The sequence below is a fragment of the Gemmatimonadales bacterium genome (assembly GCA_036265815.1).
Taxonomy (GTDB): Bacteria; Gemmatimonadota; Gemmatimonadetes; order Gemmatimonadales; family GWC2-71-9; genus CAVVWJ01.
The window spans coordinates 1-44513 of sequence record DATAOI010000045.1 but is presented as its reverse complement, the minus strand read 5'-3'; the positions used below and the strand labels follow the sequence as shown (position 1 = coordinate 44513).

Below are 44513 nucleotides of genomic sequence, written 5' to 3'. Positions count from 1 at the left end.
TTCCACTCTCTCTCGGCGCGGCTGCTCAGGCGCGAGGCCGAGCTGCTGGGCTTTACCCGGCAGTTCACCATCTACGATGAGGACGACCGGCTGAGTCTCATCCGCCGGCTGATGGAGCAGCGCGGCCACTCCACCAAGCTGTTCCCGCCCCGGGCGGTCCAGTCGCTGATCTCGGCGGCGAAGAACCGGATGGTTTCGCCGGCGGAGCTGGCGGCCGGCTCCCAGTTCGACCGGCTGGCCCAGGTGGCCGCCGAGGTCTACACCGCCCTGGGCCCCGCGCTCAAGGCTGCCAACGCGATGGATTTCGACGACCTGCTGCTGCATCCGCTGACCCTGTTTCGCCAGCACCCAGAGCGGCTCAACGCCTATCAGCAGCGCTTCCAGTTCATCCTGGTCGACGAGTTTCAGGACACCAACCGCGCCCAGTACGAGCTCATCCGGCTGCTCGGCGCACACGGCAACGTCTGCGCGGTGGGCGATGACGATCAGTCGATCTACGGCTGGCGCGGCGCCGACGTGCGCAACATGCAGGAGTTTCTCAAGGACTTTCCCGGCGCGCGGCTGGTGCGGCTGGAGGAGAACTATCGCTCCACTCAGATCGTGCTCGACGCGGCCAATGGGGTGATCGCCGAGAACAGCGGCCGCATCGGGAAGGTGCTCACCACTCGGCGGAAGGGCGGGGAGACCGTGACCCTGCTCGCCGCCGCGGACGAGCGGGACGAGGCCGAATGGGTGGCCCGCGAGCTGGAGCGGCGGAGCGCGGCAGGCGACTGGTCCTACGGCGAGATGGCCGTGCTCTACCGGACCAACGCCCAGAGTCGCGCCATGGAAGAGGCGTTCCGCCGGGCCGGCGTCCCCTACCGGTTGATCGGAGCGATCAGCTTCTACGAGCGGCGGGAGGTGAAGGACCTCCTGGCGTATCTGCGCCTGGTGGCCAATCCGTCAGACGACGAGGCGTTTCTTCGTGCCGTCGGCGTGCCCCGACGAGGGCTGGGCGATACCAGCCTCGCCGCGCTGACCCGCGTCGCCGGACAATGGGCCAAGCCGCTGCTGGACACGGCGCGCGCCGCGGGCGGCATCTCCGAGCTGCGCCCCAACGTGCGCGAGGCGCTACGCAAATTCGCCGAGTTCATCGACGGCCTGGCCCGCCGCGCGGGCTCGCTGCCGCCTGCCGAGATCCTGGAGCAGATCCTTCGGGCGATCGATTACGAGGCCTATCTTCGCGCCGAGGGACCGGACGGGGCGGATCGCTGGGAGAACGTCCGCGAGCTGGTGGCGAGCGCGGCCAACTGGTCGGAGGAGGTGACCGAGGAAGCGGAGGGGACGCCGCTCGAGCGGTTCCTCGCCGAGGCGGCGCTGCTCTCCGCGGCCGATAACGTCGTGGGCAACGAGGAGGGCGTGACCCTCATGACCCTCCATACGGCCAAGGGACTGGAGTGGCCCGTCGTCGTGCTCACCGGACTGGAGCACGGCCTCTTTCCGCTGGCGCGCGCCGAAGAACAGGCGGACGGTCTGGAGGAGGAGCGCCGGCTCTGCTACGTGGGCCTCACCCGGGCCAAGGACAAGCTGTATCTCACCTGGGCCCGCGCCCGCCGCCGGGGAGGCGAGCTCCGGCCCGGCATCGCATCCCGGTTCCTGCGCGCCATTCCGCCGGGTATCCTGGAGGAACGGCGCACCACGTCGCTCTGGGCGCCGGCATGGGGCAGTCAGCGCGGCGGGGGCGGCGGCTCATGGCAGAGAGGCGGGGCCGAGCGCCCGGCCCGGCGCGCCACCCCGTCACCCGTACCTGCCGCGGAGGAATCGCAGGACACGCCCCGGTACGTGAAGGGCGAGCGCGTGCGCCACCGCCGGTTCGGCAGCGGAACGATTCAGGGCCTCACCGGCACCGGCCGGGACCTCAAGGTGTCCGTGGCGTTTGACGATATCGAGATCGGGGTCAAGCAGCTGCTCGTGGCGTACGCCGGCCTCGAGCGGGAATGGGAGAGCGCATGACGATCGGTCGCGACCAGGTGCTGCACGTGGCCAAGCTCGCCGAGCTGGCGGTCCGGGAAGGTGAGCTGGATCGGCTGGTAGAGCAGCTCAACCGGATCGTGGACTACGTCGCCCAGCTCGACGAGGTCCCTGGGGACGCGGCCGCTGACCCGTTTCTGCCGGGTCCACCCGCCGTGGCGCTGCGCCAGGACCTGCCCGACTCGGTGCCGCTCGCGCGCCCGCCCGCGGCGCTGGCCCCCGAGTTCGCGGAGGGCTTTTTCCTGGTGCCGCGTCACGGCGCCATGGAGGACCTGTGAGCGCCGGCGCCACCGCCGCACGCGAGACCGGCGCCCGGCTCGCCGCCGCCGATGCGCGCGGGCTCAACGCGACCCTGCACTGGTCGCAGGAGCTGCTCGACGCCGAGGGCGCCCGGATCGACGCGATGGAGCGGCCTGGACCATTGGCAGCGCTGCCGATCGCCCTCAAAGACAACATCGTCACCATCGAGCAGCCGACCACCTGCGGCTCGCGGATCCTGGAAGGCTATCTCTCGCCGTACGACGCGACGGCCGTGCGGCGGCTTCGAGCCGCCGGTGCGCTGGTGGCCTGCAAGGCCAACATGGACGAGTTCGCCATGGGCTCGTCCACCGAGCACTCCGCCTTCGGACGGGTGAAGCATCCAATCGATCCGGCGCGGGTGCCCGGCGGCTCCTCTGGCGGCTCCGCCGCCCTGGTAGCCGCCGGTGTGGTGCCCGCCGCGCTCGGCTCGGAGACCGGTGGGTCGGTGCGCCAGCCGGCCAGCTTCTGCGGAGTGGTCGGCGTGAAGCCGAGCTACGGGCGAGTGAGCCGCTATGGTCTGGTGGCATTCGGCTCCTCGCTCGACTGTATCTCCGCGTTCGGGCGCACGGTGGACGATGCGGCCCGGGTGTTGAGCGCCATGAGCGGTCACGATCCGCTCGACGCCACCACCATCGACCACCCGCCGATGGCAGTCCCGGCGGCGCGGCCCGATCTCAAGGGCCTCCGGATAGGGCTGCCGCGGGAGTACTTCCCGGCGGACCTCGACCCGGGGGTGGCCGCAGGCCTCGAGCGCACCAAGGAGGCGGCGGCCGATCTTGGGGCCGAGCTCTGCGAGGTGTCGCTGCCCCATTCGCAGTACGCGGTACCGACCTATTACATCATCGCGCCGGCCGAGGCAGCCGCCAATCTGGCCCGGTACGACGGCGTCCGCTACGGGCCTCGGAAGCTGGGTCCCGGCGGCGACATCCGTGCCCTGTATCAGGCCACCCGGGGCGAGGGCTTCGGGGCCGAGGTGCGCCGACGCATCCTGGTCGGCACCTACGTGCTCAGCGTTGGCTATTACGACGCATACTATAGAAAGGCGCAGCGGGTCCGGGCGCTCATCGCCGATGACTTTCGGCGCGCCTTCGCCTCCGGCATCGACCTGCTGCTCACGCCCACCACGCCGACCCCCGCCTTCCGCGCGGGGGAGAAAACGGAAGATCCGGTCGCCATGTATCTGGCCGACATCTTCGTCTGCGCCATCAGCCTGGCGGGGCTGCCGGCGTTGAGTCTTCCTGTGGGCCTGACCGGAGGACTGCCGGTCGGCGCCCAGCTCATCGCGCCGTTCTTCCAGGACGACCGGCTCCTGGCCGCCGCCGCCACGCTGGAGCGGGTCATCCCGGCGGGCCGGGAGGTACGCTGATGAGCTGGGAAACGGTCGTCGGGCTCGAAGTTCACGTGCAGCTCCGCACCCGCACCAAGATGTTCTGCGGCTGCCGGACCACCTTCGGTGATCCGCCGAACACCAACGTCTGTCCCACCTGCCTGGGCCTGCCCGGCGCGCTGCCGGTGCCCAACGCGCAGGCTGTCCGCCTGGGCGCGCGCGCCGCGTTGGCGCTGGGGTGCAGCGTGCGCGGACGCAGCGTCTTCGCGCGGAAGAACTACTTCTATCCCGACCTCCCCAAGGGGTACCAGATCTCCCAGTTCGACCAGCCGCTCGCCGCCGGCGGACGGGTCGCGCTCGAGTCTCCCGAGCGAGGACGGATCGAGGTGGGCATCACCCGGCTGCACCTGGAGGAAGACGCGGGCAAGCTGGTGCACGACCGGTTCCCGGCCAAGACCGCGGTCGATCTCAATCGCGCGGGCATCCCGCTGGCCGAGATCGTGAGCGAGCCCGACATGCGCTCCCCCGCCGAGGCGCGCGCCTACCTCGTGGCGCTTCGGCAGATCCTGGTCTACGCCGGTGTGAGCGATTGCAGCATGGAGCAGGGGAGCCTCCGGGTGGACGCCAACATCTCCGTGCGGCGCCCGGGCGAGTCCCGGCTCGGCACCAAGACCGAGGTGAAGAACCTCAACTCCTTCGCCAACGTCGAGCGCGCGCTGGAGGCCGAGCGAGTGCGCCAGATCGCGCTGCTCGAGAGCGGTGAGCGGGTATCGCAAGTGACCCTGCTCTTCAACGCGGGCAGCGGTCAGGTGAAGCCGCTCCGATCCAAGGAAGAGAGCCACGACTACCGCTACTTCCCCGATCCCGATCTCCCTCCGCTGTCGCTGTCAGCCGAGTGGATTGCCGACCAGCGCGCCGAGTTGCCCGAGCTGCCTGACGCGCGGCGCGCCCGGCTGGAGATCGCCTTCGGCATCCCGGCGTACGACGCGCGAGTGCTGACCAGCGAGGTGGCCCTGGCGGACTACTTCGAGTCCGTGGCCGCGGTGGGGGTGGATCCCAAGACCGCTGCCAACTGGGTCATGGGCGACGTGATGTCGAGCTACAACGAGCGCGGCACCTTCCCGGTCTCGGCCGAGCGACTGGCAGGACTGATTGCGCTGGTGCGCGACGGCGTGCTCAGCCATCAAGCGGCCAAGCGGGTGTATGCCGAGCTCGCCACATCGCCGGGCGAGGAGCCCAAGGCGGTGGCCGAACGGCTCGGCCTGGTCCAGGTGAGCGACCAAGGCGCGCTCGCGGGCTGGGTGGACGAGGTGCTGGCCGCCCATCGGTCCGAGGTGGAGCGGTACCGCGGCGGCGAGGCCAAGCTCATGGGCTTCTTCGTCGGCCAGGTCATGAAGCGAAGCAAGGGGAAGGCCGACCCCAAGGCGGTCCAGCCTGTGTTGCAGGAGAAACTGCTGAGCCGCTGACCCGCCCGCGAGTTATTTCGGGATGGGCGGCAGCGTGAGGAGCGTCGTCGGGTCGATGGTGATGCCGCCGTATCTCGCGATCCAGTGAAGATGCGGCCCCGTGGCTCTTCCAGTCCGGCCGACGGCACCGATCACCTGTCCCGCCGCCACGGTATCGCCCCGGGCCACGTCGATCCGGCTCAGGTGGAAGTACCCGGTTACCAGGCCCGCGCCATGATCCAGATAGACCGCCTGTCCCGCCAGGTAGAAGTGTGCCACCAATCCCACGACACCCCGATTGGACGCTCGGACCGGCGCGCCAACCCGGCCCGCGAAGTCGGTGCCGAGATGGCGGGTCGTCACTGCGCCGTTGAACTCGCGCGCGGTGCCGAACCGGCTGGTGACCTTGCCCGGGCGCGGAGCCCGGAACGGCGCGCGCCAGAGACGCGGCGTCGAATGTGCCTCCCGCGCCAGCCCGCGCGCCTCAGCGACCTCCGAATCGATCCGAGCCTGCGTCGCGCCGTCAGGCTGGACGAATCTCGGCGCCACCGTGAGCCGTTCGCTGGGGTACACCGGCTGGCCGACCGCCAGGTGAGTGACGCTGGTGTCGGTCTCGCCGGGCCGGGTGATGATCAGCGTGACCGCCAGCGAGTCCCCGCCGTCGAGCGAGATGCCGGCGAGCGACCGAAACGCGCCACGATGCCACTCGAAGTGGAGCGGCTCGCCCGAGGCTTCCCCGTCGAGCGCCAGGATGCTGTCGCGTCGCGCCGGGCGGACGACGATCCACACCAGCGAGGCGCGGGCCGGGTGCGCGGGTCGAACGGCGACGCGGGGCGGGTGGGGTGGTGCTGATTGCGCGACGCTCGAGACCGGCAGCAGCAGGCCGAGCCCGAGCAGGTGTGCGGCTCGCCTCACCGGGCGAGCCGCCGGATGAGCGCCGCCTCCGCCGGGAACTCGGCGATCAGTGCGTCCGCGGCACCGATCTCGAAGTCGTCGAACTCGAAGCCTGGTGCCACTGTGCAGCCGCAGAGGGCGGCATCCGCCTCCGGCTCGGCAGCCTGCCAGATTCCCGCGGGCACCACTGCCTGCGGCGTGCTTCGGTCGAGCCGCACGTGCCCCACGCCGAGACGATACAGATGCAGCGGCCCGCCGTCGTAGTGGTGCCAGACCTCATCGGCGGCGACCCGGTGCCAGGTGCTCCAGCCCCCGGCCGGCAGCAGGTAATGGATCGCGGTGGAGGCACGGCGCTCCCGGCCGTCGCCCAGGCGAACGGTGGTGGGACTGCGGAAGGTCTCGCCGTAGAAGCCGCCTTCGGGATGGGGCACCAGCCCCAGGCGGCGCACAATCTCGTCGGGCTCCATCGGCAAGTCGGTAGGCGCGGGGTCAGCCCTCGCCGCTGACCAGCAGGCGGGGAGAAGGGGCCGCGCCTTCCGGCGCTCGCCAGGGAAGCTTCTGCGGGATCCGGCTCCAGAAGGTGAGCGGCCGCTCGGGCAGCCCGAAATGCTCCCGGGCCGACTCCTCCAGGCCGGCCAGATTCCGCCGACCGCTGTAGCGCAGCACCCGCCGCCTCAGCTCCTTGGCCATCTTGAGCGGCCGCTCACCGGAGGGGTCGAGCTGCAGGGCCGGCGACGCCGGTCCGCCCAGCAGCTCGATCATGAAGTCGTACGAGAGGCCCAGATGGTGCTCCACGTCCTGGTCGTCCAGCGGCCAGCGGCTGTACTCCCGCGCCACCTGGGTGGCGCGCTGCCAGCCGGTCGTCTCGGTGATGTGCACCATCCCCCGGAAGAGACGGCGGTTGGTGCGCACACTGAAGATGGTCGGTGCGATGATCCGGTCGAGGTGCGCGTCGGCCTCGCCGTGGTCCAGCAGGATGACGTCCTTGGCCGCCCTGGCGTAGGCGTCGCCCAGGTGGCTCTCGACCCGGGCCTCCCAGTAGGAGTGGCCCACGGACGCCGTGCTGCTGGTCAGCATGAGCTGGCGGGGGACGAAATAGTTGTGGGCGATGGTATCGGCCGAGAGATGGCAGAGGTAGCCCAGGCCGAATGCGCGGAGCGCATCGGAGCCGGCCAGGTCGTGGATCTCCTGGCCCACGTGCCAGTAGTGACAGTGGCGGCCGAGCGGCGCGTAGCGTTTGGCGATGGAGGAGTCTGCCGCGATGTTGCCGTAGAGAAAGTCGAACGGGTAGGCCCGGAGGAGGTCGGCCGCGGCCGCGGGCAGCGAGGCGAGATTGGCCAGGACCGACTCGGCCAGATAGATGTGGGTACCCGGGGTCCAGGCGTGCGCCTGGTGCGGTACTACCAGCTGAACGAGCCCCACGCAGAGCAGTGCGAGCGCGAGGCGCGGCAGCCTCATCGGCGGCCGGCCACAAGCATCCGGCGGACCCGGCCCAGCATTCCGTTGCCTTTCCGGACCGAGCGGAGTGCCGCGGCCACATCGAGGGCGGTGTCCTCCACCTCGTCGTGCACCAGGTCGTACAGGGTCTCCAGATCGGTGAGCTTGTCCTCGAAGCGATCGGCCCCGCGGACGATCTTCCGGCGGATCCGGCGGCTGGTCTGCGCCAGAGCACCGGCCTCATGCCGGACCAGCACCATGAGGTCCTGCCCCTGCTCGGTCAGCCGCCGCACCGCCTTCAGCGCCTCGGCCACATCGTCCTGCAGGCCGTTCACCAAGGTGCCGACCCTTCGGACCTGCCCCGCGACCCGCAGCGCGGCGAGGGCCACCGCGCCTGCCATCACCAGGATCGACAGCGCGATCACCGCCAACGATATCGCCATAGTCGGGCCGACCCATCCCGGGGTCGCGCCGATCTGCATCGATGCGAGCGTGTTCATACCCAGACGTCCTCCGGCAACGGGCCCGTGGGGCCGACCCGAGGCCCCAGCGTAAAACAAAGCAGTCGGAGCCGCCTCGCAACCCCCTCGGTCCGCTTGACGTGCCTTCACGACCTGGGCAGCTTTGGCCATGCCTCCACGTTTTCTGGTCCGCGGCGGTCGTCCGCTTCGCGGCACCATCCGTCCGGCGGGCAACAAGAACGCCGCGCTTCCGATCCTCGCCGCCACCGTGCTCGCGGATGGTCCGATGGAGCTCGACAACATCCCCCGTATCCGGGACGTCGAGACCATGCTCGCGCTCCTGGTGGACCTCGGCGCCACGGCGGAGTGGACCGCGACGAACACGGTGCGGGTGGACGCGCGCCAGGTGCGGCCCAAGCCGCTCGATCCCGGTCTCTGCGCCAGGATTCGCGCCTCGATCCTTCTGGCCGGTCCGATGCTCGCGCGCTTCGGCACGGTGATGCTGCCGCCACCCGGTGGCGACGTGATCGGCCGGCGCCGGGTGGACACCCACTTTCTTGCGCTGGAGCAGCTGGGCGCCTCGGTCATGGTGGGAGACCGCTACGAGCTCGAGACCAAGGGCCTGGTGGGCGCCGACATCTTCCTGGATGAGCCCAGCGTCACCGGCACCGAGAACGCGCTCATGGCGGCGGTGCTGGCCAGGGGCCGTACCACGCTGCGGAACGCCGCCTGCGAGCCCCACGTCCAGGACCTGGCGCGGAACCTGGTGACCATGGGCGCGCAGATCGAGGGGATCGGGTCCAACATCTACACCGTGGAGGGCGGGCGTCCGTTATCGGGGGCGCAGTACGCCATCGGTCCGGACCACATCGAGATCGGGAGTTTCATCGGGCTGGCGGCGGTGACCAACGGGGAGATCACCATCGACCCGGTGCGCCCGGAGGACCTCCGCAGCGTCCTGCTCGGCTTCGAGCGGCTGGGCATCCGACCCCGGGTGGACGGCAACCGGCTCACCGTGAGCGCGGACCAGGAGCGCCGTATCCGCCCGGACCTGGGCGGCCACGTGCCCAAGCTGGAGGATGGACCGTGGCCGGCGTTCCCGGCCGACGTCATGTCGACCACCATCGTAACCGCGACCCAGTGTTCCGGCATGATCCTGGTGTTCGAGAAGATGTTCGAGTCCCGCCTCTTCTTCGTGGACAAGCTCATCGGCATGGGCGCGCGCATCGTGCTCTGCGATCCCCACCGCGCCGTCATCTCCGGCCCCTCGGCCCTCAAAGGGGGCGTGGTGGAGTCGCCCGATATTCGCGCCGGGATGGCCATGCTGCTCGCGGCGCTTGCCGCGGAAGGCTCGAGTGTGATCCACAACGTCGGCCAGATCGAGCGCGGATACGAGCGGATCGACGAGCGGCTGCGCGCGCTGGGCGCGGACATCGAGCGAGTCGAGGCGTGAGGGTTGGGGGCGCGGGCTGATGTGATGCGAGCGCCTCAACCGTCCGCCCGCTGGCTCCCATCATGACGATCGTTCGCGAAGATCCCACCCCCGGCACCATCCCCCGTTACGAGCTCTCCGACTGGCGCGGCCGCTACGGCGTCGTCGCCGGGATCACCGGGCGCGGCGACGAGCCGGGCCGCGGCTTCGATCTCGGCCTCTGGAGCGATGCGCCGGTCGGCGAGGTGATGAGCCGGTGGCGTGCCTTCCGGCGGGCGGACGATAGGTTCTCCGCGGTCGTGCTCGGCAACCAGATCCACGGCACGGTGGTCTCCCGCATCGATGCGGCCGAAGGGTGGGTGCAGGTGGACGGCGTCGATGGCTGGGTCACGACGGAGCCGGGGATCCTGCTCGCCGTCACCGTCGCGGACTGCATCCCAGTGTACCTGTTGGCGCCCGGCCGCGGCGTCGCCCTGCTGCACGCCGGCTGGCGTGGCACGGCCGGAGGGATCCTCCGCGCCGGGCTCGCGGCGCTTGAGGACGCCACCGGCACCTCCTCCGATGAAATCGTAATACATTGTGGTGTAGGCATTTGCGGCCGATGCTATGAAGTTGGCTCTGAGGTGCTCACGGGCTGCGGCATTCCCCTGGACGGGCCGGGCCCGCATCACCTGGACCTGCGCGAGCGGCTGGCCTCGGAGGCCGGCGCGCTCGGCGTCCGGAGTACCACCATTTCGGCTTGGTGCTCCGCCCACGACCGCTCCACCTTCTTCAGCCACCGCGCCTCGCGCGGCTCCGACGGCCGCATGGTTGCCTATCTCGGACTCCCACGGCGATTGACTGACGCCTCGCCCGGGGATAGTATTTAGGCGCTGTCCCGGGGGGCGCTTGGAGAGGCCAACTGTGATGTGGGGGAGTTCCCCCACATTTTTTTTCCGCAACGCCCGATGTCTGTCGACGCGCTCATCGATCCGATTCGCGACCACATCGCCGAGCTCGGTTTCGAGCTGGTCGATCTCCGCCGCAGCGGAACCATGCAGCGCCCCATCTTGCAGGTGCGGGTGGACCGCCCGGACAGCCGGCCCGGCCAGGGAGTGACGGCCGACGACTGCGCTGGGATCAGCCGGTCCCTCGAGCGCTTCCTGGAATCCAGGGCGATGGTCGGGCCGCGGTACGTGCTGGAGGTGTCTTCTCCGGGCGTGGAGCGGCCGCTGCGCTGGCCCGAGCACTGGCGCCGCTTCGTCGGGCGGCGTGCCCGGGTTCGGGCCGAGCCGCTCGGCGGGCGCCGGGAGGTCGAGATCATCGGCGTGCCCGACGACGAGCACGTGACACTCCGGGGCGAGGACGGTACCGACGTGACCGTATCGCTCGCCGACGTGCGGGACGCCACGCTCGTGGTGGAATGGGAGAAGCCCCGGAAGCGGTGACGCTGGACGACGCTGAACAGGAGCACATCGCATGGCTGGTTCGACCGAAATGTTGGCCGCGTTCCGCGAGCTGACGACTGCGAAACAACTGGAGCGCTCCGATCTCCTGGACCTGCTCCGCGACGGCATTCAGGCGGCACTGGTCCGGAAGTTCGGCCCCAACGTCAAGTTCGAGCTGAGCGTGGACGAGCTGCAGGGCACCATCAAGGTGACCCGGCTCCGCCAGGTGGTGGAAACGATCGAAGACCCGAGCTGGCAGATCGCCCTGGAGGAGGCCCGCTACGAGGACCCCGACTTCCAGGTCGGCGACATGCTGGAGGAGGAGGTCCCCTTCGTCGAGTTCGGCCGCCTCGCGGTGCAGGCCGCCAAGCAGCGGATCATCCAGCGGGTGCGGGAAGGCGAGCGGATGCGGATCCGCGAGGAATTCGCCTCCAAGGTGGGCGAGCTGCTCTCCGGTGAGGTCCAGCAGATCGAGCGGGGCAAGCTGGTCATCATGCTGAACAAGTTCCGCGAGGCGGAAGCGATCATTCCCTACCGCGAGCAGAACCATCGGGAGCACTTCCACCAGGGCGATACCATCCGGGCGGTGCTCAAGCGCCTGGAGGAGACGCCCAAGGGTCCCCGGCTCATTCTCTCCCGCGGCGACCCCTTGTTCGTGAAGGCGCTGTTCAAGCTCGAGGTGCCCGAGATCCAGCAGCAGATAGTGGAGATTCGCGCCATCGCCCGCGAGGTGGGGAGCCGCACCAAGGTGGCGGTCATCTCCCGGGACGACGCGATCGATCCGGTAGGCGCCTGCGTGGGCCTCAAGGGTTCCCGGGTGCAGGCGGTGGTCAACGAACTCGGCGGTGAGCGGATCGACATCGTGCCCTGGTCGCCGGATCCGGAGCGGTTCGCCCGCCTGGCGCTGGCGCCCGCGCGGGTGGCCAAGGTGTTCTCCGATCCGGAGGCCAAGACGATTCAGGCGGTGGTCGACGAAGACCAGCTCTCGCTCGCCATCGGACGCAACGGGCAGAACGTCCGGCTCGCCTCCGAGCTCACCGGCTGGAAGATCGATCTCTACTCCAGCCGCGAGTGGCTGGAGCGGGGCGGGGAAGGTCCGCTGTTCGCGCCGCTGCCGCCGGAGGAGGAGACCGTCGCCCAGGTGCCACTGACCGAGCTCAAGGGTCTGTCCCCCGAGCTCACGGCCCTGCTGGAGACCGCCGGCTATAAGATGTTGAACGACGTTCTCGACCTCGAGCGGGAAGACATCGCCAAGATCCCGGGCATCACGCCCGAGACCTCCGAGCAGCTCCTGGCGTTCCTCTCCGAGCTCACCGACGAGAGCGAGAGCGAGGAGTCGCGGCCCCGCCCGTGAGCGGGCTCCTGGGTCTTCTGGGACTGGGCTATCGGGGACGGCGGGTGGTGGTCGGAGTCGAGGCGGTGCGGAAGGAGCTGCAGGCAGGCAAGTGTTGGTGCGTGGTCGTGGCGGAAGACGCCAGCCCGCGCGCCGTGGAAAAAGTGGTCCGGTTGGCGGCGGCGAAGTCGGTGCCGATCGTGCCGGGCCCGCGCGCCGCCGCGATCGGCGCGCAGCTGGGAAAGCCGCCGGTCATGGCGGTAGGTGTGCGGGACCGCGCGTTGGCCAGCGGCATGGTGCAGCTGGCGCCCGTACGCTCCTGATGGAGGATTGAGTGGTCAAAACGAGAGTGCACGACCTCGCGGCGGAGTTCGGCGTCGCGCCTGAGCAGCTCCTCAGCATGCTCAAGGACATGAACATCTTCGTCCGCAGCCATCTGTCGGCCCTGGAGAACGATCAGGTCTCGGCCGTTCGGGTGCGCTGGGAGCGGGAGAAGCGGAAGAGCGCCGAGGAGCCGTCCGCCAAGAAGGGCCGCCGCAAAGCAGTCAAGGCGGAGCCTGCCCCGGCGCCGGTCGAGGCCAAGCCCGCCAAGCGGCGGCGCACCGCCGCCGAAGTGGCCCAGGTCGAGGCCCAGGCACAGGCCGAGAAGGCGGCCGAGATGGCCGCGCTCGAGCTGGAGCGCCCGGTGGTCGAGCTGGAGGAAGCCGCGCCCGCGCAGAGTCTGGAGGAGCGGGCCCGCGCCCTCTTCCGCGACCTCCCGCCGGCCCCGGTGGAAGCCGAGGAGGAGCGCGGCACAACCGAGGAACCGGCCGCTGCCAAGCCCGCGGAGCCGCTGCCGCCCCGCCTGGGCACCCACAGCACCGCCGGCGATTCCGCCAAGGCGCCGTTCATTCCGCCCCGCATCCAGCGGCCAGCGCCCGCGTCGTCCGCGCCGCGCGGACCCAAGCCGGTGTTCAGCAGCAGCGCGCCGCCCTCTGCCCCCTCGCGTCCGGGCGCGCCGTCGCGTCCCGGCGCCTCCGATCGCGGCAGCGCGCCGCCGGCGCGCGCCTTCGGTCCCGACGCCCAGAAGGGCGGAGGCCGGAAGAAAGGGAAGAAGGGCAAGCACAGCTCGGTCGACCAGGATGCGGTGCAGGCCAACATCCTCAAGACTCTGCAGGGCATGAAGGGCCCGGCCGGCCGCAAGGGCCGCCGCTCGGACGAACCGTCGTTCCGCGACGTCCAGGCTGGACGCGCCGCCGAAGAGCGGGAGAAGGAGAAGACCCGCATCCGGGTCAACGAGTTCATCTCGGTCTCCGAGCTCGCCGGCGCCATGAAGGTGCCGGCCACCCAGATCGTCCAGTTCGCCTTCAAGGAGCTGGGCCTGATGGTGACCGTGAACCAGCGGCTCGACTTCGATCAGATCGAGCTGATCGCGTCCGCCTTCGGCTTCGAGGCCGTGCGGGAGGACGAGTACGCCGCCCAGCTCGAGGCCGAGGAGACCCCGGATACGCCCGAGCAGTTGGCGCCCCGGCCTCCGGTGGTCACGATCATGGGCCACGTCGACCACGGCAAGACCTCGCTGCTGGACTATATCCGCAAGGCGAACGTGGTCGCCGGCGAGGCCGGCGGCATCACCCAGCACATCGGCGCGTATCACGTCTCGCTGCCGGGCGGGCGGGCCATCACTTTCCTCGACACGCCGGGCCACCAGGCGTTCACCGCCATGCGCGCCCGCGGCGCCCAGGTGACCGATATCGTGGTCCTGGTCGTCGCGGCCGATGACCAGGTGATGCCCCAGACCATCGAGGCGATCAGCCACGCCAGGAACGCCGGCGTGCCCATGATCGTGGCGATCAACAAGATCGATCTGCCTACCGCCAACGTGGCCAAGGTCAAGCAGGACCTGCTGCAGCACAACGTGGTGCTGGAGGAGTTCGGCGGCAACACGCTCGCCGCGCAGATCTCGGCCAAGAAGGGCATCGGCATCGAGACGCTGCTGGAGCAGATCCTGCTCCAGGCCGAGGTCCTCGACCTCAAGGCCAACCCGGAGGGGAAGGGCCACGGCACGGTGCTGGAAGCCACCCTCGATCCGGGCAAGGGTCCTCTCGCCACCATCCTGGTTCAGAAGGGCACCCTCAAGGCGGGCGACAACTTCATCTGCGGCAAGTTCTCCGGCCGGGTGCGCGCGCTCTACGACGAGCGGGGCAAGCCGGTGAAGGAGGCGGGGCCGTCGATCCCGGTGCAGATCCTCGGCTTCGAAGGCGTGCCAGCGGCGGGAGACACTTTCGCCGTGGTGACCGACGCGGTCGAGGCCCGCGACATCGCCCAGAAGCGGCAGCGGCTCGAGCGCGAGGCGCAGAACCGCCGCAGCGCCAAGGGCACGTCGCTGGAAGACTTCAGCCGCGCGCTCAAGGAGGGCGAAGTCTCCACCCTGCGGATCATCATCAAGGCCGACCAGGGCGGCCCGGCGGAAGCCCTGGCCGACGCGCTGGCCCAGCTCAGCACCAGCGAAGTGCGGGTGGACGTGGTGCACCGCGGGGTCGGCGCCATCACCGAGAGCGACGTGCTCCTGGCCAAGGCCTCGGGCGCCATCGTCCTCGGGTTCCACGTGCGGCCGGACTCCAACGCCCGCGCGGCCGCGGAGCGGGAGCAGGTGGACGTGCGCACCTACCGCATCATCTACGAGGCGGTGGAGGACGTCCGCGCCGCGCTCGAAGGGCTGCTCAAGCCCGAGGAGCGGGAGACCGTCCTCGGTGAGGCCGAGGTGCTGCAGCTCTTCAAGGTCAGCAAGGTGGGGACCATCGCCGGGTGCATCGTGCGGAGCGGCACCATCCAGCGGACCGGCAAGGCGCGGGTCACCCGGGACGGCGTGGTGGTGTACACCGGCGGACTCTCCAGCCTCAAGCGCTTCAAGGACGACGTGCGCGAGGTGCGGGAGGGGCTCGAGTGCGGCATCGGGATCGAGAACTTCAACGATCTCAAGGTCGGCGACCGGATCGAGTCGTTCCGCATGGAGGAGGTCAAGCGGACGCTGCAGCCGGCCGCCGGCGGCGCGGTGGGGTGATCGTCGCCGTCCAGACCTGGGAGCTGCACCTGCCCGGCTGTCACTCGCTGAAGGAGAAGCGGGGGGTGCTGAAGCCGCTGACGATCGGACTCCGGCGCACGCTCAACGTCTCGGTGGCCGAAACCGACCACCAGGATGCCTGGCAGCGGGCGGAGATCGCCTGCGCCGTGGTGGGCTCGGCGCGCAACGTCGTGGAGGAGGTCCTCCGCGCCGCCGATCGCATGGTCGAAGAGTCAGACGGCGTGCGGATCGTCGATACGGTGACGGTGCTCCGATGAGCAGTTCCTCCCGGCGGACATCCCGTCGAGGCGAATCCCGCCGCCCGGAACAGGTGGGGGAGACCCTGCGCCAGGTGATCACCGAGGCGCTCCTGCGCAAGGTGCGTGACCCACGGGTCGGCTTCGTCACCTTGACCACCGTCCTGGTCAGCAACGACCTGTCGCACGCCCGGGTGATGGTGAGCGTGCCGGGTGACGAGGCCGAGAAGGCGCGCGCGCTGGAAGGGCTGCAGAGCGGCGCTGGCTTCTTCCGCTCGCTGGCGGCTCGGGCGCTCACCACCCGGATCGTTCCGGAGCTCCATTTCGAGCTCGACAAAGGGCTCGAGCACGCCGCCCGGATCAACGCGCTGCTCGGCGATATCCGCCGGGAGGAGCCCGACTGATCGGCGCGGTGCTGCTGGACAAGCCGGCCGGGATGACGTCGCACGATGTGGTGCAGCGCGTCCGGCGGGTGCTGGGGACTCGGGCGGCCGGACACACCGGCACGCTCGATCCGTTCGCCACCGGTCTGCTGGTGGTGCTGGTCGGACGGGCTACCCGGCTGGCCCGTTTCGTCGAGGCACAGGCCAAGACCTACCTGGCCACGGCACGGCTCGGCATCCGGACCGACACCGACGATCGGACCGGCGCGCCGGTCGGAATCGAGGGGCCGGGCACCGGCTGCTCCGAAGCCCAGGTGCGCCAGACCCTCGCGGGGTTTGCCGGGGAGCAGCAGCAGCGGCCGCCGAGCTATTCCGCCAAGCACGTGGATGGAGAGCGGAGCTACCGGCTGGCGCGGCGAGGCAAAGACGTCGCCCCGGCGCCGGTAGCGGTGACGGTCCATCAGATCGAGCTCGTGGCCTGGGCTGCGCCCGAGCTGGTGTTCCGGGCCACGGTGAGCCCCGGCACGTATCTCCGCGCCATCGCCCGTGATCTCGGCGAACGGCTGGGTGTCGGCGCTCATCTCACCGCGCTGCGCCGCGAGGCGATCGGACCGCTTCGGGTGGAGGACGCGGTCTCGCTCGACCGACTGGCGCCGTCCGACCTGCTTCCGGCGCGTGCGGTGCTCCGGCACTTGCCCGTCCGGGAGCTGGATGAGCCCGACCGGCGCGCGGTAAGCCATGGCCGCGCGGTCCCCGCCGACCCCGCGCCCGCGGGTGATGTCGCGCTCCTCCACGGCGGCGAGCTGGTGGCGGTGGCCCGGGCCGTGGACGGATGGCTCAGGCCCTCGGTCGTGCTGGGGGACTCGTGAGCGGCCTGCCGCCGCTGCCCGGCGGCAGCACCGTGACGGTGGGCTCGTTCGACGGCGTGCACCTCGGCCACCAGGCGGTGTTGCGGGAGATCGCGGCGCGCGCTGGAGCGGCGGGGCGGGCCAGCGTACTGGTGACGTTCGAGCCGCACCCGTTGGAGGTGGTGAACCCCCAGGCGGCGCCGCCGCTGCTCACCACCGGGCCCGAGCGCCGGGAGATCCTGGCGCAGACGCCGCTGGACTACGCGTTGTTCCTCCGGTTCGACCGCCACCTGGCCGGATATTCACCCGAGGAATTCGTCACCCGGGTGCTGCTCGACCGCTGTGGGACTCGCGAGCTGGTGATCGGGCACGATCACGGCTTCGGCCGGGGGCGGAGCGGTGATGTCGAGACCCTTCGGCGGCTGGGCGCGCAGCACGGCTTCGACGTCGATGTCGTGGGCGCGGTGGACTTCGGCGACCAGCACGTCTCCAGCTCCCGGATCCGGCGGGCCGTCGCGGGAGGAGACCTGGTGACCGCCGCGCGGATGCTGGGCCGGCCCTACCAGGTGAGCGGCGTCGTGGGACACGGCGAACGGCGCGGCCGCCTGCTGGGGGTGCCGACCATCAATCTGAGCGGCGTGCCGCCGCAGAAGCTGCTCCCGCCCGACGGCGTCTACGCCGTGCGGGTGGAGTGGCGCGGTGGCCGGGCTGGCGGCATGATGAACCAGGGGCCGCGACCCACCGTGCAGGATGCGCGCCGGTCGTTGGAGGCCCACCTGTTCGACTTCGACGGCGATCTCTACGGCGAGTGGGTGCGGGTGGAGTGGGTCGAGCGCCTGCGCGACGTGGAGCGGTTCGCCTCGCTGGAAGCCCTGCAGCAGCAGCTGCAGCGTGATCGTGCCCGGGCGCTGGCGGTGCTCGCCGCGTCCGGGCCGGACCCTAGCCGCGTGATTCACGCCTGAGTGTCGACCGAACGATGTCAATTCGCACACGCCTCCTCCTGATCGCCGGTCTCATTGCCCTGAGCGTCTACTTCCTGGTTCCCCGCGAGATCACCGTGCGGGAACGGGACCAGCAGACCGGGGTGATGAAGGACCACGTCGAGAAGCGGGTCCCCCTCAAGCTCGGGCTCGACCTGCAGGGCGGCATGCACCTCGCCCTCGAGCTCGACCAGTCCAAGCAGGTTTCCGCCGACCCCAAGCGCGATCTCGACCTCGCGCTCACCGTGCTGCGCAAGCGGATCGACGAGTTCGGGGTCACCGAGCCCCTCATCCAGAAGGTGGGCGACGACCGGATCGTGGTCGAGCTGGCCGGCATCAGCGAGCCGGCCCGGGCCAAGGCCATCGTCCAGCGGAGCGCGTTCCTCGAATTCCGCATCACCGATAAGACCGGCGCGCTCGACAAGACCATTCCGGCGATGGACCGCACGCTCCGGAGTCTGGGCATCAAGGGCGACACCGCGGCTGGCAAACCCTCCGCCGTACAGCAGCTCCTGGGTGGCGACACCGCCAAGAAGGCCGGCAAGCCCGACAGCGCGGCGCGCGACACGACCAGCGTGCTGAACGGCGTGCTGAGCGGGCTGATTCAGTCGACCGGCGGCGCCCCCGGGGGTGGGGTGCCCGGCGAGTATGCGGTCCCGGAGACCGCCTTTCCTCGGGTCGACAGTCTGCTCAGCATTCCCCAGGTGACCCGGCAGCTCCCCCGAGGTCTCACCCTCCGCTGGTCGGCCGCGCCCACCAGCGTCGGCGTGCAGTCGGTCCGCATGCTCTACGTGTTGGAGGACCGGCCGATCGTCACCGGGAGCAACCTGGAAGACGCGGCGGCCCAGCTCGACCCGCTCACCAATGGTCCCATCGTCACCTTCCAGCTTGACCGTGCCGGCGGCCGGAAGTTCGGCGAGGAGACCGGCAGGCACGTCGGCGACTACATGGCCATCCTGCTGGACGGCCGGGTGCAGGGCCGCCCGCCGGTCATTCAAAGCCGGATCAGCCGCAACGGCCAGATCACCCTGGGCAACAAGTCGCTGCAGGAGGCCCAGGACCTGGCGCTCACGCTCAAGGCCGGCGCGCTGCCGATTCCGCTCAAGATCGTGGAGGAGCGGCAGGTGGGCGCGAGCCTGGGCAGCGACTCGATCCGCGACGGGATCAAGGCCGGGGTGGTGGGCACCACGCTGGTCATCCTCATCATGCTCGGCTTCTACCGGATGAGCGGCGCGCTGGCGGTGGCGGCGCTGGCGCTTTACATCCTCTTCACCGTAGGCGGCCTCTCCATGATCGAGGCCACGCTCACCCTGCCGGGTCTGGCGGGCATTGTGCTCTCGGTGGGCATCGCGGTGGACGCCAACGTGCTGATCTTCGAGCGGATCCGGGAGGAGCTCATCCACGGGAAGACCGTCCGACTGGCGGTGGACGAGGGCTTCAAGCACGCGATGAATGCCATCATCGACTCCAATGTGAGCACCGTGCTCACCGCGCTCTTCCTCTTTCAGTTCGGCACTGGCCCGGTCAAGGGCTTCGCGGTGACCCTCATCATGGGCATCGCGGCCTCGATGATTACCGCGGTATTCGTCACCCGGACGTTCTTCATGATCTGGCTGGACCGCCGGCCCGCCATGTCCACTCTGAGTATCTGACATGCTGAGACTCTTCGCCAACGCCCACTACGACTTCATCTCGGTCCGGCGTTACGCCTACGTCGCCACGGCGGCGGTCATTCTGCCCGGACTGCTCCTGCTCCTCATCCGGGGCCTCAACTACAGCATCGAGTTCACCGGCGGCACCCTGGTGCAGATTCAGAGCCGCACGCCGGTCAACGTCGCCACCCTGCGGACCGGGCTGGACCACCAGGGGATTCCCGGCTCGGAGATCCAGAACTTCGGGGCCGCCAACGAGTACGTGATCCGTGCTCGGGTGGCCAAGCCGGGAACCGACGCGAACGACACCCAGAGCGCGGCACGCGCGGTGTCTCAGGCGCTCGATGCTACGCTCGGGGCGGGGAAGTACACGGTGGTCCGCACCGAGGCGGTCGGCCCCAAGGTCGGCGGCGAGCTGCGCCAGAAGGCGTTCCTGGCGATCTTCCTCTCCTTCTTCGCGGTGCTGGCGTATCTCGCCTACCGCTTCGAGTGGCGATTCGGGCTCGCCGCGGTGACCGCGACGGCGCACGACATCCTGGCGACCGTCGCGTTCATCGGCGCCCTGCGGCTGGAAGTGAGCCTCACGGTCGTGGCCGCCGTGCTCTCGATGGTCGGGTACTCCCTCAACGACACCATCATCATCTTCGATCGCGTCCGGGAGAATCTGCACAAACACAAGAAGGACACCTTCGAGCAGATCCTCAACCGCTCGATCAACGAGACGCTGCCCCGCAGCGTCCTCACGCACGGGACGACCCTGGCGTCGCTCACCGCGCTGACGATCTTCGGCGGAGAGGTCATCCGTCCCTTCGCGCTGGTCATGTTCTTCGGCGTGTTTACCGGGACCTTCTCCTCGATTTATATCGCCGCGCCCGTGCTCATGGCCATCGAGAAGCGCTGGCCCGGTCAACTTGCCCGTGGACATCTGGGGGCCGCCAAGCCCGCTGGTGTGCCGGTGACCGGACGGAAGGCGCAGCCGGTCGCCTGACTCGGCCGCGAGCCGAGCCGGTGCTGATCGATACCCATTGTCACCTCGCCGATCCGACCTACCAGCCGGATCGCGCGGAGGTGCTGGACCGGGCCTGGGCCGCCGGGGTAGGGCACGTGGTGGTGATCGGCGAATCGCCCGCCGCGGCCGATCAGGCACTCGCCCTCGCCGCCAGCGATCCCCGGCTTTCCGCCACCGCCGGCGTCCATCCACACGAGGCCCGCATCTGGAGCGACGAGATTGAACGCGCGCTCCGCGAGCGGCTCCGGAGCCCGCGAGTGGTGGCAGCCGGTGAGATGGGCCTGGACTATCACTACGACCACTCGCCCCGCGAGGCCCAGCGCGCGGCATTCGAGGCCCAGCTCCGGCTGGCCCGGGAGACCGGCCAGCCGGCCGTAATCCACGCTCGGGAGGCGGACGACGACGTTGCCGCCCTGCTGCGTGCCCACCCGGACGTCCCTGCCATCCTTCACTCCTTCAGCAGCGGACCCGCCCTCTTGCGGGCGGGGTTGGACCTCCGCCACTATGTGTCGTTCAGCGGAATGGTCACCTTCAAGAGCTGGCGGCTGGACGAGGCCATCCTGGAGACGCCGCTGGACCGGCTGCTGCTCGAGACTGACGGCCCCTACCTCGCGCCCGTGCCCCACCGGGGGAAGCGGAACGAGCCGGCGTTCGTCCGTCACGTGGCCGAGCGAATCGCCCGGCTCCGCGGCATGACCACCGAGGAGCTGATCGCGGCCACCGGCCGGAATGCGGCACGCGTGTTTCGACTTCCACCTCTCAGCGCCCGGAGCGCTCCCTCGTGACGACCAGCGTCCCTTCCGATATCGCCATCGCGCAGGCCGCCAAGCTCCGACCGATCCAGGACGTGGCCGCCGAGGTGGGGCTCGGTCCCGACGACATTCTCCTGTACGGCCGCCACAAGGCCAAGATCAGTGCCGAGGCCATCCGGGCCCGCGCACCCACGGGTCGCCTGGTGCTCGTCACCGGGATCAACCCGACGCCCGCCGGAGAAGGGAAGAGCACCGTCACCGTCGGCGTGAGCCAGGCGCTCCGGCGGCTGGGGAAGAAGGTCATGCTCTGCATCCGGGAGCCATCGCTGGGCCCCGTGTTCGGCGTCAAGGGCGGCGCGGCCGGCGGCGGCTATGCGCAGGTGGTGCCGATGGACGAGATCAATCTCCATTTCACCGGCGACTTCCACGCCATCACCTCGGCGCATAACCTGCTCTCGGCAATGCTGGACAACCATCTGCACCAGGGCAACGTCCTCAACCTCGACCCGCGCCGGATCACCTGGCCCCGCACCATGGACATGAACGATCGGGCCCTCCGCTCGATCGTGATCAGCCTCGGCGGCATCAACGCCGGACCGGTGCGCGAGGACCGCTTCGTCATCGTGCCCGGCAGCGAGATCATGGCGATCCTGGCGCTCGCCGCCGATCTCACGGATCTCGAGGCCCGGATCAGCCGGATCATCGTCGGGCTCACCCGCGACCGGAAGCCGGTCACCGCCGGCGAGCTCAAGGCCGCCGGCGCGATGACGCTCCTGCTCAAGGACGCGATCCTCCCCAACCTGGTGCAAACGCTGGAGGGCGGGCCGGCGCTGGTCCACGCCGGACCCTTCGGCAACATCGCCCACGGCTGCAACTCGCTCGCCGCCACCCGGCTGGGGCTCTCCCTCGCGGACATCGTGCTGACCGAGGCGGGCTTCGGCGCCGACCTCGGGGCCGAGAAGTTCTTCGATATCAAGTGCCGGTTCGGCGGGCTCAAGCCCGAGGCGGCGGTGGTGGTCGCCACGGTGCGGGCGCTCAAGATGCACGGCGGGGTCAAGAAGGACGCGCTGGGCACTCCCGATGTGGCCGCCCTCAAGCGGGGGATGGTGAACCTCGAGGCCCACGTGAAGAACGTGCAGAAGTTCGGCGTGCCGGTGATCGTCGCCCTCAACCGCTTCACCTCCGATACCGAGGAGGAGATCCGGTCGGTGCTCGCCGCCGCGGGAACCTGGGGAGCCCGCGCGGCCCTGAGCGAGGTCTGGGCCAAGGGAGGGGCTGGTGGCGAGGCCGTCGCCAAGGAGATCCTGGCCACCCTCGCCGAGGGCAAGGCGGCGTTCCAGCCGATCTACGACGCCGCGCTCCCCATCAAGCAGAAGATCGAGATCATCGCGCGCGAGATCTACGGCGCCGCGGGCGTCGACTACAGTGCCACCGCCGACAAGGCCATCGCCCAGTGCGAGGGCATGGGCCTGGGCCAGACGCCGGTATGCATGGCCAAGACCCAGTACAGCTTCAGCGACGACGCCAGCAAGCTGGGGCGGCCGCAGGGCTTCCGCCTGACCGTTCGAGATGTCTACCCCAGCGCGGGCGCCGGCTTCGTCGTCGCGCTCGCGGGCGAGATCATGACCATGCCGGGCCTCTCCAAGACGCCGTCCGCCGAGGCGATCCGGGTCCACGCCGACGGCACCATCGAGGGACTCTTCTGATGCCGACCGGCTTCGTTTCGACCCCGGACGCGCCCCGCGCGATCGGCCCCTACAGTCAGGCCACCCGGGCCAATGGCTTCCTGTTTACGGCCGGACAGGTCGGGTTCGATCCCGCCACGGGGGAGCTGGTCGACGGTGGCATCGCGGAACAGACCGAGCGGGTGCTCGCCAACCTCGGCGCGATTCTTCGGGCGGCGGGCCTCGAGCTCTCCAGCGTGGTGAAGACCACGGTCTTCCTGGTCGACATGGCGGACTTCGCCCGGATGAACGAGGTCTACGCCCAGGCGTTTGGCGACCACCGGCCCGCGCGCTCGACCGTGGCGGTGGCCGCGCTGCCCCGCGGCGCGCGGGTCGAGATCGAAGCCGTCGCGGTGTTACCTTCCTGAGCTGACGGGGGCGGATCTGGCCTGGTGGCTGGGCCGGTCTTCAAAACCGCGATGGAGGCGCCTCCGGCGGCTCCGGTGGGTTCGATTCCCACACGCTCCCGCCACCCCGTTCCCACTGCCCCTCCTCTGACTGGGACTCGCGTGATCCTGCGCCGGGCCGCACCGCTCGCTCGTCTCGCGCTCGTCGTCCTGCTGGCAGCGGGCGGGGCCCCCGTGCTCGCCGCCCAGGACTCCGCGGCCATCGCTCGGGTCGACTCGCTCGCCCGCCGGGTCAGCCCGATGAACGCCTTCTGGCGCTCCTTCCTGGTGCCGGGCTGGGGTCAGGCCAAATTGGGCCGGAAGCTGACCGGCGGCCTCTTCGTAGCCTGGGAAGGTCTGACTCTGGGGATGAGCATCAAGACCCGGCACGAGCTGGCCTATCTCAGACGGACCAACTCCGCCCGCGCCGACGACAAGGCCGGTGAGCACCAGGACTGGATCGTGCTGCTCGCCTTCAACCACCTGTTCGCCGGCCTCGAAGCATATGTGTCGGGCCATCTCACCGACTTTCCGCGCGACCTGCGCGTGGAGGCGGTACCCGGCGGCGTCGGCGCGGCGGTCTCGGTGCCCTTCAGGGTCCGATGAATCGCGCCCCGGTCGGGATCTTCGACTCCGGGATCGGCGGGCTCACCGTCGCCCACGCAGTGTTCGAGCGGCTGCCGAGGGAGTCGACCATCTACTTCGGCGACACCGCCCGGGTGCCCTACGGCCCCAAGTCCCCCGAGACGGTGAGGCGCTACAGCCAGGAAATCCTCCACTGGCTGCTGGGGCAGGGGGTCAAGGCGGTGGTGATCGCCTGCAACACCAGCACCGCGCACGCGCTGGAGACGCTGCAGGCGGAGTCTCCGGTGCCGGTGATCGGAGTGATCGAGCCGGGGGCTCGCGCCGCGGCCGCCGCTTCGGTCAATGGCCCCATCGGCGTGATCGGGACGGCGGGAACCATCGCGAGCAACGCCTACGCCCGCGGCATCCAGCGCGCCCGGCCGGGCGCAGTGGTCGTGCAGCAGCCGTGCCCTCTGTTCGTCCCGCTGGTGGAAGAGGGATGGTTCGAGCATCCCGCGGCGGAGCTGATCGCGCGCGACTACCTGGAGCCGCTCCGTCGGGTCAAGGTCGACACGCTCGTCCTCGGCTGTACCCACTATCCGCTGCTGAAGCCGCTCATCCAGCGGGTGATGGGGCCGTCGGTTCAGCTGATCGACAGCGGCGAGGAAACCGCGAGCGCGGTCGACCTCGCGCTTCGCGCCGCGGGAATCGAGGCGCCGCCGGGCGTCGGCGCCCGGCACCGCTTCGCCGTGAGCGACGACGAGGCACGCTTCCGTGCCGTCGGATCCCGCTTTATCGGGGAGCGGTTGGTTGCGGCGGAGGTGGTGCCGCTGGGGTGAATCCGCGAAGCTCGGCGCTGGTCTCGGTGGCCACCGCATACCGCCCGTTGTCGAACCAGGCTCCCGGATTGAGGTACTGCCGGCCCGGGGCAGCCTCCGAGAGGGCGGCCCGGTGGGTGTGTCCCATCACCAGCAGTCCGAGCTCGGGCTCCGACGTGAGGCGCCGCTCCGCCCACTGGCGCTGCCGCTCGGCCGCGGCACCCACCGCGGCTTCGCCCGGGGCATGGTTGCCCAGATGCGGCCCTATGATGTCGACCAACCGCAGCCCCAGCTCGGGATGAATCCACCGGTAGACCGCGGCAGTGATCCGATGGTTGATGAGACGGTGCACGAGAGTCGCCCTGAGCCCGGGCTCGGTCAGGCCGTCCCCATGGATTGCCAGCACCTGGCGGCGCCCGATCTCGAACCTGGCCAACAGCGGCTCGAATCGAATGCCGAGGTCGCGGGCCCAGAAGTCGCCGCCCCAGCGGTCGTGATTTCCCCCCACCATCACGATCGGAAGGCGGCGACGCCCGAGACCCGCCAGCGCCGCCGCCACGTGAAAGCCGCGCCGGGGAACGACCCGCGAGTAGGAGAACCAGAAGTCGAAGAGGTCGCCGTTCAGCAGGAGGCAGTCACCCAGCGTCGGCACGGCCTCGAGGAAGGCCAGGAGCCTCTCCTCGACGTCAGGCGGTGCTCCACCCAGGTGGGCGTCGGAGACGACGACGAGCGCATGCCCCAGCACGGCGCCAAAGATGGATCGCTTGCCATCCGGCCGCAACCGCGGGCCGGCGCCGCGGCGGTGTCTCGGACCGGCGTCCGGACGTCTCTCACCCCATGAGGCTGACCCATGACCGTTCCTGAGGTCTCGGAGACGCTGGTGCGGGTCAACTACTCCGAGACCGATCAGATGGGGGTCGTCTACCACGCCCGCTACCTCGTGTGGCTCGACATTGCGCGGACCGAACACCTGCGGCTGAGCGGGATGAGCTATCGCGAGCTGGAGCACGCCGGCCTCCGCCTGGTGGTGGGCGAGGTGGCCGTCCGCTACCGCGAGCCTGCCCGGTTCGACGATTCCCTCCGCATCCGCTGCTGGGTGCGCGAAGTGGGCTCCCGGCGGATCGACTTCGGCTACAGTGTGGAGCACGCCGAGGACGGACGCCTGTTGGCCACCGCGTTCACGTCGCTGATGGCGCTGAGCACGGCCATGACCCTCACCCGACTACCCGATGCCGTCCGAAGCGCCCTCGTTGCTATTCCCGACCCGGTCCGGCTGCAGCTCGGCATCGAGCGCCAAACGCGAGGGAGGCAGCATGCCCTGTAGCCGGGTGCGGGCCGGACGTTGGCTCGTCGCCCTGTGCCTGGGCGGTCTCCTGCCGCTCGTCGCCGCCCCGCTGGCGGCGCAGCAGGAGGCAGTGATCGAGCAGCTCGCGCCGCTCCTGGCCGCCGAGGACGCGCGCGACTTTCAGCCGGACCTCTACCGCAGAGCCTTGGTCTCACCCGACTCGCTGGTCCGCCGGATCGCGGCCGTCGGTGCCGGCCGGATCGGTGACCTGCGCGCCACACCGCTCCTGGTGCCGGTGTTGGCCGATCCGGACTCCACCGTTCGGGTGGCCGCGGCGTTCGGCCTCGGCCTGCTGAGAGACACGGCGGCCGTTCAGCCGCTGATCGACCGCCTGACCGGGACACCGCCGCTGGAGTCGGTCTCCGCGGGAGAGGCGGTCACCGCCCTCGCCAAGATCGGGGGCCGCCGCGTGGGCGAGTTCTTTTCCGCCGTGCTGGGCCACCGGGTGGTCCTCTCGGTGGCCGATCCCGCGTCGGTGATCAACCAGCTGGTGCTGGAGTCCTGGCGTCTCGGCGCCGACGCCCCGATCCAGGGACTGCTCCCCTTTACCGACGACACCAGTGGCAGCGTCCGCTGGCGTGCGGTCTTTGCCCTGGCACGGCTCCGCGCGCCGGCCGCCGCCAATCGGCTGCTCCTGGCGCTCAAGGATTCCGATCCCTTCATCCGCTCGCTGGCTGCTCGGGGAATGACGCGGAGCTTTGCCGAGACGGCCAAGCTGGCGCCCGCCAGCGCCTCGGACCTGCTGGTTCGGAGCGTGGTCGATCCGAGCCCTCTGGTGAAGATCAACGCCCTCCTGGCGCTCGGGAGCTATCACGATTCGACCCTCGCCGTGCGCGTGACGCCGCTGCTCGATGATCCCTTGCCCAACGCCCAGGTGCAGGCGGCGGATGCGCTGGGGCAGCTCGGCGGCTCCGAGGCCGCCAAGGGCCTGCTGAAGGTGATGAAGGGAAAGCGGACGTTTGCCGCCCGGCGCGCCTCGCTGGTGGCCTTGGCCCGCATCGATACCGCCGCGTTCGCCGCGGCGGCCGCGCCCTGGCGCGGGAGCGCCGACTGGCGAGAGCGGGCCGCCGCGGCCGAGGGTTCGGCGGTGGCCAGTCCAGGAAAGTCGCCCTGGTTTCTCGCGGATGCTGACGGTCGGGTGGTCGCGGCCGGACTGCTAGCGTGGTCCGATGCACTGCAGGGGCCCGATCCGGCGCTCCTCGCCGCGGCCCGGCCGCTCCTCTCGCACCCCGACGCCGGCGTGCGGAGCGTCGCGGCCGACGCGGTGGCGCGGGCCGCCGACCCGGCCGACCTGCCGGCCCTGGCCGCGATGTACGCCCGTACCGGGCACGACTCCTTCCCCGAGGCGGCCCTCTCCGCCCTCGGTGGCATCCTGGCGATCCAGAAGAGCGGTCCCGCGGCTCGGGCCCGGGTCGAGCGGGAGTTCCTTCAGACTTCCACCAGGCCGGCCAACTATCTGATCCGCCGCTGGGCCGAGGACAACTGGAGCGAGGCGGCCGAGCGCTGGGGTGCGGCGTACCCCCTCGCGACCGGTCGCACGCTGGAAGACTACCGCGACCTGGTGCGCCGGTATCTCACCGCCAGCGATTCCGTGGCGCGCCCGCATGTCATCATCGACACCGAAGGCCGCGGCCCCATCGAGGTCGAGCTGCTCGGCCCCGACGCTCCCCTCACCGTCGCCAACTTCCTGCGTCTGGTGGATCGCCGCTTCTTCGACGGGCACCACTGGCACCGGGTGGTGCCCAACTTCGTCATCCAGGACGGCGACCCGCGGGGTGATGGGTTCGGCGGACCGGGGGGCGCCATCCGGGACGAGATCAACCGCATCCGTTACGACGGGCCGGTCGTGGGCATGGCGCTCTCCGGCCCCGACAGCGGCTCCAGCCAATGGTTCATCAACCTGAGCGCGCAGCCCCACCTGGACGGCACCTACACGGTGTTCGGCCGCGTGGTCGGAGGCACCGTGACGTTGACCCGCATCACACAGGGGGACGTGATCCGCACGATCCGCCGATGACCCAGCGCTCCCGATTTCTGCTCGCCCGCGCCCTCCTGCTCGGCGTATTGCTGAGCGTCGCCGCTCACCCGGCGGCAGCGCAGTTCTTCGCCTTCGGCCAGAACAAGATCCAATATCGCAAGCTGGACTGGCGCATTCTCCGGGGCGAGCACGTCGATCTCTACTACTACCCGGCCGAGGCCGACCTCGCTCCGGCCGCGCTGAGCTATGCAGAGGAGAGCTACGACACGCTGGCCATGCAGTTCCAGCACGAGGTGACCAACCGTATTCCCCTCATCGTGTACGCGTCTCATACCGATTTCGAGCAGACCAACGTGCTCCCCTACACCCCGCCTGAGGGGCTGTTGGGCGTGACCGACTTTCTCAAGCGTCGGGTGTCGCTCCCCTTCCGGGGCAACTTCGCCGAGTTCCGCCATACCATGCGGCACGAGATGGTCCACGTGTTCCAGCTCGACCTCCAGGCGGAGAGCTATATCCAGGCCCCTCGCTCCAGTCGCTTTGCCTTTCCCTTGTGGTGGAGCGAGGGCCTGGCGGAGCTCTGGTCCGGCGGGCAGGACGCGCGCGACGAGATGGTCATGCGGGACCTCACCCTCACCGGCCGCCTGCCGACCCTCAAGCAGCTCACCTGGGTCACCAGCGGACTGGTCTACCCCATCGGCGGGCAGATTCATCGCTGGCTGGCCGATACCTACGGCGACTGGCGGGTGGCGCTGATGTACAAGGAATACAACCGGCACCCCACCTTCGACGCGGCCATGCAGTCGATCTATGGCCGAAACCTGGATCAGCTCAACGAGGAGTTCCAGCTGGCCATGCGCCGGCGGTACTACCCCTCGGCCGACACTCTCGCTCCGCTCAGCGTCCTGGGTACCGAGGTGGCCAAGCTGGCGGTGAAGCCGGTGCTGCTTCCCGACACGGCCGACGGCGAGTCGGGCGATGTGGCGTACCTCTCGCCGGCCACCGGCTACGTCGCGATCTACCGAAAGTCGCTCGAGGGCGGGCGGGCCCACGCGGTGGTGACCGGCGGCCGGTCGGCTCAGCTCGAGTCGTTTCATCCGTTCGAGTCCCGCATGGATGCGTCGCGTCGGGGCATCCTGCTCTTCACCGCGCGCTACGGCGACCGGGACGCGCTCGTGGTGTGGGATCTCGACCGCCGGCGAGTGGCGGGACGCTATCAGTTCTCCGAGCTGGTCTCGCTGCTTTCTCCCCACTGGATGCCGGATGGCGAGAGCATCGTGGTGAGCGGCCTCTCCCAGAGTGGCGTGTCGGATCTGTATCGGGTCCGGATCTCGGATGGCAAGCTCGAGCCCCTCACCAACGATCGCTACCAGGACCTCGACCCCTCTCCCAGCCCCGATGGACGCCACATCGTCTTCGCATCCGACCGGACCGCCGGCGGGATGGAGGGCGCCGTCAACCTTTTCCTGCTGGATGTCGCGACTGGCCGCTCCCGCCAGCTCACCTCCGGTCACTGGGTCGACGAGGCGCCGATCTGGGCCCAGGACGGCCGGATCTACTTCAGTTCCGATCGCGATGGCGTTCTCAACGTCTTCTCGGTGGATACCCTCGGCGGGGGGCGGCGGGAGACCTCGGCCTGGACTGGCGCGTTCGACGCGGTGCCTCTGCCCGACAGCGCCGGCCTGGTGGTCGGCGGATTTCACGACCTGAGCTGGAACCTGTACCGTTATCCGGTCGATTCGGCGGCCCGCGCCGATCGCTTCGACCTGCCGCCGCCCGCGCCCGACGGCAAGTGGAACTGGCAGTTGCCCACGGACACGGTCAGCCTGGCCGCCTCACACGAGCCGTACCGGAGGCGGCTGAGCCTGGACTTCGCCGCGGGCGATGCGGTGATCGTGCCGGGCTTCGGTGGGGCCCAGGGGATCTTCTTCGTCATGAGCGATCTGCTGGGCGACAATTTGCTGCTCGGCTCCGTCTCCTCCTTCCAGGGCCGCCGCCTCGGCAGCATCCTCTCCAACTTGAGTGGCCAGGCGTTGTACCTGAACCAGTCGCGCCGGGTCAACTGGGGCATCGGTGCCTTCCGCACCAAGAGCCGCAACTTCGAGGGCGAACAGGTGGTCTCCTACGACGAGACCGCCTACGGCGTGCTCGGCGTGTTGCGCTATCCGCTGAGCCGCTTCACCCGGATCGAGGGCACGTTCGTCGCCGAGCACTCGGACCGGGTGGACTTCACTCTGCCGGTCGACCAGCCCCGCCGGATCGGCTGGATCGCCTCCCATTACTTGAGCTACGTCCACGACAACTCGCTCTGGATCAACAGCGGCCCCATCGACGGCGGGCGCGTGAGCTTCACGGCCGGTGTCTCCAGCGATTTCTCCAACGGCCGCTTCGACAGCTACATCTTCAGCGGCGACTGGCGGCGTTACCTTCGGGTCGGCCGCCGGGGCGCCTGGGCGCTCCGGGCGCTGGGCTACTACAGCGGCGGCGACCGGCCCCGCCGCATCAACATCGGAGGCACACTCGGCCTCCGCGGCTATCCTCAGTTCGGCTACATCGTCGGGTCCCGGGCCTTCATGTTCAACCAGGAGCTTCGCTTCCCCCTGCTTACCCACCTCACGCTCGGCACGGGACTCGGTGACATCACCTTTCCCGAGATCCAGGCCGGATTGTTCACCGACATGGGGCAAGCCACTTTCCCGACCACGACCTCGAGAGCCCTGCTGGGGAGCTACGGGATTAGCTTCCGCATGGCGCTCGGACCGCTGGCCGTGCTGCGGCTCGACCTGGGTCGGCGCTTCAGCAACGATGACTTCCAGGGCTACGGCCTCGCCCCGGATCAGAGGGACGCCGGTTTCCTCAGCTTCTTCTTCGGCTATAACTATTGATGCGACAACGCGTTTTCGTTGACCGAGGAAGCTGCCTGGCATATCTTGCGCTGGCCTCGGTGGGGTGCCGCACCGCGCCCGGTCCGCTGGTGCCCGAAGGTGCAGGCCCGGTCACTCTCGAGCAGGTGTCCACCTGGGTCAACGCGACGCGCCCCATCGAGCACAAGCTGCATCGCTTCAAGTGGCTCTTTCAGGACGAGCGCTCCAGTGCTGGCGGCAGGGGCAGCGCGCGCATCGCCCCGCCCGACTCGTTGCGCTTCGATGTGGCGGGGCCGTTCGGGTCGGGCGCCGCGTCGGCGGCCGTAATCGGCGATCGGCCGCTCTGGGCCGAGCCGCCTGACGCGGTCAAGAAGCTGGTGCCCAACTACCCGCTGATGTGGGCCATGTTCGGCATCGCACGGATGCCGGACGAGGGCGCCGAGCTTCGCGGCCTGACGAAAGGCGATGTGATCAGCTGGCGCTACGACGGCCCGACCGACACCGTGGAGTACGTGCGGACCACGGGCAAGGCGGGCAAGCTCGTTGCGGAGGTGCGCCACGCCGGGAAGGTGGTCGGGCGAGCCGAGACGACCCTCGACCCGTCGGGCGCTCCCGTGAGCGCGCGGCTGCTGGTGCCAACCGTGCCGGCCAAGCTCAATCTGACCTTCCTCTCCACTGCGCGGGCCCATTTTGCGCCTGACATCTGGACTGCTCGCAAGCCTTAGCACCGTCGGGCTGGCCGCCTGTCTCTACGGCTTCGCCGGCGGCGGGCTGCCCTCCAACATCAAGACCGTGGCGCTGCTCCCCTTCGACAATCAGACCTCCGAGCCCACCCTGACCCAGGAAGTCGCGGTGCGGGTGCGCGATGCCGTTCAGAGCCGCCTCGGCCTCCGGGCCGCCAGCGAGGCCCAGGCCGATGCCGTGGTCCGCGGGACCATCTCCCGATACGAGCCCGACATCCCGGTGCAGTATTCGGGCAACGAAGGAGAGTCGCAGGTGAACGTCACCCGCCGCCTGGTCCACATCACCGTGTCGGTCCAGATCCAGGATCAGCGCGCGGGGAAGCCGCTGTGGGAGCGCAGCGGTCTCCTGCTTGAGGGGGACTATACCCAAGGGCAGGAGGCCCAGGGCCGCCAGAAGGCGCTCGACAAGCTGGTGACCTACATCGTCGAAGGAGCGCAGTCGCAATGGTAGGGCGCCCGCCGGCGCTCCGCCGCGGCACCAGCACCTTGGGCTGTCTCGTGTCGCTCGCCCTGTTCGTCGGCGCGTTGTACTACGGCGTTCACATCGGCCAGGTATATCTCCGATATTACGAGATGCTGGACGACATGCGAAGCCAGGCGCACATGGCATCCAGCTCCTCCGACACCGTCATTGCCATCCACCTGCGTGCCCAGGCAGACTCCCTCCTCGGCCAGACCCCGCGCTTCCACATCACCCGCGGCGGCCGGCCCAATCGGATCACCATCCAGACCGAGTACAGCGAGAGTGTCGACCTCCCGTTCTTCAAACACACCTTCGTCCTCCGGCCGCGCGCCGAGGCGCCGCTCTAGCCACCGCCGGTGACCGGCACCGCGGGAAAGGTTCGCGCCCTTCCGGCGGCTATGGACTGGCGCCGATCGCAGCACGCCCCCGTCGCGTTCACCAACGGAGTGTTCGACCTGCTGCACCCCGGCCATGTCGAGCTGCTCGAGGCAGCCCGCCGGGAGGGCGGCGCGCTCGTCGTCGGGCTCAACAGCGACGCGTCGGTCCGGCGGCTGGGGAAGGGAGCCGAGCGGCCGGTGGCCGCCGAGGCGGCGCGGGCGCGCGTGCTGGCGGCGCTCGCCGCCGTGGACTGCGTCGTGCTGTTCGACGACGAGACCCCGCGTCAGCTCATCGAAGCCCTCGCCCCCGACGTGCTGGTGAAGGGGGCGGACTACTCCCGGGATCGCATCGTCGGTGCCGACTGGATCGAGGCCCGCGGCGGCCGAGTCGTTCGGGTACCGCTCGTCGCCGGCTTCTCAACCTCTGCTCTCGTGGAGCGTCTCCGTGCCCCGTCCTGATGGCCGCACCAACGCGCAGCTGCGCCCCCTGGCGCTGGAGCGCCGCGCCAATCCCTACGCCGAAGGGTCGTGCCTGATCCGGATGGGCGGCACCCTGGTCCATTGCACGGCGTCGGTCGAGTCCGGCGTACCCGGGTTCAAGAAGGGAACCGGCGAAGGCTGGGTCACGGCCGAGTATGCCATGCTGCCGCGGGCCACCCTCGAGCGGACCTCCCGGGAGCGGAACGGGCCCGGCGGACGCACCCAGGAGATCCAGCGGTTGATCGGCCGCTCGCTTCGCGCGGCGATGGCGACGATGGCTTTTGGCGAGCACACCATTCGCATCGACTGCGACGTCCTCCAGGCCGATGGCGGCACCCGCACCGCCGGCATCACCGGCGGGTGCATCGCGCTGGCCGATGCCTGCACCTGGCTCTCGGAGCGGACCGGCATCCCCTCGCCGTTCGGTCAGCTCGTCGCCGCCGTGTCGGTTGGCGTGGTGGACGGTGAGGAGCGGCTCGACCTGGCCTACCTGGAAGACCGGGATGCCCATGTAGACGCCAACGTGGTGATGCTCGATCCCGCGCGATTCGTCGAGGTGCAGGGAACCGGGGAGCACGCCAGCTTCTCGCGTGGGCAGCTCGAGACCCTGCTCGACCTCGCCGAGCATGGCATTGCCGAGCTGTTCGAGGCTCAGCGGCGCGCGCTCGGCCTGTGAGGCTGCTGGCCGCCACCCGCAGTGAAGGGAAACAGGCGGAGTTCCGCCGGATCCTCGTTCCGGTCGGCATCGAGGTGGCGTTCCCCGACGAGCTCGGCCTCTCTGAGTCGCCGGCCGAGGACGCGCTCGAGGTGGCCGAGAGCTTCGAGGGAAACGCGAGACGCAAGGCCGAGCACTTCGCCCGGCGGAGCGGGTTTCCCACCGTGGCCGATGATTCCGGGCTCGAGGTGCTATCCCTGGGTGGCGCGCCGGGCGTTCGCTCCCGGCGCTGGGCCGGCGCGTCCGGTACGCCGGCGGAAATCGACGCGGCGAACAACGCCGAGTTGCTGCGCCGCCTTCGCGGTGCGCCCGAGGCCCGCCGGCGCGCGCGCTATCGCTGCGTCCTGGTCTTTCTGGAAACCTCCGACGCTGTGCCGCGGGTCTTCGAGGGATCCTGCGCCGGCCGCATCCTGGAATCCCCGCGAGGGACCGCCGGCTTCGGCTACGATCCGCTCTTCTGGAGCGACGAGCTGGGGAAGGCCTTCGGTGAGGCGACGGCGGAGGAGAAGGATGGGGTGAGCCACCGGGGTCGGGCGCTCGCCGCGCTGGCGGGGGCGCTGGGCTCGCGCCGGTAGACCTTCCTGAGCCCAGCGAAGGGGCATAGCCCCTTCGCGCCCGCCGACCGATGCCAGTCCTAGTGCGAATACATCGGGCTCCGCTCGTCGTACGAGTTATGCGAGAGCCGGGTAGCGGTTCCACCCGCGGCGCTCACACTCCAGATCTGGATATGCCCGTTGCGCGTGCTTGAGAATACGATCTTGGCGCCATCCGGCGACCAGCTCGGCCACAGGTCCGTCCCGGTGGAATAGGTGAGACGCTTGATCGAACCATCGACCAGACTCTTGACGAAGATCTCCTGATCGCCACTGCTCACGGCGTTGCTAAAGGCGATCCGCTTTCCGTCTCGCGAGAAGGCCGGCCCGTCCAGGGTTGGCCCGGGTGCGGACCCGAGCGTCGCATGTCCAGTGCCGTTGGCGTTCATTAGGTCCAGGCTATAGGAGCTCGCGCTCGTGTTGATGTAGACAATCCTCTGGCCGGTGGGATCGTACGACGGTTGCTTGCCCTGTACCGCAGCACCTCCACTCGCGACGCTCCCCAGGATGCGCGCGGACAGATGCACCCAGCCAAGATACCGGGTCGCCCCGTTTACGGTGACCAGGATGTGCGAGCCGTCAGGCGCCCAGGAGGGGTCGGTGAGGTTGTAAGGAGAGGGGGTGGACAGCACCCAATGTCCGTTGGTGCCGTCTGCGTTGATCACATAAATGTCGGAGTGGGTGACGTTCGCGGCGTCCTTCCGGGGGCGCACCAGGGCAAGTCGTTTGTTGTCCCAGGACCAGGCCGGATCGACTTCGTATGCAGCCGAGGTGGTGAGCCGGGTGACGTGGTATCCCTGTGTGTCCATCAGGTAGATGTCGTCGTTCCCGTTCCTGTGGGACGTGAAAGCAATCCGCGGCCAGGTGGCCAGGGTCTGCTCCGGGACGGGAGACTCGCCCGTGGGGTCGACCGGATCGGTGGCGCCGACAGGGCTGAGTGGGGTATCGCCGCCGTTGCAGGCGCCGAGCGCAGCGAAGACGCCGAAAAGGAGGCGGCGGACCTTCGAGCGGAGTGACCTGAATTGCGGCAGCCGGCAAAGCGGGCAGTACATCGGTGTCTCCTAGGACTCGAAGTCCCGGTGCGAGTAGGCAAGGAACTGCGTCCGAACGCTCCGAGTCTACGCCCGGCGGTCACCCCCGAATCACCTCGCGATCACCTCGGCTTTGGCGGGGCGGGCTGCGAACGTCTAAGTTGTTGGCTGATAACGATGGGGGCTGCCCCTGGTCAGGTCGCGTCGATCTGGCTGGGGGGTGCGGAGGCCAGCAGACCACCTGCGCCGGAGGGTGGATGCAGACATGGCGGAATAGACTCCGGTGAGTGATGTTAGGCGCGATGAGTGGCCAGGAATGTCGGTCCACTTCCCAGTTAGACCGCGCCCTGGACGCTATGGACATGCACGTGCGACCCGCGCGGGTGGAAGACCGCCAGCGAATGCTCGAGGTATGGGAGCACTCCGTTCGCGTAACCCATCATTTTCTCGCTGAGAGCGACATCGCAGCACTCCGCCCACTCGTCGCCGAGGAGCTCGCGAGCGATGCAGTCGATTGGTGGGTACTTCTATCTGCCGCGGAGGCGCTCATCGGCTTTCTAGGCTACACCGAGGACACCATCGAAGCGCTGTTCATCGACCCTGACCACCGGGGGCACGGGGGAGGCAAATTCCTCGTGGCACACGCGCAGAGTCTTTCCGGGGGCGCGCTGGCGGTCGAGGTCAACGAGCAGAATGAAGCCGCGCTACGGTTCTACACGGCGCTCGGGTTCTCCGTGGTTGGGCGGTCGCCAACGGATGCGGGCGGCCGGCCGTTCCCGATCCTGCACATGACACGTGCAGTGCCAGCTCGCCCCGAAGATCAGTCGAGTCAGACTGGAGCGGAAGCGAGCTGACTGGCTAACGCGCCGGCGCCGGCTAAAGCCGCAGGAGGGAGGATGGTCGAGATGGCCACAGTGCAGGTCCGCTACATTGTCCACGACGTCGACGCGGCGATCGAATTCTATACCAAGCAGTTGGGTTTCACCCTCGAGATGCATCCGGCTCCGCCCTTTGCCATGCTTTCCCGCGGCGATCTGCGTCTCGTGCTCAGTGCGCCCAATCCTATGGGCGGTGGTGGACAGTCCATGCCCGACGGCACGATGCCCGAGCCGGGTGGTTGGAATCGATTCGCTATCGAGCTCAGCGATCTTGATGCCACGGTGGAGGTCCTGCGCAGGAGTGGCGTTCACTTTCGGAATGAGATCGTCCAGGGCGTGGGCGGCAAGCAAATTATCGTTGAGGACCCGTCGGGAAACCCGGTTGAGCTCTTCGAGCCGATCCTCCCGGAGGCTCGTCTCGAGAAGCGGACGTGACATCCGTCGTTCCGCCCTTGAGGCCAAAGCACCTCTACCTCGGGCTCTGCGTGCTGGGGACGATTCTCCCGTGGGCGGCGTTCCTGCCCTTTCTTCGCACTCATGGCCTGAATGTCCGGGCCTTCCTCGATCAGCTCTTCGGGACGCCAGTCAGTAGCTTCTTCGGCTGGGATGTCATCGTCTCGTCGCTGGTGCTGTGGGCCTTCGTGCTGGTGGAAGGGCGGCGACTCGCCATGGCGCGGCGCTGGCTGCCTATCGTGGGCAATCTGCTGGTGGGGGTATCGCTGGGCTTGCCCCTGTTCCTGTATCTGCGGGAACTGCGACGCGAGGCCGCAGGCTGATCACGCGAACCGGCGACATGAGCATCTCCCGAGGCACAAGGATCTTCGCGACCGGAGGCTCCGTGCTCTACATGGTCATCGAGCGGTTCCGAGGCGGCGATCCCGTGCCGGTCTACCGGCGCTTCCGGGAGCGCGGCCGGCTGGCCCCTGACGGTCTCCGGTACGTCGCGAGTTGGGTGACCGCCGATCTCGAGCGCTGCTATCAGGTGATGGAATGCGACGAGCGCGACCTGCTGGAGACCTGGATGGCGCAGTGGCGTGACCTGGTGGAATTCGACGTGGTACCGGTGCGCACCTCCGCGGAGACCGTTGCGCTGCTCGCCCCCAAGCTGTGAAGTCGGCACTCTCACAAATCTGCGGCCGTCCGCATGCCGGCTGGCGTCCATGGAACCTGAGCGCAGGATGTGGCGCACCCGAATGGGCTCGTACATCTTCCCGCTACGATGACTGACTTCGCAGGCAAGGTCGCCCTCGTTGCTGGAGCCGCGTCTGGAATCGGCGCGGCCGTCGCTGCACGGTTAGCGGCTGCGGGTGCGGAGGTCTACCGGGCTGACCTGAACTGGCCCGGGACCGAGGTCCTGGCCAGCGCCAGGTCGAAGGCGCACGTGATCGTCTTGGATGTGCGGGAGGAGGCGGCCTGGATGGCGGCCATGGAGATGATCCTCGCAGCCGGTCGGCAGCTGGACGTGCTGGTCAATTGCGTGGGCGTGTCTGCGGCAAGTCCCCTCCCTGACACGACGCTCGCCGAGTGGCGGCACGTGTTGGCCACTAATCTGGACGGGGCCTTTCTGGGCACCAAACATGGAATCCGGACCATGCGCACCGCCGGCGGCGTCATCATCCATGTGGGCTCCGCCTCCGGCATTCGTCCCGCGCCGGGGGCGGCGGCCTACTCCACCAGCAAGGCCGGCCTTCGGATGCTGGTCAGCACTGCGGCCAAAGAGTGCCGGGACGCCGGCCTCGCGATCCGCATCAACCTCGTGAGTCCCGCCGGGGTGAAGACACCCATGTGGCGATCGATGCCGTTCTTTCAGGAATTGACACGCAAGCTCGGTTCCGAGGAGGCGGCATACGAGGCGATGGCCACGGGCGGCGGCGGACGTTTCATTGAGCCGGACGCAGTTGCGCGAGTGGTCTGCTTTCTGGCGAGCGACCAAGCCCAGCACGTGACGGGTGTAGACTTGCCCGTTGACGACGGCTACGTGCTCTGATAGCAGTTCTCAGAACGGAAGTCAGATGCGCCAAGTGCTGTACCGCGTTGCCGCGAGCCTTGACGGCTTCATCGCCGGACCCCACGGCGAGCTGGACTGGATCGTATCCGACCCCACGCTGGATCTCGCGAAGGTCTACGAGTCCGTGGACACCGTCCTCCTGGGGCGGCGCACCTATGAACTCACCCGCCAACCGGGTGCACCACCCTGGCCGCGGGGTTGGCAGATCTATGTCTTCTCCCGGATGCTGAGACCGGCGGAGCACCCAGGGGTGACGGTCGTGAGCGCCGACGCCGGCCCACGCGTCGCTGCCCTCCGGGCTGCGCCCGGCCGGGAAATTTGGCTCTTTGGCGGGGGGAGCCTGTTCCGGAGCCTGCTGGTGGCCCAGCAGGTGGACTTCGTGGAGGTCGGGGTCATGCCCGTCCTGCTCGGGAGCGGCATTCCCCTCCTGGAGGCGGGAGCACCGCTGACCCGGCTCGCCCTGGAGCACGTGCAGAGGTATCCAAGTGGGCTGCTCGGCCTACGGTACCGGGTTCCCACCGCCGCTGCTGTCTAACCCGCAAATGCAGCCGACAAGGGCTACTGGACTGCGCTGCTACCAGCAGCCGGATGAAGCCACTATGTTGCACCTCGCTCCACGGTCGGTCGGAGTAGCTAAAGTGTTGTTGTAGGACAAATACGGGGTGTGGCGCAGTCCGGTAGCGCGCCTGCTTTGGGAGCCCATCCACACGTGCCGATCTTCGCATAGGGTTTGGCCTTTCCCTCGGAAGATGCGGAAGGGGTGCGAAGGCCGATCATGGCCTTTGCGCCCCTTTCCGTAGCCAAACGTGCACACTCCTCACCCAGCGGGGACTCGCCGCTCGGGTCCAGAGTGCGCGGGTCTGATCGGGGCCCCGGTCACTTGCTCGTAGCCCCCGATGTCGTCGCAGCCGCCCCCGTGCCCACGCAGCACCGGGCGCTGATCTGTCGTCGGGCTACTTGGCGTCGAGGCGGCATGGATCGCCGGGCCCCCACCCAGAGTGGGGCCGCCGTTCTCGGCCAGCGGAGAAAGCTTGAGGTCGAGCGGGTGCTCCTGCTGCCTACCTGGTTGCCGTCAACCGGTCGCTGACGCCCGAGCCGTTGCCGATCCGCAGCCGTTGGGCGAGCCGATCAACCAGTGGCTCCTGCTGCTCGCCTTGATGCCCGGCTCAGAGGTGTGCCGCCGTGGCTGCTTGCGGCGTTCTGGAAAACGATCGGTGGGACCAAAGAGACCGTTTATCAGGTCTTTGCTGCCCTGGATGATCCAACCGCTGCAGCGTCCCGACAGGTCCGGCCTGGCGCCGCAAGCGCTGCCTGATCCTAACGACTACGGGCCGGCGACTGCGGTCGGTACCTTGCGGTCGACTGTCGTGCCGTCGCCGAGTGCTGCGGACCGATTGTCTCCCCAACAGTAGGCCACCGCGCCCGGAGTCTTGCCGCAGGAATAAAAGTTACCTGCACTCACTTGACCAAAGCTGAGCCCACCGGCGACCGCTACCGGGGTCGTCCGCAAAGTGGTGGTGCCATCGCCGAGCTCGCCAACCGCATTGTCGCCCCAGCAGTAGACCCGATTGTCCGTAGTCTCGCCGCAGCTGTGGAACGTGCCGGCGCTTACTCGGCCGAAGCTGATCCCTCCGGCCACCGCCCTTGGCCAGAAGCTCAAGTACAGTTTGCCATTGCCGAGTTGCCCATGTCGGCCGTCACCCCAGCAGAAGGCTCGGTCGCCGGTAGTCACGGCGCAGCTGTGGGTGAACCCCGCGCTGATCTGTCGAAAGTGGCGGGTACTTACTCGGGATGGCTTCAGGCGGGGGGACGCCTCCGAGCTATCCCCAACTTGGCCGTTGTGATTCTGCCCCCAGCAGAAACCTTCGTCTGTGGTCGTTACGCCGCACGAGTGGCCGAGGCCGGCGCTCACTTGCCGGAACGAGTGTGCGCCCGCGACCGCGACCGGTAGCACATGACCAGTGGTCGTGCCGTCGCCGAGCTGGCCGACGGCATTGGCTCCCCAGCAGTAGCCACGCCGGTCAGGATAGCTCACGCCACAGGTATGGCTGGAGCCCGCATCCACCTGGCTGAACAGGTGCCCACCGCCGACCAGGGCCGGGCGGGGGCGATTGGTCGTGGTGCCCTCGCCCAGCTGACCGTCTTCGTTGTCTCCCCAACAGTAGGCTCGATTGTCCGTCGTCACCGCGCAGGTATGCCGGAAGCCAACGCTGATTTGCCGGAAGGGGTGTCCGCCCACGACCGCAACGGGCCTCAGCGTCAGCTCTTCCGTGGACGTGCCGTTGCCGAGCTGGCCCAGATTATTCTGGCCCCAACAGTACGCCCGATGGTCCGTGGTCACACCGCAGGTGTGGGAGTCGTCAGCATCCACCTGGGAGAACGCCAGCGCCGCCGTCGAGGTGGCGAGAGCCGGCCCTATGGGTGCTGGGCCGGTGGGTGACTCGGCCTCCTCCCGGCAACCAAGCGCAGCTACCACGATCGCCGTCCCGAGCAGCCAGACACGCCGGCGGGCGAGCACGACCGAGCCTGGGCGACCGAAGATCCGGATGCGTGAATGCATGAGACTTACCTCCAATGTCCCCGCAGCCTGGGGGGCGTCAGATCGGGCTCTTGACCCCGCTCGGCTTGGTGCTGCACGGAACGCCGAGCTGACACGCCTCAGGCCCCGTGCTGGTGCCGACGCCGAGCTGGCCTTGCTGGTTGAGGCCCCAGCAATACCCCAGGCGATCGGTGGTGATGCCGCAGGAGTGCTGGCTGAATCCGTTGGTGGTCACGGCGAGGAAGTGAAGTCCGCCGGTGACCCGCACCGGCGTCGACCGCGACAGGATGGTTCCGTCTCCGAGCTGCCCGGCATTGTTTCGTCCCCAGCAGAAGGCCAAGTCCGCGAGCGTCACGGCGCACACATGGCCATGGCTCAGATTCAGCCCCCGGAAGTGGCGACCACCCGGTATCGCGACGGGCGTGAAGCTGACACCGCCAAAAGGCTTCTCGCCCCAGCAGTAGGCGAGGTTATCGGTGGTGAGGCCGCAACTGTAGCCTCCCTCCTGCTCCTCGCTCGGGATCAGAATGAGGCCACCGCCCGCGACCACCATCCGGAAGTGGAGGCCGCCGGCGACCGGAACAGGCGCCGAGCTCCCCGTGGCGGTTCCGGTGCCGAGCTCGCCATTACCATTCGCCCCCCAGCAGTAGCCCTGGTTGCCTGTGGTTGCGCCGCACGTGTGCAGGGCACCGGCGATCACTTGTTGAAAGTGCAGCCCACCAGAGACCCGGAGTGGGGTGAGACGATTGAACCCGGTCAGGCTGAAGGGATTGCCCAGCTTGCCCAGTTCGTTGCTACCCCAACAGAAGGCCACGTCCGCAGTGGTCACGGCACAAGTGTGCGAAGGACCCGCGCTCACCTGGCCGTAGCTCCGACCTCCCGCAACCGCCACCGGCTTCAGCCGATTGGTGTTCTGAGTGCCGTCCCCGACCTGGCCGTCCCCATTCCCTCCCCAACAGTAGGCCCGGTTCGTGGTGGTGATACCGCAGGTGTGGACCTGACCGGCGCTCACCCGGAGGAACAGGAGCCCGCCGGCCACGGGGACCGGCCTGAGGCGCGGGCTGGTGGTGCCGTCGCCGAGCTGGCCATTGCCGTTGCTGCCCCAGCAGTACGCCTTGTTGGCGGTGGTCACGCCGCACGTGTGGTGGCCGCCCGCGCTCATCTGGGCGAAGGACAGGATCGCGGTGGTCGCGAGCGCCGGCGCGCCCGCCTTGTCCGGAACCGCGGGTGACATGGTGTCCTCACCGCAGCCGAGCAGGGTCAGAAGCAGGGCCGGGGCGAACGCGGCGGGGGCGATGCGGCGCCACGGCCGGTCGGGCCGGGTGACCTCTTGGCGCGGGATCTTGCTGGACATGGACTCACCCTGACTTGCGACAGGCTGGGGGGCTGGAACCCCCACGGCGGACCCACCCACCCGGCCGTGGCACTGGGGGACTCAAGGAGTCTGCGAAATCTCGGTCAAGCCGGAGTCAAGTGGAATAGCGAGGAGATGCCTACGTCTGGACGAACCACAGGCTATCGCGAACCCTGGTAACCGGTTGGACCACTTCGAGCAGACTGATCATTGGGACGGCCGCGGGCTCGATATCCTCATCTCCCATACGGGCTACGCCCTGTATCTGGAGATGCTCTGGAAGCTGATCGAGGGGCTCGCCTCACACAGGAACGCCCCTCGGGACGCCAGACCGTTGATGCCTGGCTCAGCGGGTGCCCCCGGCGTTCTGGGCCGGCGGAACTCGATCGACGTGCGTCCCACCGGGCCCTATCGGCCGCGTCCCCGGAACAGCTCCGAGCGTCCCTCCGCCTGGGTACAGGCGCGGTTCTTCACCTTGTACCAGACCGTCTCGGAGGCGTAGGGATCCGCCTTCCGTTTGGCCACGATCCCCTCCAGATCGAGACGCTGGGCCGCGTCGAACAGGTGCCGGCCGTGTGCCTCGACCGTGAGCACCTTGAGCAGGTCGTTCGTGTCCTCGGGAAGCACCCGCTCGAGGCGCGCCTTCCGCTCCTCCAAGGGCAGCCCGCGGAGATCCCGCCCGTCGACCCACAAGAGGTCAAACGCGACATAGGCGACCGGCCCTCGCGCGGCGAACAGGTCATGGAACATCGGTCGGCCCGTCTGATCCAGCGACACGATCTCGCCGTCGAGAATGGCTTCCCATGCCAGCAGATGCTCTCGCAGCTTGGGCTCGAGCTCGCCGAACCGGGTCAAGAAGAACCCACGCTTGGACCGGATGAGGCAGCTCTCGCGGGTCAGGTGCACGAGCCCCCGGAATCCATCGTACTTGGGCTCGAACAGGTAAGCCGGATCGTCGAACGGCTCGGCGCGGAGCACCGGCACGATCGGCTCGACCAGGGGCAGCGTCCTGGGGCGAGGGCGCGGGAGGCTCACTCGTGCTCCTCACGCCTGCCCCGGCGCCGCTGGGGTGAGGAGTGGCGTCGGTGACGGAGACCAGTCGGTGGCCCCGCCAGCTCACCCAGGAGTCGGTAGACCGCCGGGAACGTGACCGGCTTCTGCAGGACCCGGAACTCGGGATAGCCCGCCAGGAGCTCAGCGTCGCTGCCGGCGGGATCCGTGGCCATGAGGGCGATCTGGAGCTTGGGCTGGAGCTCGCAGGCCCGCTCCGCCAGCTCCCCGCCGTCCATGACGGGCAGGATCAGGTCGGCGATGAGGAGCCGGATCTCGTTCGGGTGCTGCTTCAGGTACCGGAGGGCGTCCCGGCCGTCCTTCGACGCCTGGACCGGGTAGCCCATGTTCCGGACCATCCGGCAGACGATGGACCGGGGGGTGAACTCGTCATCCACCACGGAGGGCTTGGGGTAGAGCGGGGTGACTGGGGCGTCCCCTAGGACGGGCATAGGCCCTCGGCCGCTGGCATAGTGGCGTTGGGCCCTCCCCACGAAGAGGGCGCGGCGGGGCCGCTCTGGCCCCGTGGATGAACCCTATGAGAGGGTCAGCTGGTCCTCTGTGAGCGGGATAACAGGACGGGATAGATAAAGTTTGGCGCGGTCAGCCGTCACACCGGCGGGGTCGTCCGGGAGCTCTGCTGGACCGACTGCGATTCGCTTGACTTCGGCTTGACTGCAGCGGGTGAGCTTGCAGGCGAATTGGGAGTCGCCAGATGCGCGTGCCGGAGGCAGCTGTGTGGTCGTCTCTAGCCGCCGATCAAAGAAAGAGAGCGAGGATAGATCGATGCGGTCCCCTCAAGTCTGTGCTTCGCCGTCTCGTTGCGGTCTCCTGTGAAGCGTCGCCGGGGTCCTCGCCCCAGCCCTGCTCTTCAGCCTGGTCGGCTGTCGCGACGACGCCCGGATCCCGACCGAGCCCGTGCCCGACGGTGTGATGCCGGCTGCGACTCCCGAGCTCGCTGCGGCCCCGAACACCTGGCTCACGCGGGGCGACATGTGGGGCACCGAGCGTCGGGGTGTCGCCACCGCAGTTGTCCGCAGCAACCACTTGTTGGGCGCACTGCACCAGTCGCTGTCTTGGCAGCTGGTGACCACGTAGAGTCGACCGTCAATCGCGGCGGTCACGCCGTTCAGCCCAAAGGTCGGCATGTACCGCTTCGTGGCCCAGGTGTCCGCCACTGGGTCGTACACGTACAGCCCGTCACTGTAGCCCTTATCGGGCGTCCGCAGGCCGCCGGAAACGTAGATCTTGCCGCCGATGACCCCGGTCCCATTCGTCGCCATCAACGGGACCGGCAGCGGTGCGCGCAGCGTCCAGCTGTTGGTCGCGGCGTTGTAGGCCATGACCCGGCTCAGGGGCGCCCCGGTGACGGTCTGCCCCCCGACAGCGTAGAGAACCGACTGCCCCACCGCGTTCGGCACAACTGCGGTGGCGACACCCCGACGCTCGGTGCCCCACATGTCGCCCCGCGCAGGCCAGGTGTTCGGGGCCACAGCGAGCTCGGGAGTCGCAGCCGGCATCACACCGTCGGGCACGGGCTCGGTCGGGATCCGGGCGTCGTCGCGACAGCCGACCAGGCTGAAGAGCAGGGCTGGGGCGAGGACCCCGGCGACGCT

47 protein-coding genes and 1 tRNA gene are annotated in these 44513 nt (G+C 69.1%); 37 read left to right on the top strand and 11 right to left on the bottom strand.

Features of this window, described 5'->3' with window-relative positions:
• The 4 genes from VHR41_09515 to gatB form a co-directional block, all read left to right on the top strand.
• The coding region (locus VHR41_09515) for a 3'-5' exonuclease (protein ID HEX3234425.1) at positions 1-1992 on the top strand (1992 nt) is incomplete at its 5' end.
• Positions 1989-2288 (top strand): Asp-tRNA(Asn)/Glu-tRNA(Gln) amidotransferase subunit GatC, encoded by a 300-nt coding sequence (gene gatC / locus VHR41_09510; protein ID HEX3234424.1) that lies wholly within the window; start codon positions 1989-1991, stop codon positions 2286-2288. The genes VHR41_09515 and gatC, both read left to right, overlap by 4 nt.
• Positions 2285-3676, top strand: coding sequence for an Asp-tRNA(Asn)/Glu-tRNA(Gln) amidotransferase subunit GatA (gatA, locus tag VHR41_09505; protein HEX3234423.1), 1392 nt, complete (start codon positions 2285-2287; stop codon positions 3674-3676). Before gatC ends, gatA begins: the two co-directional genes overlap by 4 nt.
• Complete coding sequence (gene gatB / locus VHR41_09500) at positions 3676-5103, top strand: Asp-tRNA(Asn)/Glu-tRNA(Gln) amidotransferase subunit GatB (protein HEX3234422.1); 1428 nt, start codon at positions 3676-3678, stop codon at positions 5101-5103. Before gatA ends, gatB begins: the two co-directional genes overlap by 1 nt.
• 12 nt (positions 5104-5115) lie before the next feature.
• Here gatB and VHR41_09495 read toward each other — a convergent pair whose 3' ends face one another.
• The 4 genes from VHR41_09495 to VHR41_09480 are packed head-to-tail and all read right to left on the bottom strand — an operon-like array spanning position 5116 to position 7913.
• On the bottom strand, positions 5116-5997 hold the full coding sequence (locus tag VHR41_09495; protein HEX3234421.1) for a M23 family metallopeptidase: 882 nt from the start codon (positions 5995-5997) through the stop codon (positions 5116-5118).
• A complete protein-coding gene (locus tag VHR41_09490) occupies positions 5994-6443 on the bottom strand; it encodes a cupin domain-containing protein (GenBank protein HEX3234420.1) in 450 nt (149 codons plus the stop codon). Before VHR41_09490 ends, VHR41_09495 begins: the two co-directional genes overlap by 4 nt.
• A gap of 22 nt (positions 6444-6465) precedes the next feature.
• Entirely contained in the window at positions 6466-7434 is a 969-nt protein-coding gene (locus VHR41_09485; protein ID HEX3234419.1) for a zinc dependent phospholipase C family protein, read from the bottom strand.
• A complete protein-coding gene (locus VHR41_09480; protein ID HEX3234418.1) occupies positions 7431-7913 on the bottom strand; it encodes a hypothetical protein in 483 nt (160 codons plus the stop codon). Before VHR41_09480 ends, VHR41_09485 begins: the two co-directional genes overlap by 4 nt.
• 130 nt (positions 7914-8043) lie before the next feature.
• Here VHR41_09480 and murA point away from each other — a divergent pair, with 130 nt between their 5' ends.
• The 18 genes from murA to murI all read left to right on the top strand — a co-directional run bounded on the left by murA (position 8044) and on the right by murI (position 24503).
• The gene (gene murA, locus VHR41_09475; protein ID HEX3234417.1) at positions 8044-9327 is read left to right on the top strand and encodes a UDP-N-acetylglucosamine 1-carboxyvinyltransferase; all 1284 of its coding nucleotides are present in this window, start codon (positions 8044-8046) and stop codon (positions 9325-9327) included.
• Positions 9328-9389: 62 nt separating this feature from the next.
• Entirely contained in the window at positions 9390-10175 is a 786-nt protein-coding gene (locus VHR41_09470; GenBank protein ID HEX3234416.1) for a polyphenol oxidase family protein, read from the top strand.
• Positions 10176-10253: 78 nt separating this feature from the next.
• A complete protein-coding gene (rimP, locus tag VHR41_09465) occupies positions 10254-10733 on the top strand; it encodes a ribosome maturation factor RimP (GenBank protein HEX3234415.1) in 480 nt (159 codons plus the stop codon).
• A gap of 31 nt (positions 10734-10764) precedes the next feature.
• A complete protein-coding gene (nusA, locus tag VHR41_09460; GenBank protein ID HEX3234414.1) occupies positions 10765-12087 on the top strand; it encodes a transcription termination factor NusA in 1323 nt (440 codons plus the stop codon).
• On the top strand, positions 12084-12389 hold the full coding sequence (locus tag VHR41_09455) for a ribosomal L7Ae/L30e/S12e/Gadd45 family protein (protein HEX3234413.1): 306 nt from the start codon (positions 12084-12086) through the stop codon (positions 12387-12389). Before nusA ends, VHR41_09455 begins: the two co-directional genes overlap by 4 nt.
• An 11-nt stretch (positions 12390-12400) precedes the next feature.
• Positions 12401-15109, top strand: a complete 2709-nt coding sequence (infB, locus tag VHR41_09450) for a translation initiation factor IF-2 (protein HEX3234412.1) — start codon at positions 12401-12403, stop codon at positions 15107-15109.
• A complete protein-coding gene (locus VHR41_09445) occupies positions 15106-15387 on the top strand; it encodes a DUF503 domain-containing protein (protein ID HEX3234411.1) in 282 nt (93 codons plus the stop codon). Before infB ends, VHR41_09445 begins: the two co-directional genes overlap by 4 nt.
• Positions 15384-15770: a 30S ribosome-binding factor RbfA gene (gene rbfA, locus VHR41_09440; GenBank protein ID HEX3234410.1), complete on the top strand. Its 387-nt coding sequence runs from the start codon at positions 15384-15386 to the stop codon at positions 15768-15770. The genes VHR41_09445 and rbfA overlap by 4 nt, the downstream gene beginning before the upstream one ends.
• An 8-nt stretch (positions 15771-15778) precedes the next feature.
• Entirely contained in the window at positions 15779-16618 is an 840-nt protein-coding gene (truB, locus tag VHR41_09435) for a tRNA pseudouridine(55) synthase TruB (GenBank protein HEX3234409.1), read from the top strand.
• Complete coding sequence (locus VHR41_09430; GenBank protein ID HEX3234408.1) at positions 16615-17559, top strand: bifunctional riboflavin kinase/FAD synthetase; 945 nt, start codon at positions 16615-16617, stop codon at positions 17557-17559. The genes truB and VHR41_09430 overlap by 4 nt, the downstream gene beginning before the upstream one ends.
• Positions 17560-17573: 14 nt before the next feature.
• Complete coding sequence (gene secD, locus VHR41_09425) at positions 17574-19229, top strand: protein translocase subunit SecD (protein HEX3234407.1); 1656 nt, start codon at positions 17574-17576, stop codon at positions 19227-19229.
• Position 19230: 1 nt separating this feature from the next.
• Positions 19231-20217 (top strand): protein translocase subunit SecF, encoded by a 987-nt coding sequence (secF, locus tag VHR41_09420; GenBank protein HEX3234406.1) that lies wholly within the window; start codon positions 19231-19233, stop codon positions 20215-20217.
• 20 nt (positions 20218-20237) lie between these two features.
• A complete protein-coding gene (locus VHR41_09415; protein ID HEX3234405.1) occupies positions 20238-21023 on the top strand; it encodes a TatD family hydrolase in 786 nt (261 codons plus the stop codon).
• Positions 21020-22696, top strand: coding sequence for a formate--tetrahydrofolate ligase (locus VHR41_09410; GenBank protein HEX3234404.1), 1677 nt, complete (start codon positions 21020-21022; stop codon positions 22694-22696). Before VHR41_09415 ends, VHR41_09410 begins: the two co-directional genes overlap by 4 nt.
• On the top strand, positions 22696-23082 hold the full coding sequence (locus VHR41_09405) for a RidA family protein (GenBank protein ID HEX3234403.1): 387 nt from the start codon (positions 22696-22698) through the stop codon (positions 23080-23082). The genes VHR41_09410 and VHR41_09405 overlap by 1 nt, the downstream gene beginning before the upstream one ends.
• Before the next feature lie 6 nt (positions 23083-23088).
• Positions 23089-23186: transfer RNA gene (locus tag VHR41_09400), tRNA-Sec, on the top strand.
• Between the two features lie 37 nt (positions 23187-23223).
• Positions 23224-23706: a hypothetical protein gene (locus VHR41_09395; protein ID HEX3234402.1), complete on the top strand. Its 483-nt coding sequence runs from the start codon at positions 23224-23226 to the stop codon at positions 23704-23706.
• The gene (murI, locus tag VHR41_09390) at positions 23703-24503 is read left to right on the top strand and encodes a glutamate racemase (protein HEX3234401.1); all 801 of its coding nucleotides are present in this window, start codon (positions 23703-23705) and stop codon (positions 24501-24503) included. The genes VHR41_09395 and murI overlap by 4 nt, the downstream gene beginning before the upstream one ends.
• Here murI and VHR41_09385 read toward each other — a convergent pair.
• A complete protein-coding gene (locus tag VHR41_09385; protein HEX3234400.1) occupies positions 24457-25263 on the bottom strand; it encodes a UDP-2,3-diacylglucosamine diphosphatase in 807 nt (268 codons plus the stop codon). The genes murI and VHR41_09385 overlap by 47 nt on opposite strands.
• Before the next feature lie 69 nt (positions 25264-25332).
• On the opposite strand from VHR41_09385, the gene VHR41_09380 reads away from it, so the two are divergent.
• The 9 genes from VHR41_09380 to VHR41_09340 are packed head-to-tail and all read left to right on the top strand — an operon-like array spanning position 25333 to position 34019.
• Entirely contained in the window at positions 25333-25806 is a 474-nt protein-coding gene (locus tag VHR41_09380; protein HEX3234399.1) for a thioesterase family protein, read from the top strand.
• Complete coding sequence (locus VHR41_09375; protein ID HEX3234398.1) at positions 25796-27844, top strand: peptidylprolyl isomerase; 2049 nt, start codon at positions 25796-25798, stop codon at positions 27842-27844. The genes VHR41_09380 and VHR41_09375 overlap by 11 nt, the downstream gene beginning before the upstream one ends.
• A complete protein-coding gene (locus VHR41_09370) occupies positions 27841-30687 on the top strand; it encodes a hypothetical protein (GenBank protein ID HEX3234397.1) in 2847 nt (948 codons plus the stop codon). The genes VHR41_09375 and VHR41_09370 overlap by 4 nt, the downstream gene beginning before the upstream one ends.
• Positions 30687-31391 (top strand): hypothetical protein, encoded by a 705-nt coding sequence (locus VHR41_09365; protein HEX3234396.1) that lies wholly within the window; start codon positions 30687-30689, stop codon positions 31389-31391. The genes VHR41_09370 and VHR41_09365 overlap by 1 nt, the downstream gene beginning before the upstream one ends.
• A complete protein-coding gene (gene lptE / locus VHR41_09360) occupies positions 31357-31860 on the top strand; it encodes an LPS assembly lipoprotein LptE (GenBank protein HEX3234395.1) in 504 nt (167 codons plus the stop codon). The genes VHR41_09365 and lptE overlap by 35 nt, the downstream gene beginning before the upstream one ends.
• Complete coding sequence (locus VHR41_09355; protein ID HEX3234394.1) at positions 31854-32219, top strand: hypothetical protein; 366 nt, start codon at positions 31854-31856, stop codon at positions 32217-32219. The genes lptE and VHR41_09355 overlap by 7 nt, the downstream gene beginning before the upstream one ends.
• A gap of 51 nt (positions 32220-32270) precedes the next feature.
• The gene (gene rfaE2, locus VHR41_09350; GenBank protein HEX3234393.1) at positions 32271-32708 is read left to right on the top strand and encodes a D-glycero-beta-D-manno-heptose 1-phosphate adenylyltransferase; all 438 of its coding nucleotides are present in this window, start codon (positions 32271-32273) and stop codon (positions 32706-32708) included.
• Positions 32695-33405, top strand: a complete 711-nt coding sequence (gene rph / locus VHR41_09345; GenBank protein HEX3234392.1) for a ribonuclease PH — start codon at positions 32695-32697, stop codon at positions 33403-33405. The genes rfaE2 and rph overlap by 14 nt, the downstream gene beginning before the upstream one ends.
• Entirely contained in the window at positions 33402-34019 is a 618-nt protein-coding gene (locus VHR41_09340) for a non-canonical purine NTP pyrophosphatase (GenBank protein HEX3234391.1), read from the top strand. Before rph ends, VHR41_09340 begins: the two co-directional genes overlap by 4 nt.
• A 59-nt stretch (positions 34020-34078) precedes the next feature.
• On the opposite strand, the gene VHR41_09335 is transcribed toward VHR41_09340, so the two are convergent.
• Complete coding sequence (locus tag VHR41_09335; protein HEX3234390.1) at positions 34079-35089, bottom strand: hypothetical protein; 1011 nt, start codon at positions 35087-35089, stop codon at positions 34079-34081.
• Positions 35090-35430: 341 nt separating this feature from the next.
• Between VHR41_09335 and VHR41_09330 the strand changes: the two genes are divergently transcribed.
• The 6 genes from VHR41_09330 to VHR41_09305 all read left to right on the top strand — a co-directional run bounded on the left by VHR41_09330 (position 35431) and on the right by VHR41_09305 (position 38489).
• The gene (locus VHR41_09330) at positions 35431-35922 is read left to right on the top strand and encodes a GNAT family N-acetyltransferase (GenBank protein HEX3234389.1); all 492 of its coding nucleotides are present in this window, start codon (positions 35431-35433) and stop codon (positions 35920-35922) included.
• Between the two features lie 42 nt (positions 35923-35964).
• Positions 35965-36381, top strand: coding sequence for a VOC family protein (locus VHR41_09325; protein ID HEX3234388.1), 417 nt, complete (start codon positions 35965-35967; stop codon positions 36379-36381).
• Positions 36378-36722 (top strand): DUF2834 domain-containing protein, encoded by a 345-nt coding sequence (locus VHR41_09320; GenBank protein ID HEX3234387.1) that lies wholly within the window; start codon positions 36378-36380, stop codon positions 36720-36722. Before VHR41_09325 ends, VHR41_09320 begins: the two co-directional genes overlap by 4 nt.
• A 17-nt stretch (positions 36723-36739) precedes the next feature.
• Positions 36740-37057 carry a DUF3303 family protein gene (locus VHR41_09315; GenBank protein HEX3234386.1) on the top strand — a complete coding sequence of 106 codons (318 nt, stop codon included), beginning with the start codon at positions 36740-36742 and terminating at the stop codon, positions 37055-37057.
• Between the two features lie 108 nt (positions 37058-37165).
• Complete coding sequence (locus VHR41_09310) at positions 37166-37933, top strand: SDR family oxidoreductase (protein HEX3234385.1); 768 nt, start codon at positions 37166-37168, stop codon at positions 37931-37933.
• A 25-nt stretch (positions 37934-37958) separates the two neighbouring features.
• Positions 37959-38489, top strand: a complete 531-nt coding sequence (locus VHR41_09305) for a dihydrofolate reductase family protein (GenBank protein ID HEX3234384.1) — start codon at positions 37959-37961, stop codon at positions 38487-38489.
• A gap of 789 nt (positions 38490-39278) precedes the next feature.
• Here the strand turns inward: VHR41_09305 and VHR41_09300 are convergent.
• The 5 genes from VHR41_09300 to VHR41_09280 all read right to left on the bottom strand — a co-directional run.
• Positions 39279-40514 carry a hypothetical protein gene (locus tag VHR41_09300; GenBank protein ID HEX3234383.1) on the bottom strand — a complete coding sequence of 412 codons (1236 nt, stop codon included), beginning with the start codon at positions 40512-40514 and terminating at the stop codon, positions 39279-39281.
• A gap of 37 nt (positions 40515-40551) precedes the next feature.
• Positions 40552-41847: a hypothetical protein gene (locus VHR41_09295; GenBank protein HEX3234382.1), complete on the bottom strand. Its 1296-nt coding sequence runs from the start codon at positions 41845-41847 to the stop codon at positions 40552-40554.
• Between the two features lie 408 nt (positions 41848-42255).
• Positions 42256-42882, bottom strand: a complete 627-nt coding sequence (locus tag VHR41_09290) for a hypothetical protein (protein ID HEX3234381.1) — start codon at positions 42880-42882, stop codon at positions 42256-42258.
• Positions 42879-43349: a response regulator gene (locus tag VHR41_09285; GenBank protein HEX3234380.1), complete on the bottom strand. Its 471-nt coding sequence runs from the start codon at positions 43347-43349 to the stop codon at positions 42879-42881. Before VHR41_09285 ends, VHR41_09290 begins: the two co-directional genes overlap by 4 nt.
• A 345-nt stretch (positions 43350-43694) precedes the next feature.
• On the bottom strand, positions 43695-44513 hold an 819-nt coding region (locus tag VHR41_09280), incomplete at its 5' end, for a kelch repeat-containing protein (protein ID HEX3234379.1).

Bases quoted from the DNA above. Each gene is read 5' to 3' on its own strand.
- gatC (HEX3234424.1), top strand. From the start codon at position 1,989: ATGACGATCGGTCGCGACCAGGTGCTGCACGTGGCCAAGCTCGCCGAG.
- gatB (HEX3234422.1), top strand. From the start codon at position 3,676: ATGAGCTGGGAAACGGTCGTCGGGCTCGAAGTTCACGTGCAGCTCCGC.
- VHR41_09490 (HEX3234420.1), bottom strand. From the start codon at position 6,443: ATGGAGCCCGACGAGATTGTGCGCCGCCTGGGGCTGGTGCCCCATCCC.
- VHR41_09485 (HEX3234419.1), bottom strand. From the start codon at position 7,434: ATGAGGCTGCCGCGCCTCGCGCTCGCACTGCTCTGCGTGGGGCTCGTT.
- VHR41_09480 (HEX3234418.1), bottom strand. From the start codon at position 7,913: ATGAACACGCTCGCATCGATGCAGATCGGCGCGACCCCGGGATGGGTC.
- murA (HEX3234417.1), top strand. From the start codon at position 8,044: ATGCCTCCACGTTTTCTGGTCCGCGGCGGTCGTCCGCTTCGCGGCACC.
- VHR41_09470 (HEX3234416.1), top strand. From the start codon at position 9,390: ATGACGATCGTTCGCGAAGATCCCACCCCCGGCACCATCCCCCGTTAC.
- rimP (HEX3234415.1), top strand. From the start codon at position 10,254: ATGTCTGTCGACGCGCTCATCGATCCGATTCGCGACCACATCGCCGAG.
- nusA (HEX3234414.1), top strand. From the start codon at position 10,765: ATGGCTGGTTCGACCGAAATGTTGGCCGCGTTCCGCGAGCTGACGACT.
- rbfA (HEX3234410.1), top strand. From the start codon at position 15,384: ATGAGCAGTTCCTCCCGGCGGACATCCCGTCGAGGCGAATCCCGCCGC.
- secD (HEX3234407.1), top strand. From the start codon at position 17,574: ATGTCAATTCGCACACGCCTCCTCCTGATCGCCGGTCTCATTGCCCTG.
- secF (HEX3234406.1), top strand. From the start codon at position 19,231: ATGCTGAGACTCTTCGCCAACGCCCACTACGACTTCATCTCGGTCCGG.
- VHR41_09405 (HEX3234403.1), top strand. From the start codon at position 22,696: ATGCCGACCGGCTTCGTTTCGACCCCGGACGCGCCCCGCGCGATCGGC.
- murI (HEX3234401.1), top strand. From the start codon at position 23,703: ATGAATCGCGCCCCGGTCGGGATCTTCGACTCCGGGATCGGCGGGCTC.
- VHR41_09380 (HEX3234399.1), top strand. From the start codon at position 25,333: ATGACCGTTCCTGAGGTCTCGGAGACGCTGGTGCGGGTCAACTACTCC.
- VHR41_09375 (HEX3234398.1), top strand. From the start codon at position 25,796: ATGCCCTGTAGCCGGGTGCGGGCCGGACGTTGGCTCGTCGCCCTGTGC.
- VHR41_09370 (HEX3234397.1), top strand. From the start codon at position 27,841: ATGACCCAGCGCTCCCGATTTCTGCTCGCCCGCGCCCTCCTGCTCGGC.
- VHR41_09365 (HEX3234396.1), top strand. From the start codon at position 30,687: ATGCGACAACGCGTTTTCGTTGACCGAGGAAGCTGCCTGGCATATCTT.
- VHR41_09355 (HEX3234394.1), top strand. From the start codon at position 31,854: ATGGTAGGGCGCCCGCCGGCGCTCCGCCGCGGCACCAGCACCTTGGGC.
- rfaE2 (HEX3234393.1), top strand. From the start codon at position 32,271: ATGGACTGGCGCCGATCGCAGCACGCCCCCGTCGCGTTCACCAACGGA.
- VHR41_09335 (HEX3234390.1), bottom strand. From the start codon at position 35,089: ATGTACTGCCCGCTTTGCCGGCTGCCGCAATTCAGGTCACTCCGCTCG.
- VHR41_09330 (HEX3234389.1), top strand. From the start codon at position 35,431: ATGCACGTGCGACCCGCGCGGGTGGAAGACCGCCAGCGAATGCTCGAG.
- VHR41_09325 (HEX3234388.1), top strand. From the start codon at position 35,965: ATGGTCGAGATGGCCACAGTGCAGGTCCGCTACATTGTCCACGACGTC.
- VHR41_09315 (HEX3234386.1), top strand. From the start codon at position 36,740: ATGAGCATCTCCCGAGGCACAAGGATCTTCGCGACCGGAGGCTCCGTG.
- VHR41_09310 (HEX3234385.1), top strand. From the start codon at position 37,166: ATGACTGACTTCGCAGGCAAGGTCGCCCTCGTTGCTGGAGCCGCGTCT.
- VHR41_09305 (HEX3234384.1), top strand. From the start codon at position 37,959: ATGCGCCAAGTGCTGTACCGCGTTGCCGCGAGCCTTGACGGCTTCATC.
- VHR41_09300 (HEX3234383.1), bottom strand. From the start codon at position 40,514: ATGCATTCACGCATCCGGATCTTCGGTCGCCCAGGCTCGGTCGTGCTC.
- VHR41_09295 (HEX3234382.1), bottom strand. From the start codon at position 41,847: ATGTCCAGCAAGATCCCGCGCCAAGAGGTCACCCGGCCCGACCGGCCG.
- VHR41_09285 (HEX3234380.1), bottom strand. From the start codon at position 43,349: ATGCCCGTCCTAGGGGACGCCCCAGTCACCCCGCTCTACCCCAAGCCC.